The following is a 50,733-nucleotide window of genomic DNA, read 5'->3' on the forward strand; positions in this document are numbered from 1 at the left end:
ATCAAGAGGTGATCGAATATCGGGACGATATCCGCATGCGCGCGATCTTAACTATTGTGGCGCAAATGATCTGCGGCAATTTGTGAAGAGATGTTCTAAACAACTAATCGAATTCCCGACTCATTGTCGTCGCATGGTTTTCATGCTGCGCCGCTAATCGGTGCACGAACGGCCAGATATTTCGAGGCAACATGAACGACGATTTCGACTTCGATCTTTCGCCGGACCAGTGGGAAATCTTGAAAGCATTGCGCTGTCCGGCTTCGCAGTATCGTCTTTCGAAGGCCCATGCGGTCGAAGACCTCGTCAAACTCGGCCTTGTCACCATCAGGGACGGCGTCCCCAACATGACTTCATCCGGCCGCAAGGTGCTGGTGCGCGGATCGTGCCGGCTGCTGGATCTTGCGGCGTAGCCCTGCCTTCAGAATATCTGCGCGATCACAATCGCGTAGGTGATGAACACGACACCCAGCCCCCAGACCATTGCCGGAATCTGCGCGCGGCGCCCCATGGTCACCTCCAGCGCGATGTAGCTCAGCGTCCCCAGCGCCATGCCGTTGATGAGATTGTTGGTCAGCACGGTGACCAGCAGGGTGAGCACAATCGGCACCGCATTGACGAGATCGGTCATGTCGATGCGCGCGAGACCCTGCATCATCAAGACGCCGACGAGCACCAGCGCGGGCGCAGTGGCTTGCGGCGGGATGATGACGAAGATCGGCCAGAAGAACAGCGCGAGGAAGAAGAGCGCCGCGACGGTCACTGAAGTAAGGCCGGTGCGGCCGCCAGCCTGCACGCCGGTGATGGACTCGATATAGGCCGTGACGACGGAGGTGCCGAGCAGCGGGCCGACGATGGAGGCCGTCGCGTCGGTCGCAAACGCCGCGGTAGCATTCGGAATCGAACCATCCGCCTTGCGCAGATTGGCGGCGCCCGTGACGCCGATCAGCGTGCCCAGCGTCGAGAAGAATTCGGCGCACAGGAAGTAGAACAGTAGCGGCAGCGCGACGACGAAATGGCTGAAGAGATAGCCGACGTCGAGCGCCATGAAGGTGCTGGTCGGCCAGCGCGGCCACGACATGATGGCTGATGGCACCGACGTCACCATCTTCCCGTTCGCACCGGGAACGAAGAAGCCGATCAGGGTCAGCACCGCGATCGAGAGGATCAATGCGGCCGGCACCCGGCGCGCCACCAGCACCGGCGTCAACAGGAGACCGAACAGCGTCAGCAGCACCGGCGGGCTGCGCAGTGATCCCATCGCGATGTAGGTCGAGGGGTTCTGCACCACGAAGCCGGCGCCGCGCAGCGCGATAAAGACGATGAGCGTGCCGACGGCAGCCTGGATGCCGATCTTCAGCGCTTCCGGAACGTCCTTCGCAACCTTCTCGCGCAGTTTCGACAGGCTGAGGATCAAAAACAGCACGCCGGTGAAAGCGACCATGGCGAGCGCACCCTGCCAGGGCATGCCCATCTGCTTGACGATGACATAGGTGAAGATGACGTTCGAGCCCATCGCCGGCGCAACGGCGAGCGGCAGGTTGGCCCACAGGCCCATCATCACCGAGCCGAAGATCGCGGCAAGTGCCGTGGCGCTGACGAGATCGGCGCGATCCATTCCCGCATTGGACATGATCGCCGGATTCACCGCGATGATATAGGCCATCGCCGCGAAGGTGGTCGCGCCGGCCATCACCTCGCGCCCGACGCTGGTGCCGCGCTCGGTGAGGCCAAAGATGCGATCGAGCGGGCCTGCGCCGGCGCGCGGCGCCGGCTCTGCGGAAGCAGCTTGCGGCGGCGTCATCTCGTTCATCCCAGTCACTCCCCTACCAGACCACCGGGTGCGCTTCACCGGTTTGTACATTGATGAACCCGAGCGGCGCCTGCTCGCACGGCGCCACCAGCACCCAGCTCCAGGGCGCGCAGGTCAGCGTTGCGAACATCAGCCTTTCGGGGAATCCCGGATACCAGCGCGGCCGGAAGGTCGGCTCATACATCCAGTCGACCTTGCGGCCCTCGGCGTAGAGCGCCTGCATCTCGGCATCGAGCGCCTGCGCCGAGCGACAGCTCATCAGCCCGCCGACCTCGAAGCGTACGGTCGCAACGAGCTCACCCTCGCGCACCAGCGCCCATCCGCCCTGAAGCTCGATCAGCGCGTTCACCGCCTTGGCCATCGCCGCGTCGGACGAGCCGACCACCCAGATATTGTGCTTGTCATGCGCGACCGAGCAGGCCAGCGCCGTCTCCGGCGTCCGCGGTCCGCAGCCGCGCCAGAACATCTTTGCAACCCGTCCATCGCCGGAGAAGCGGTCGACGATGGCGAACTTGGTAATGGCCTCACTCTCATCGCGCTGCACGGCGCCGTCGCGCACCGGCAATTCGAGCGTGTAGAACTCGGGATGCCAATGGAAGGGACGGATCACGGCCGCCTTCATCGTGGTACGGCCGGGCTCGGCCGACAGCGCGAAATCCTCGGGCTTGATGGTGCGCTTGATATTGACCGTCTTGGTCGCCCATTCCGGCCATTCGATCCTGGGGACCTCGCCGAGGTAGCGCTTGCCGTCGGAGACCTGCACGCCATCGGCCCACACCTCGGCAATGCTGAGCTTGGATACGTCCGAGAGCAGCACGACATCGCCAAAGCGGCCCGGGGCGAGGCTGCCGACGAACGGCGTGAGGCGCATGTGCCGCGCCGGGTTGATGGTGAGACACTGGATCGCGATTTCCGGCGCGAGGCCGGCTTCGATCGCGACGCGCGCATTGTGATCGCTTGCGCCAAGCTCGAGCGTGTGGCTGGCGCTACGGTCGTCGGTGGTGAACGCGATCTGCGACCAGTCCTGCAAGCCCCTGGCGAGGAGCCATTTGACGATCTCGTCCATCGCGTAAACGCGCAGCTCGACGAACAGGCCGCGGGTGAGCTTGTCCCAGGTCTCTTCCGGCGTCTGCACCTCGTGGTCGGAGGCGAGCCCCGCTGCGGCAAAAGCGTTGATGGAGGGCAGATCCCGCAAGCCCGACGCGTGGCCTTCGACGACGCCGCGCGCCGCGAACGTCGCCTCGATCATGCCCCAGAGCCGCTTGTAGGAGGGATTGTCGGGATTCCAGACCGCGGGCCAGTCCATGACTTCGTCGAGCCCGGTGACCATCAGGCTCTCGCCCATGAAGCGCACTTGCTCGTCGCGGCCATACCAGCCGCCGCCCCATTCGTTAGCCGTCGGCGGGACGGCCGAGCCAGGCTGCGGAAAGATCTTGAGCGGCGAGCCGCGGCGGCGTGCCTCGAACCAGAATTCGAGATTGCGTGCACCGTTGACATTGGAGAATTCGTGGCTCGCCTCGCAGGTCCAGGTATTGCCATGCGGCAGCACCAACGCCGCCTCCCATTCCGGCGTCAAATGCGAACTTTCGATGTGCTTGTGCACCTCGCCGAAGCCGGGCACGGCGGCAAGATCCGGCCGATGCACGCGTTCGCGGACCTCGCCGGGGTAGCCCCCAGCGGGCCCGACCCACGCGATGCGCCGTCCCCTAAAGACGATCTCCTGATCCTCGCTCCAGGTGCGGCTGTGGACGTCGAGCAACCTGGCAACCCGCAAGGATCGATCGGCGGGGCGACGGCCGAGCGCCGTCAGGACGAGGTCCTGGCGAATGCGAACCTCGTCGGGCGCGTTGATCAGGAGATCGCCGGGTATCGCATTCATGCATTGCCCTCACTCTACGCCGGCTCTTTCGCAGCCGTGGCTCGCTTTCGCGATGATTTGCCGGCCTTGCCGGTGCGCGCCGCAGCAGCAGCATCGCGCTGACGGACATCTTTCAAGAGGGTCGTGAGCGCCCACTCGATCGCGTCGGCAACATCCGTGCTGGACATGCCAAAGTCCTCGCGCATCGCATTCCAGGCCAGCACGTTGTTGAGATAGGACGCGAGCGCCTCCGCCTGCCGGACCTCCTTCGCAGGAAGATGCAGCACCAGCGGCGCCATCGCCTTGCGATGCTTCTCGATCAGGTGCCGCCGGAAGCCGGCGCGCACCCTTCGGCCGGCCCGCGTCATCGCAATGGCGCGCGCCAGATGCGGATGGCGGTCGAACCGCTTGCACAGCTTGCGGAAGATATCCGGTAGCTCGTCGGGCGATGTGAAGGGAATGTAGCTGAAGACGTTGTTCTCGATCCACTCGCCGGCCGCCGCGAACAGCTCCGCGCGGGTCTTGAAGTGGCGATAGATGGTCCGCTCGGCGACCTTGGCGCGCTTGGCCACCGCAGCCATCGAGATGTCGTCGGCCGCTTCGTCCTCCAGCGTCTCGACAAAGGCCGCCACGATGCGTTGCCGCGTCATCTCGGCGTACTCGTCGCGGAGGCTCGACCCGTGTCGCTTTGCTGTATTCATGTCATAAGTCTGACATCGGGCGATTTCAGCGGTCAAGCCGAGATTTGAGGCACCCCGCGCTGCAACGATGGGCGAAGGTGTACTCCTCCAGGCCCGAGCTACGCTCCGGCGTCTCCAGCGGCAATGACTTCGCCGTTGCACGGGGGGGCCGGCATGAGGCCGGTGCTCAATGCATCAACATCGTCATTGCGAGCACAGCGAAGCAATCCAGAACCCCTCCGCGGAGACACTCTGGATTGCTTCGCTGCGCTCGCAATGACGGCGCAAGGTGTGACGTCGCGACTGATCAGCGTGCGTCTGCGCACCCAGTCAACCCGTTTTGAAGAGAACGCAAACCGGGCTGCCGACATGGACAACCTGGGCCGTCGCAACGAGGCGGCCGCTGGCGGCATCGCGCTTGAAGAGATTGACCGTGTCGGTGTCCTCATTCGCCGCGAACAGGAAGTCGTCCGATAACGCCAGCGCGAAGAAGCGCGGCGTCTTGCCGCCGCTCGGCATCCAGCCGACGGACGAAAGGCGGCCGGTCGCCTGATCGATTGCAAAGGTCGCGATGCTGTTCTCGCCACGGTTGGAGGCGTAGACAAAGCGCCCATCGGCCGATACGGCGATCTCGGCCGCGCGGCTGTTGCCCGTATACGCGTCAGGCACCGCGGAGACGATCTGGAATGGAGCAAGCGCACCGGTCGCGGGATCGAAATGATAGGCCGCGACGGTCGAGTCGAGCTCGTTGACGACGTAGGCGAGCCGCCCTTGTGGGTGAAACGCCACGTGGCGCGGCCCCGCTCCTTCCCGCGCCTGCACCGGGTTGCCGGCGAGCACGAGCTTTCCCTTCTCAGCATCGATCTTGTAGGTGAAAACGAGATCGAGGCCCTTGTCCGGTACCACAATGAACGCTCCTGATGGATCGAACTCGACCTGATGCGGCTTGGCGAAGGGCTGCTCGACGCGATGCGGGCCGATCTTGCCCTCCACCTTGACGAGATCGATCACGGCACCGAGCGAACCGTTGTCCTGCCGTGGCAGCAGCGCCAACGTGGACGTGATGTGGTTGGCGACCACCACGAAGCGGTTGGTGGGATCTATCGCGAGATGGACGGGGTTCTTTCCTTCCGTGCCCTGCCGGTTGATCACGGCGAGCTTGCCGCTCACTGGGTCGATCGCCATAGCCGTGATATCGCTGAGATCGCCATGCACCGTGTAGAGGAAGCGTCGCGTGCGATCGAAGGTGAGAAACGACGGATTGACGAGATCGCCGAGGAACTGGACGTGGCGCCAGGCGCCGGTCGCATTGTCCATCGCATAGACGTTGAGCCCATCGCCACGGGCGTTGCGCTCCTTCGTCGTGCGCGCGCCGACATAGACGAATGAGTGAGAGCCTTCGAGCATGTTGTCCTCCGGATGGGACGTCTGTGTCTGAGATAACGCGGATGCGCCAGGCCATGCAGCGTTCACCGCGCCGGCGGCGACGAGGCCCGCGAACATGCGCCGCGACAGGGGTGCGCCGTCAGCGCGGAGCGACGACGTAGGGCGCGCAATAGAATTCTTAGGTGTCACGGCCCCTCCCCATATTGCTTTTTATTTTTTAAAACACAATTCTAGGCAAGACGCAAGAACCGGCGGGCCGCCACGCTTGTACAGTCCGCGCCGGTAAGCGACATCTCTTCAGGAGAGGACCAACCCGAGTCGCCCCATGCCCCGCCCCAATCTCGCGACCCAGATGACTGCGCGGATCCTCGACTACATCCGCGCCAACGGCTTGCGGGCCGATCAGCATCTGCCGAGCCAGATGCTGGCGGATGCGCTGCGGGTCTCGCGCGCGCCGATCAATGCGGCGCTGCAAATCCTCGAAGACATGAAGGTCGTCCGCTCCGAGCCCAATCGCGGCTTCTTCCTGGTCAAGAGCGCCACTGAGCTCGCCGATCTGCCGGATGCGGAGGACGCCGAACCGGAGCGCGAGGACGAGTGGTACTTCGCCATCGCCGAGGACCGGCTGGCCGGAAACCTCCCGGACAAGGTCAGCGAGAACGAGCTGATGCGCCGCTACGGCCTCTCCCGCACACGCCTCCTGAAGATCCTCACCAAAATAGCCGATGAAGGCTGGATCGAGCGCCTGCCCGGCAATGGCTGGGCGTTCGGCCCGCTCCTGACCTCGCGCGAGAGCTATCAACAGGGCTATCAGCTGCGCGTCGCGCTGGAGCCACAGGCCCTGCTGCTGCCGAGCTTCGAGATCGATCGCGCGGCGTTTGCGGCCGCGCGCGAGCAGCAGCAATGGCTACTCGACGGCGGTTACAAGCGCGCCTCGCGCTCGGAGATATTTGCCGCCAATGCCGAGTTCCACGAAATGCTGGTCGGCTGTGCGCGCAACCCGTTCTTCCTCGATGCGGTGAAGCGCGTGAACCGGCTGCGGCGGCTGGTCGAGTACCGCATCACGGTGGACCGCAGCCGTCTCCCCATCCAGTGCCGCGAGCACATCAACATCCTGACATTGCTGGAAAAAGGCCTGCGTCAGGAGGCGTCAGACTTCCTTCGCGTCCACATCGAGGGCGCTGGCCTGATCAAGGTCCCAAAGGTCTGACTTCAACCATATTGCACTTTATTATATAAAATGCATATATGCCCGCAAGGCGCCCGCCTGCGGGGAAGGTTGTGGCGTTGCCGACAAGCCCCGACGAAACGCAGCAAGGGAACGCCGTCAATGTCCGCCACCGCAGCGACCATCGAGCAATCCACCATGCGCAAGGTGTCCTGGCGCATCGTGCCATATTGCTTCAGCCTCTACGTCATCTCCTATCTCGACCGCGCCAATATCGGCTATGCGGCGCTTCAGATGAACAAGGAGCTCGCGCTGTCGAGCGAGGCCTTTGGCTTTGCCGCCGGCATCTTCTTCATCGGTTATTTCCTGTTCGAGGTGCCGAGCAACATCGCGCTGAACAAATATGGCGCACGTATCTGGATCTCGCGCATCCTGATCAGCTGGGGCATCGTCGCGACCGCGAGCGCCTTCGTGCAGAGCGCGACGCAGCTCTATATCCTGCGCTTCCTGCTCGGCGTCGCCGAAGCCGGCTTCTTTCCCGGCATCATCATCTATCTGACCTACTGGTTCCGCGCCAAGGAACAGGCGACCACGGTCGCGCTGTTCACCGCGGCCATTCCTGTGTCCTATCTGATCGGCGCGCCCCTAAGCACCTGGATCATGGACCACGTCGGAGGCTTTGGCCTCAGCGGCTGGCGCTGGATGCTGTTGCTCGAAGGCGGCCCCGCCATCGTCGCCGGAATCGTCAACTACTTCATCATGACCGATCGCCCCGAGCAGGCCAAATGGCTCACGCCGCGGGAGCGCGACTGGCTTACCGAGGAGCTGCGCAAGGACCAAACCGGCCGCCGTAACGTTCAGCATCTCGGCATCGTCGCCGCGATCACCAACCCAAAAGTACTGTTCCTGTCGGTGATCTATTTCATCTACCAGGTCGGCAATCTCGGCATCGGTCTCTGGATGCCGCAGATCATCAAAGGCCTCTCGTCCTCGCTGACGAATTTCGAGATCGGCCTCGCCGCCATGCTGCCGTATGCCTTTGCGACGATCGTGATGGTGCTGTGGTCGCGCAATTCCGACCGCACCGGGGAGCGGCAGAAGCATTCCGCGATTCCGCTGTTGTGGGGCGCGGTCGCGCTTGCGCTCACCGGGCTCGCGGTACAGCCCGCCGTCGCCATGACACTGATCTCGCTGTCGCTTGCCGGCATTTACGCCTTCAAGTCGCCGTTCTGGTCGCTGCCGGGGCTGTTCCTGACGCGCTCGACCGCAGCCGTGTCGATCGCGACGATCAACTCCATCGGCAATCTCGGTGGCTTCGCCGGCCCCTACGCCATCGGCGCAATCAAGGACGCCACCGGCAGCGCCTATGGCGGGCTCCTGTTCCTCAGCGGATTATTGTTTGTGTCCTTCCTGATGACCTGGTTCGCCCGAATGGAGGACGCGGACGAAGCGCAGACGCAGGCTGCCGAGCAACACGCCTGATCGGATAGGCAGGATCGAGAGATGACTAGTTCCGGAACGCTCCGCTGCGGGTCGCAGACTTATCACATCGCCGACATCGCCGCCGTGGCAGGTGAGGACCTCCTTCGCCTGCCGGTGATCCTGCGCATCCTGCTCGAGAATGTGCTGCGCATCGGCGGTGCGGAGCGGGACGCATCGGTTGCCGCGATCCTCGGCTGGCTCGCCGATGGACGCAGCGAAAGCGAGATCGCCTTCCAGCCCTCGCGCGTGCTCATGCACGACACGACCTGTGGTCCGGCGCTGGTCGACATTGCGGGTCTGCGCGCCTCGCTCACGGAAGCTGGCGGCGATCCGACTCGGCTCAATCCGGTCCTACCGGTCGACGTCTCGACCGATCACTCACTCGGCGCCGACGTGTTTGCACGGCCGGATGCGATGGCGCGGAACATGGCGCAAGAGCTCACGCGCAACGGCGAACGCTATCGTTTCATGAAATGGGCCAGCCAAGCGCTCGAGGGCGTGCGCGTGCATCCGCCTGGCACCGGCATCATGCACACGCTGAACCTGGAGCGGCTCGCAAGCGTCGTGACGACGCTGCACCGCGACGGCGAAACGTGGGCCGTACCCGACACGCTGATCGGCACCGACAGCCACACACCCATGATCAACGGGATCGGCGTGCTGGCCTGGGGTGTCGGCGGACTCGAAGCCGAAAGCGTGATGTTCGGCATGCCCGTCGCGATGCGCGTGCCCGATGTCGTCGGTGTACGCCTGACCGGGCGGCTGCGTGAAGGCGTACTCGCGACCGACCTTGCCCTGACCGTCACGGAGCGCCTTCGGCAGATCGATCTTGCGGACCGCTTTGTGGAATTCTTTGGGCCAGGTGTCTCGGCGCTCTCGGCCGGCGATCGGGCCGTTGTCGCCAACATGACGCCGGAGTTCGGCGCCAATTCCGGCTACTTCCCGATCGACAGCCGGACGCTCGACTATCTCGAGCAGACCGGCCGATCACGCGAGCAGGTCGCGCTGGTCGAAGCCTATGTTCGGCGCCAAAAACTCTGGTTCGATCCCGAAGCCGCGCCGCGCTACACGGAGACGATCAGCATCGATCTCGACGAGGTCGAGGTCAGCCTCGCCGGCCCTCGCCGGCCGCAAGACCGTATCGCTGCCAGCAAGACCGCCGAGACGCTCTCGCTTGGACGTTCCGCTGCAACGACTGACGTGGAGCGCGCCGATCCGCCGGTCAATGGTGCGATCGCGATCGCCGCGATCACGAGCTGCACCAACACCTCGGACCCAAGGCTCCTGATCGCCGCAGGCCTGCTCGCGCGCAAGGCGCGGCGGCTCGGGCTCATGCCGCCCGCCTGGGTGAAGACCTCGCTCGCGCCGGGCTCGCCGACTGCGGAGCGCTATTTGCGACGCTCAGGCCTGCTCGACGATCTCGAGACGCTCGGCTTCGGCATCGTCGGCTATGGCTGTACGACCTGCATCGGCAACTCTGGGCCGCTGGCACCGTGCATGGCCAGCGCGATGGCCGAAAAGCAAATGGCGCCGGTCGCCGTGCTGTCGGGCAACCGCAATTTCCCCGGCCGCGTGCATTCGCAGATCGAGCTTGGATTTCTTGCTTCGCCGCCGCTCGTCGTGGCCTTCGCACTCGCCGGCGATGTCGCACGCGACATTTTGCGCGATCCGATCGCGCGCAGTTCTGCCGGCACCGAGGTGCGCCTGGCTGACATCTGGCCGACTGGTCGCGAGATCGATGCGGCCTTGGCACTCGCACGCGACGCACGCGACTACGCTGGTGCCTATGACGCCGCGGAAGCCAGCGCCGATTGGGCTGCGTTCTCGGCACCCGCCACAGCGCTATTCCCTTGGGATGACGCCTCCACCTATATCCGCCGCCCGCCTTTCGCGGATTTTGGCCATGGCACGCGCCTTGGACATTACTCGGCAACGCCACTCCTGGTGCTCGGCGACGACATCACGACTGACCACATCTCGCCAGCAGGCGCGATCGCGGCGAACGGCGAAGCGGCGCGTTATCTCGTCGCGCGCGGCGAGGACCCGCATGATCTCAACGTATTTGCGTCACGCCGCGGAAACTGGGAGGTGATGCTGCGCGGACTGTTCACCAACAAGAGCGTGCGGAATCTGCTCGGTCCCGATCTGCCGCCCGGACAGACGATTCTCGCAGGCTCCGGTGAACGGCTATCGCTCCGGCTTGCCGCCGAGCACTATGAGAAGCAACAGCGCGCGATCGTCATCGTGGCTGGCGAGCGCTACGGCATGGGCTCGTCGCGCGACTGGGCGGCGAAGGGCGTTGCGCTGCTCGGCGCGCGTGCGGTGTTGGCGTTGAGCTTCGAGCGCATTCACCGCTCCAACCTGATCGGCATGGGCATTCTGCCGCTCCGCCTGCCGCCCGATCGCCGGCCGCAAACGCTGGACATAAGGCCGGATGATCGCCTGGAGATCGACGCACACATCGGCGCGCTCAAGCCGCGAGCAACAATCAAAGTTCGCCTCCTGCGCGACGGCGCCGAGATCGTCCGCTTCGATGCCATCGCTGCGGTGGAAACCAATCTGGAATGTGAGACCCTACGTGTCGGCGGGCTGCTGCCGCTCATTCTGCGACGCCACTCGGCTAGGCCCATCGAACAAGCCGGCGAAGCATCCCTCGAAGGGACCGCAATTTTGTCGGTTTGAAGCGAGGCGCTGGGGGAAAGTCGAGAAAAACGAGCGGATTCCCGGCCAGATCGCGACAAACTGGCACGGTTGTTGCTCCTTTTTGGCGTCCAAGACGCGTCAAACCGGGGGAGTTCACCATGTCGACCATCACCGCGGCGCCGGCCGCCGAGCCGAAGCCGCTCTATACCTCGCTGTTCGTCCAGGTCCTGGCGGCGCTGGTGCTCGGCATCCTCCTGGGCGTGACCGTCCCGGACTTCGCCATCAGCCTCAAGATCCTGAGCGACGCCTTCCTCAAACTGATCTCGATGATCGTGGCGCCAATCGTGTTCTGCGTGGTCGTGCATGGCATTGCCGGCGCCGGCGATCTCAAGAAGGTTGGCCGGGTGGGCGTCAAGGCGCTGGTCTATTTCGAGACCATGACGACGGTCGCGCTCGTGGTCGGCCTCATCCTCGCCTACGTCTTCGGCCCCGGCCACGGCATGAACATCGATCCGTCGACGCTCGATGCCAAGGCGCTCAACACCTACGCCGACAACGCTCACAAGCTGCAAGGCGCGGGCATCGGTGCCTTCCTGCTCAACGTCATCCCGTCGACCTCGTTCGATGCGCTGTCGCGCAACGACGTGCTCCAGGTGCTGTTCTTCGCCGTGCTGTTCGGCGTCGGCCTCGCGCTCGTCGGCGGCGAGAAGGGCAAGCTCGTCATCACCATCGTTGACGCGGCCTCCACCGTGCTGTTCCGCGTCATGGGGCTGATCGTGCGGGTCGCCCCGCTCGGCGTGCTCGGCGCAGTCTCCTACACCGTCGGCAAATACGGCGTCGGCTCGCTGAAGCAGCTCGTCTCGCTGGTGATGCTGTTCTACGTCTCGGTCGGCATCTTCGTGCTCGGTGTGCTCGGCGGCGTAATGGCCCTCGCCGGGATCAACATCCTCAAATTCCTCGCTTACCTGCGCGAGGAGCTGACCATCGTGCTTGCGACCGCCTCCTCCGACGCGGTGCTGCCGCAAATCATGAAGAAGCTGGAGCGCATGGGGGTGAAGGATTCCGTGGTCGGCCTCGTGATCCCGACCGGCTATTCCTTCAACCTCGATGCGTTCTCGATCTACCTGACGCTTGCGGTGGTCTTCATCGCGCAGGCAACCAACACGCCGCTGTCCTTCGGCGATCTCCTCCTGGTGCTCGGCGTGTCTCTGATCACGTCAAAAGGCGCCCACGGCGTGCCGGGCTCGGCGATCGTGATCCTTGCGGCGACGCTGAACGCGGTGCCGAGCATTCCCGCGATCGGCCTCGTGCTGGTGCTCTCGGTCGACTGGTTCATCGGCATGGCCCGCGCGCTCGGCAACCTGGTCGGCAACTGCGTCGCCACCGTCGTGGTCGCAGCCTGGGAAGGCGATCTCGACCGCGCCAAGGCCGCGCAGGTGCTGGACGGCGGCGAAATGGTGGACGTGACGGAGGGATAGCTGTCCGCGGATCAGTCGTTCCAATGGAGGAGCGGCGTTCCATACGCCCTCCTCCAGACCGACAGGAACCGCGGAAACCAGGAGTGAGCAACGGCACCCTTATAGGCCCAGGTGCGATACTTCAGACCCTGCTCCGAGATCAGTTCCTGATATCCGCCGTGGACCTCGGTCGCGGTGCGGATGTCCTTCAGAATTCCCTGGGCGCAGGAGCGGTAGGTGTCGCGACCTGAGAATTCATCATAGTCCAGCATGCGATCCGCGAACTCGACGTTGAACGTCGGCCATGAGGAACGTCCCTGGTAGGCAGGAGCAGCGATCTTGTGGATCATCTTGTTCCGCGGATTATCCGCGGACACCAGGAAGTGAAAGGTACTGGGTATGCGAAAGCGCGGTTCGGCGATGATCAGATCGGTCGTGGCCGCAAACAGCGCGCGCTCGCTTGCATCGCTCAGATCCCAGAAGCCGCGATGCACGCTGACGAAATCCAGCGCAACCGAGGACACCGGAGTGCCTGCCGGGCCGTCCAGGGAATGTCTAACATGGCCGTCCTTGCCGAACAGCCGGAGCAGATCCTTCTTGTACTGTGCGAGGTCGCGCCCGAGCAGCTGCTTCAGCTCCTTCTGATCGACGATCCCGAGCTGCACGCTCCAAACGAAGGTCGTGTAGACACAGGCGTTGGTGACAAACCGCTTGCGCTCGGCGCGGGTGTCCGTCGCTGCTGAGCGAGAAGCGTTTGCGTCGCAAAGCAAATATTCGGTGCCGTCATCGTCGAACGGCTCGAGCCCGCTTGCGAGCTGCAGGATCGCACGCTTCAGGTCAACACCGTATTCGGCCAGCAACAGGTGGCCGGCATGCGCGCATTGTGACATTGCCAGGTAGGACGACGCCCGCTCCTCGGCAGAGATCATCTGCCGGAGACCGGCTAGAATGCCGAGCAGCGTATCGGAGGGCCGAGAGAAATAGTTCACCCCGAGATAGCGACCGCGCCCTGCCGGGACGATCGTCGTCGTGACGACGTCGGCGCGAACCGCCTCGAGCAACAGGCGAACGCTCTTTTCGAGCAGACGCGCACGCCGCACCGCGTCCCGCGAATCCATGATGGTCTCAGGATCAAGAACGTCCGGATAGAACCAGGCGAAGTCGCGCGGGTAATAGGCGGATGCGTGCGGCGCCCCCGTGACGAGGAATGCCTCGGTCACCGAAAAAGCGCTGTCCATCGAGTGCCGGTAAAGGTCCTCGATGAGCGTCAACGAATGATGCGACTTCCTCAGGAATCGATCGCCGAGAAAATTGACCGCCTGGATGACATTGGCGACGAAGGTCGCAGCCATGCCCTGGTAAAATCGGTTCGCATGGTGAGATGGAAATGGAATGTCGCTGTTCATGTGCACGTCGGCCAATGTCTCGTGATCCCGGTGATGGCCACCATCTTAAACACGTCTGATTCGTATCTCTACCTGATGACTTGCGGGATCGATGACCTGCGGCCATCGTCAAGCCGTGCCGGCACTGCCCTCGCGCGGCCTGAAATTCTCGATCACCCGGAGCAGCACGCGGGCGCCCGCGTCGGCATCCGCGAGCTCGACATGCTCGTCGGGGTGATGGCTGATGCCACCGCGGCAGCGGACGAAGATCATACCGACATCGGCGATGTCGATCATGGCCATGCCGTCATGGCCCGCGCCGCTCGGGAGCTCGAATACGGCAAATCCTTCCGCGGCGATCGCCTGCGCGATCTGGTCCTTCAGCCAGGGCGCGCAGGGCGCGGTGCGGTTCTCGTGGGTGACGTCGAGCTGGAGCGACAACTGCCGGCGCCTGGCGATCGCCTCGATCTGGCGGACGACGTCGGCGACCGCGCGCTTGCGGTGCATGTCAGTCGGTGCACGCATGTCGATGGTGAACGACACTTCGCCGGGAATGACGTTGGTCGCGCCGGGCTTTGCGTGGATGTAGCCGACGGTACCGACGAGGCCGCCTTCATCGGTGCGGCAGAACTGCTCGATCGCGGCGATGCATTCGGCCGCCCCGGTCAGCGCGTCGCGACGCAGCGCCATCGGCACGGTGCCGGCGTGGCCGGCCATGCCGGTCAGCCGCGCGGCGAGCCGCGTCGCACCGGCGATCGCGGTGACCACGCCGACCGGGAGACCTTGCGCTTCCAGCACCGGTCCCTGCTCGATGTGCAGCTCGAGATAGGCCAGCAGTTCGCGCCGCGTCCGCGCCGCCGCGCCGATGTGGTCAGGATCGAGGCCGAACTGCACGAGCGCATCGCGCATCGAGACGCCGTCGCGGTCGCGTGTGTTCAACACGCTCTCGTCGAAGGTGCCGGCGACCGCGCGGCTGCCGAGCAGCGTGGACGCAAAGCGCACGCCCTCCTCGTCGGCAAAGCCGATGACCTCGATCGCGAACGGCAGGCGTTTGCCGCGCCTGTTCAGCTCAGCGACGCAGGCAATCGCCGTGATCACACCTAGCGGACCGTCCCATTTGCCGGCATCGCGCACGGTGTCGTAATGCGAGCCCAACATCAGGCACGGCAAGCCCGGCCGCTCGCCCTCGTAGCGGGCGCAGACGTTGCCTATCGCATCGAGATGGGCGCTCATGCCGGCCTCGCGCATCCAGGCGAGAATGAGATCGGCAGCGGTGCGCAGCTCCTTGCTCAGATAGATCCGGGTGAGCTTGGCCGCATCTTCAGAGATGGAGCCGAGCTCGTTGATGCGTCGTACGATCTCCTCGCCGAGCGAGCCATTTTGAACGGCGATACCAGGAGCCATCTCGCTCAAACTTTCCATCCTGCAGGCCGCAACCGCTCAAGCGAGGCCCGGTGACCATCGATACAAGTTCGGTGCCAGCGCACGCCTCACGCGCAGGTCCGACTCGCGGACTGGTTAGCATGAATGCCGGGCCGGCAGGCCACCCGGCACATCGGACAACCGCTGAGAGCCCGGTTAACGTTGCTTAACTGCCTTGCATACAATGTCGCGATACTGCCTATAATTTAATCTGAACGCCATCTGCCCAAGATTCAACCTCAAGACATACCCGTTATTTTACAACGAGTTAATTGCGCATGCTCGCCCGATAACCTCTGGCACGAAGCTTGCGACATCCTGTTCTGGCTGCCCCAGACCGGCGGTGGCCAGGAGAGAGGGGCGGTCCACCCGCCAAGGGAGAATCCAATGGATTTTGGCAGGATTTCACGACGGCATTTGTTGCAGGGTAGCGCGGCGCTCTCCTTGGGAGCCGCGGTCGGTGTCCGCCCGGCTTTCGCGGCCGAGACGACGATCGGCTTCATCTATGTCGGCTCGCGCGACGACTATGGCTACAACCAGGCGCACGCGCAGGGCGCCGCGGCGCTGAAGAAGATTCCGGGCCTCAAGGTGGTCGAGGAAGAGAAGGTGCCTGAGACCGATGCGGTCGAGAAGACCATCGAGTCCATGATCAATCTCGACGGCGCCACCCTGCTCTTCCCGACTTCGTTCGGCTACTACAATCCGCACACGACCAAGATGGCGACCAAGTACCCGAAGCTGCGCTTCGAGCACTGCGGCGGCCTGTGGACCGACAAGGATCCGAAGAACGCCGGCAGCTATTTCGGCTATATCGACGAAGCCCAGTACATCTCAGGCATCGTCGCGGGCCACACGAGCAAGAGCGGCAAGCTCGGCTTCGTCGCCGCAAAACCGATTCCGCAGGTTCTCCGCAACATCAACGCCTTCACGCTCGGCGCACGGCTCGCCAATCCGAAGGCAACCACGCAGGTGATCTTCACCGGCGACTGGTCGATGCCGGTCAAGGAAGCCGAGGCCACCAACAGCCTGATCGACCAGGGCGTCGATGTGCTGACCTGCCATGTCGACGGTCCGAAGACCATGGTCGAGAACGCCGCGCGCCGCGGCGCAATGGTCTGTGGCTATCACTGCAACCAGTCGGCGTTGGCGCCGAAGGCCTATCTCACCGGCGCCGAGTGGAATTGGGAGGCGCTCTATCCCAAATTCGTCAAGATGATAGCAGCTGGCCAGGAGATCCCGAACTTCTACCGCGGCGGCCTCAAGGAGGAGATCGTCAAGGTCTCGCCCTACGGCGAAGCGGTGTCGGCCGAGGCGCGCAAGCATGCCGATGATATCAAGGCGAAGCTCACCGCCGGCAATTACGTCATCTTCAAGGGTCCGATCACGGACAACAAGGGCAAGACGGTGATCGCGGCCGGCACCGAGCGCGGCCAGCAGGATCCTGAGCTCGAGAAGATGGACTATCTCGTCGAAGGCGTGATCGGAGCGACTTCGTGACAACGGAAGCGGCGGATCCCCTCGGGGCGGTCGGGGCCGTCGCCCCGGCTGCCGACGCGGGCTTCCTCCAGCGCCACGGCGCGAGCATCGAGTACATCCTGATCCCGGGCGCGGCGCTGGTCGGCGCGCTCGCGGTGTTCGGCATCTTCGTCGCGCTGTTCGGCAAGAACCCGCTCGACCTCTATTTCTACATGTACCAGGGCGCGTTCGGCACCTGGTTCTCCTGGCAGAACACGTTGACACGTGCCGCGCCCCTCATCCTCACCGCGCTGTGCACGGCGCTGCCGGCGCAGCTCGGCATGGTCATCATCGGCGGCGAAGGTGCACTCCTGATCGGCGCGCTCTCGGCGACCAGCGCGGCGCTGGCGTTGCAAGGCGCACCACCGCTCGTGATGCAGATTGCAATGGTCTGCGCCGGCGTAATTGGTGGCGGCCTCTGGATCATGCTGTCCGGCGCGCTGCGGCAATATCGCGGCGTCAACGAGACGATATCGAGCCTCCTTCTCGTCTATATCGCGCTCGCCATCCTCAACCATCTCGTCGAAGGCGTGATGCGCGATCCTGCGAGCCTCAACAAGCCGTCAACGCGCGAGATCGGCGCGGCCAACATGATCGGCAGCATCCCCGGCACCGACGTGCATTGGGGCCTCGTCTTCGGCCTGGTCGCCGCAATCGCCGCCTACATCCTGATCTATCACACCGTGTTCGGCTTCGCCGCGCGGGTTGCCGGCGGCAACATCCGCGCCGCAAAGATCGTCGGACTCGGCGTCAACAAGCTCATCCTCACGATCTGCTTCCTCGCCGGCGGCGCGGCCGGCCTTGCGGGCATGGTCGAGGTCGCAGCCGTGCAGGGCCGCACCAATGCCAATCTCGCCGCCGGCTACGGCTTCACCGGCATCCTGGTCGCCTTCCTCGCGCGGCAAAATCCGCTTGCGATCATTCCGGTCGCGATCCTGCTCGGCGGCATCAGCGCCAGCGGCGGGCTGCTGCAGCGTCGCCTGGGTCTGCCCGACGCCTCCGTGCTGGTGTTGCAAGGCATCATCTTCGTCTTCGTGCTGGCAAGCGATGCGCTCTACGGCCGCATCAGTTTTCTCAAGGGAAACTCCTGAGATGGCAGATGGCTCGATCGGACTCTGGACCGTTCCGCTCGCCGTGTTCGGCGGCGCCATTCGCGTCTCCACGCCGTTTTTGTTCGTGAGCCTGGGCGAATGCATCACCGAGCGTTCCGGACGCATCAATCTCGGACTCGAAGGCACGCTGGTGATGGGCGCGATGAGCGCCTATGGCATCTCCTATCTCTCGGGCTCGCCCTGGCTTGGCGTGCTCGCCGCCGGCGTCACCGGCGCGCTTCTCGGCGCGCTGCACGCCGGCATCTGCTCGTTGCCGCGCGTCAATGACATCGCGGTCGGCATTGCGCTGATGCTATTCGGTACGGGTCTCGCCTTCTATCTCGGCAAGCCACTGATCGAGCCGACCGCGCCGCGGCTGCCGGCGATCGATTTCGGCTGGTGGAGCGACATCCCGCAAGTTCGTGCGGCGCTGCGCATCAACGTCATGTTCCTGATCGGCGTCGCGCTCGCGCCCATCCTCTACTGGGCCTTCCGCACCACGCGGTGGGGCCTGCTCATCCGCACCGTCGGCGAAAGTTCGGATGCGGCGCGCGCGATGGGCCATTCAGTGCTCTTGATCCGCCTGCGCGCCACCATGGTCGGCGGTTTCCTCGCCGGCATCGGTGGCTCCTTTCTGTCGCTGTTCTATCCCGGAAGCTGGAACGAGGGCCTGTCCTCGGGCCAAGGCATCACGGCGGTCGCGCTCGTGATCTTCGCGCGCTGGGATCCAATGCTGTGCCTGTGGGCCTCGCTTGCCTTCGGCGGCGCCGCGGCGCTCGGACCAGCGCTGCAATCGGTCGGCGTCACCTCCGGCTATCACCTCTTCAACGCCGCGCCCTACATCCTGACGCTGGCGATCATGATCATCACCTGCTCGCCAAAACGAACGTTGACCGGCGCGCCGGCAGAACTATCGATCACCCGCTGATAACAGGGACGAAGCCATGCCCGAGCGCCATATCAAGTCCGAGCCCTACGCCTGGCCCTATAACGGCGATCTGCGACCCGAGAACACGGCGCTCGTCATCATCGACATGCAGACCGATTTCTGCGGCGTCGGCGGCTATGTCGACAAGATGGGCTACGATCTCTCGCTGACGCGGGCGCCGATCGAGCCGATCAAGAAGCTGCTTGCGGTGATGCGCAAACAGGGCTTCCACATCATCCATACCCGCGAAGGCCATCGCGCCGACCTCTCTGATCTGCCCGCCAACAAGCGCTGGCGCTCGCGGCAGATTGGCGCCGGCATCGGCGATGCCGGCCCGTGCGGCCGCATTCTCGTGCGCGGCGAGCCCGGCTGGGACATCATCCCCGAGCTCGCGCCGATGCCGGGCGAGCCCATCATCGACAAGCCCGGCAAGGGCTCGTTTTGCGCCACCGATCTCGAATTGATCCTGCGCGTGCGCGGCATCGACAACATCGTGCTGACCGGCATCACCACCGACGTCTGCGTCCACACCACCATGCGCGAGGCCAACGACCGCGGCTTCGAATGCGTATTGCTGCATGACTGCTGCGGCGCGACCGACAAGGGCAATCACGACCACGCACTGAAGATGATCAAGATGCAGGGCGGCGTGTTCGGCGCGGTCGCGACCTCCGACGCCCTGATCGGGGCGATCTCGTGATCATCGGCGAAATACCTCCGCCGAGTGGTGCCTTCGGCGTCGACGCGCTCGCCATGACCATGCGCTTCGGCGACTTCCTGGCGCTGGACAATGTCGAGCTGAAGGTGCGTCCCGGCTCGTTTCACGCGCTGCTCGGCGAGAACGGCGCCGGCAAGTCGACGCTCGTCAAATGCATCATGGGCTACTACCACGCCACCGAAGGCGACATTCTGATTGGCGGCCGCCAGCAGGCGATCGGCAATCCCAAGGACGCGCACGCGCTCGGGCTCGGCATGGTCTACCAGCATTTTACCCTGGTGCCGGCGATGACGGTTGCCGAGAATCTCGTGCTTGCCCGCGACGACGTTCCAGCAGTGGTGGATTGGGGCAAAGAGAAGAAGGAGCTCGAAGCATTTCTGGCGCGGATGCCATTCAAGGTGCCGCTCAACGCGAAGGTCTCCGACATCTCCGCCGGCGAGCGGCAGAAATGCGAGATCCTCAAGCAGCTCTATCTGAAGCGGCGCTTCCTGATCCTGGACGAGCCGACCTCGGTGCTGACGCCGGCCGAAGCCGACGAGGTGCTCGGCATGCTCCGTGACATGGTGGTCAAGGGCGAGCTGACGATCCTGATGATCACGCACAAATTCCGCGAGGTCATGGCCTTCGCCGATGAGGTGACGATCCTGCGGCGCGGCAAGCTCGCCGGCCAGGGCAAGGTTGCCGAGCTCACGCCCGACGCCATGGCGCGCACCATGATCGGCGCCGAGCAGTTGACAGTGCAGCCCCCGCGTACCGGCGAAACAGGCCAGGCGCGGCTGGAGCTGGCAAAGGTCCGCGCGCTCGACGATGCCGGCGCCATTGCTGTGCACGACGTCTCCCTTACGGTGCGGGCCGGCGAGATCGTCGGCATCGCCGGTGTCTCCGGCAACGGCCAGCGCCAGCTCGTGGAGGTGCTGGCCGGCCAGCGCGACCCCGAGAGCGGCGAAATCCGCGTCGCCGGCGATCCCTATCACGCGCGCCGCGAGGAGATGCGCCGGCACAAGATGTCACTGTTGCCGGAGGAGCCGCTCAAGAACGCCTGTGTCGGCGGCATGAGCGTCGCCGACAACATCGCCTTCCGCGAGTTCGACCGCGCGCCCTTTGCGAGCCTCGGCTGGTGGCTCAACCGCGGCGCCTTCCGCGATGACGCCAGGAAGAAGATCGCACAATACAAGATCAAGACTCGTACGCCGGAGACGCCGATCTCGGCGCTGTCAGGCGGCAACGTCCAGCGCGCGGTGCTTGCGCGCGAGCTCGGCGGCGACGTCGAGGTGCTGATCGCGGCTAATCCCTGCTTCGGCCTCGATTTCGCGGCGGTCGCGCAGATCCACGCCGAAATCATGGCGGCGCGCAATCGCGGCGCGGCGGTGCTGCTGGTCAGCGAGGATCTCGACGAATTGCTCGAACTGTCCGACCGCTTGGTGGTGATGTTCCACGGCGAATTCGTGTATGAAGCACGGACCAGCGAAGCCGACCTCACCGTGGTCGGCCGACACATGGCGGGACATTAACCGCGGAGCAGCGATGAGCGGATCTGAACGCGACGAGCACTTCTTGCGCCTGTCGTTTGAGGTCGCCCGCCGCTCCCTCACCCATGGCAACCACCCGTTCGGCTGCCTCGTGGTCGATGTCGACGGCAACGTGCTGATCGAGGCCGAGAACGGCTACATGCCGGACCATGACGGCACCGCCCATGCCGAACGTCTTGCTGCGACGCAGGCCTGCCGCACGCAGGGCCGTGAGGTGCTGGCCAAGGCGACGCTCTACTCCTCCGCCGAACCCTGCGCAATGTGCGCCGGCGCGATCTACTGGGCCGGCATCGGCCGCGTGGTCTATGGGCTCAGCGAACATCGCCTGCGCAGCGTCACCGGCAATCATCCGGAGAACCCGACCCTCGATCTGCCCTGCCGCGAAGTCTTCGCCAGCGGTCAGCGCCCGACCGAAGTCGTCGGCCCGCTCCTGGAAGACGAAGCCGAAGCCCTGCACGACGGCGTGTGGACGAGGTAGCGATCGCAGCAAACCCGGAATCGTAGGGTGGGCAAAGGCGCGCTCTTCGCGCGCCGTGCCCACCATCTCTCCACGATTGCGACAGAAGTGGTGGCACGCCATCGGGCGCGCGTTCGCGCGCCCTCTTGGCTTTGCCCACCCTACGCAGTTCAGCCGATCAGAACTTCAGAGTGACACCACCATAGACCGTGGATTCGGTGCAGGTCTTGGTGCTCTGACCGGTGGCGGCGACGGTGCAGACGCCCGGCATGGCGTTGTGGTCGAGGCCGAACTTGTTCTGCCAGTAGCGGTAGGCGACCCAGAGGTCGACGAAGTGCGAGTACTTGTCACCCCATGCCGCCTTCGAGGCGTCGAAGGTCAGGCGGATCGGCTCGCTGTTCAGCTCGGTCTTGGACGCGGTGGAGAACCGGCCGACGCCCGAGAGCGCAGGAAGGCCGTTGGAGTCGCCCTTCGGACCGTACCAGCCGGCGCGGCCGCTGATCGACCAGTACTGCATGTTCGGCGGCAGGAAGCCGAGATCCATGTAGTAGTTGATCTCGACCGCCCAGGTCGGGTTGTAGCTGACGTTGCCGTCCGAGTTACAGACGACGCCCGCCGGCCCGGCAACGAACAGGCCGCACTGGGTGAAGGCGTTGTGGTTCGAGAACTCCCAGTACATCAAAGGCGCGACGTTGACGTAGCCCTTGTAGGGAAGATCGAAGGCGAACTGCAGACCGGCGACGACATCGCGCTTGGCGGGCGCGAGGAAGTTGTTCTCGGTGTTGCCGTCCATACCGACTTCGAACGAGATGTTGTGCAGCGGGCCGGCGGTGAAGGCCTTGGTGTTGAACAGCTCGTTCCAGCCGAAGGTCGAGCGGAACAGACCGTAGATCTCGGTCGCGCCGGCGCAGTCGGCGGCGCCGCCGGTGATGGTCACGCCGGGCGCGACGCAAGGGCTGGCGGGGTCGTTATGACCCGACTTGAACATCGAGATGGTGAAGAAGTTGGTACCGTAGGCCCAGAGGTCGAAATGGGTGAAGGAATAGACCTGCTTGGGCGTTGTGCCGTTGATGGTGCCGTTCGGGTTGACGCTCCACATGCCGGGGTCGGTGCCCTTCGGCATATACGAGAACGACACCCGGTCATCGATCACCAGGAAGAACGGAAGGTCCGTTGTCTTCTTGGCGGCCTTGACCGGAAGATCCGCCGCATGAGCCAAGCCGCCGGTGGCTAGCGTAGCAAGAGACAGCGCCGTTGCTGCAATTGCCGTGAAACGAAACGACATCCTGAACACCCCCAATGTTGAAGCTTAGAAAGCAAGCCCCGTTGGGTGCGACACTTGCGCCGTTCCCCGGAGGTGAGAAGCCTCAACTTGTTTCAGCGCTTGCTGCAGGTTTCGGCAGAAGGCGCGCGAGGATCAGGATTTTTTCGCTCGCTTCGATACGCGGCAACGCGCTTCGCCTGGGCGCGTTGCGCAAGCCCCTGCCAGAGTTTCCCGATTGTTTTTCTTTGCCTTTTGTGCTCGGCAAAAAACGACACGCTGAGCCCGAACCCGCGGCTTCACCGCGTCTGCGCAAAGCATGCAGGGCGAAACGCGTCGGTTGCCCAACTTGGCATCAAGGCTGCACAGGGCGGTTCCGAATTGGTTTAAACCGTCACAAATTTGCAACAGACACTTACCGCACAACTACGGACTCGCTAGAACTGCCGCTCGAGAATCGCGAATGGACGGCGAATCCTCTCGTTTGCCGAAGCGTTGAGCAAGGCATGACGTTTTTTCGCTACTTACGCGGCGGATCAAACTAGCCCACTATTGAGGCAGAGGCACTTTTACCCGACCCACGTGACGGCGAATGTCAGACGCGATGCCCAACAGCCTGCATACCAGGGAGCCACCGCTGCTCCAGACGATCGGGCTCACCAAGCGCTATGGCGACTTCCTCGCCAACGCGTCGATCGACATTGATATCTTCCCTAAGGAGATCCATGCCCTGCTCGGCGAGAACGGCGCCGGCAAGTCGACGCTGGTCAAGGCGATCTACGGCCTGATCCAGCCAAGCGCCGGCGAGATTCGCTGGCAGGGCGAGCGCATCGTGCTGTCCGGCCCGTCGGAAGCCCGCAGCCGCGGCATCGGCATGGTGTTCCAGCATTTCTCGCTGTTCGAGAATCTCACCGTTGCCGAGAACGTCGCGCTCGGGCTCGACGGCAGGGAATCCTTCAAGGACATGTCGGCGCGGCTGGAGCAGGTATCGAAGACTTACGGCCTGCCGCTCGATCCCAGGCGCGAGGTCTGGCAGTTGTCGGTCGGCGAGCGCCAGCGCATCGAGATCGTGCGCGCCCTGATGCAAAATCCCAATTTCCTGATCCTTGACGAGCCGACCGCCGTGCTGACGCCGCAGGAGGCCGACCAGCTCTTCATCGTGCTCGAACGCCTCAAGGCCGAAGGCCGCGCCATCCTCTACATCAGCCACAAGCTCGAAGAGGTGAAACGGCTGTGCGACACCGCCACCATCCTGCGAGGCGGCAAGAAGGTTGCGACCTGCAATCCGCGGCAAGAGACAGCAGCCTCGCTCGCCCGCATGATGGTCGGCGGCGAGATCAAGGAGGTCAAGGCCGCGGCCAGCCGGCAGACCACGGTGCCGCGGCTCGTCGTCAATGATCTGACGCTTGCGCCCGGCGAGCCGCACGGCGTGCGGCTCGAGCACATCTCGCTCGAGCTCAAGGGCGGCGAGATCCTGGGTATCGCAGGCGTCGCCGGCAACGGTCAGGACGAGCTCTTCGCCGCTTTGTCGGGCGAGCGGCTGGCGAAAGATCCGGGCACGGTGGTGATCGAAGGCATCGCCGCCGGACATTTGTCGATCACCCAGCGCCGCAAGCTGGGCGCGGCCTTCGTCCCAGAGGAGCGGCTCGGCCACGGCACCGCGCCGCGGATGCGATTGTCGGAAAATGCCCTGCTGACAGGCCACGCCGCAAGCGGCATGGTCAGGCACGGCTTCATTGATACGGCGGCCACGCTGAAAACGGTCGACAAGGCGACCAAGACCTTCGACGTACGCAAGGCCAAGCGCGATCCGGAAGCGGCAAGCCTCTCCGGCGGCAATCTGCAAAAATTCATCGTCGGCCGCGAGATCCTGCGCAACCCGGCCGTGCTAGTGGTAAGCCAGCCGACCTGGGGCGTGGATGCAGGCGCGGCCGCCATCATCCGCCAGGCGCTCCTGGATCTCGCCGCCAGCGGCGCGGCGGTGCTGGTGACGAGCCAGGATCTCGACGAGCTCGCCGAGATCGCCGATCGCATCGCCGTGATGTTCCACGGCCGGATGTCGGTACCACTCGCAGCCGGCGAAGCGACGCGTGAAAAGCTTGGCCTGTTGATGGGCGGCAGCAGCCTGGACCAGAAGGAGGTCGCGCATGCAGCTCGTGCTTGAGAAGCGCGCCGAGCGTTCCAACACGATCGCCCTGGTTTCACCGCTGATCGCGATCGGCCTGACGATCGCGACGATGAGCATCCTGTTCGCGGTCCTCGGCAAGAATCCACTCCTTGCTCTCCATGCGTACTTCATCGCGCCTCTGACCGACGGCTATTCGCTCCAGGAGATCGCGGTGAAGGCAACGCCGCTGGTGATGATCGCGATCGGGCTGTCGCTCTGTTATCTCGCCAATGCCTGGAACATCGGCGCCGAGGGCCAGTTCCTGATCGGCGCGGTCGCGGGAAGCTGGATCGCGGTGAAGACGCAGGGCACCGACGCCGGCGCTTGGGTGCTGCCGGTGATGCTCTTGCTCGGCGCCATCGCCGGCGCGCTCTACGCGCTGATCCCCGCGATCTGCAAGGTGAAGTTCGGCGCCAGCGAAATCCTGACCAGTCTGATGCTGGTCTATGTCGCCGACCTCTTCCTCGATTATCTGGTGCGTGGCCCCTGGCGCGATCCGCACGGATTTAATTTCCCGACCACGGCCGAGTTCGATCCAGTCGCAACCGTGCCGCTCCTCATCGAAGGCGGCCGGCTACATCTCGGCTCGATCATCGCACTTCTGGTCGTAGCGGCAGCGGCGGTGCTGCTGGGACGAACCATCAAGGGTTTCGAGATCCGCGTGGTCGGCGCTGCGCCGCGCGCGGCGCGGTTCGGCGGCTTCAACGCCAACCAGTTGATCATCCTGACCTTCGCCGTCTCGGGCGCCCTGGCCGGCCTTGCCGGCATCATCGAGGTCGCCGGTCCCGTCGGGCATCTGCAACCCGGCATCTCGCCCGGCTACGGATTTACCGCCATCATCGTCGCTTTCCTCGGCCGGTTGAATCCGATTGGAATATTAATTGCAGGCCTTTTCCTTGCATTGACCTTCATCGGCGGCGAGCAGGCGCAGATCGCAATGAAAATCCCGCTCGATGTCACCAAGGTTTTTCAGGGCATTTTGCTGTTCTACGTGCTCGCCTGCGATTCCCTGATCCTCTACCGTTTCCGGCTGGTCTTCCCGAATCGTCAGGTGGCCCGTGGAACTGGTTGAAGCCATCATCCTGTCGGTGCTTGCCGCCTCGACGCCGCTCTTGATCGCGGCGACGGGCGAGCTTGTGACCGAGCGCTCCGGCGTCCTCAACCTCGGCGTCGAGGGCATGATGATCATGGGCGCGGCCTGCGGCTTTGCCGGCGCCTGGCTGACCGGCTCGATCATCATTGGCGCGATCTGCGGCATCGTCGCGGGCACGCTGATGTCGCTGGTCTTCGCGCTGATGGCGCTCGGCCTTGCCGTCAACCAGGTCGCGACCGGTCTCGCGCTGACCATCCTCGGCATCGGGCTCTCGGGCCTGATCGGCGCAGGCTTCGTCGGCGAGCGCATCACGCCGGCGCCGCATCTCTACATTCCCCTCCTCACCGACATTCCGCTGATCGGCCGCGTGCTGTTCGGCGAGGACGCCTTCGTCTATCTCTCGATCGCTCTGATCGTCGGCGTCTGGCGGTTCCTGTACCGGACGCGCGCCGGTTTGATCCTGCGTGCCTGCGGCGACAACCACGTCTCCGCGCATGCGCTCGGCTATCCCGTGCTGCGCATCCGGACCCTTGCGGTGATGTTCGGCGGCGCCTGTGCGGGACTCGCCGGTGCCTATCTGCCCCTCGCCTACACGCCCTTCTTCATTCCCGGCATGACCGCGGGCCGCGGCTGGATCGCGCTCGCGCTGGTGGTGTTCTCGTCGTGGCGGCCCGGGCGGCTCGTCGTCGGCGCCTACCTGTTCGGCGCGGTGACCATCCTGCAGCTGCACGCACAGGGCTGGGGCATCGGCATTCCCTCGCAGTTCATGTCGGCGCTGCCGTACCTCGCAACCGTGATCGTCCTGGTTCTGTTGTCCCGTGCGCGCACCGGCGGCTCGACCGCGCCGGCCGCGCTTGGCACCGTGTTCGTGCCCGATCGTTGATGGACTTCCGCTTCGTGCGCGATGGGGCGCGCACGAAGCGGTGTGGCTTTCCCCGACTGTTTGGAGATTGATGATGAGGAAAACACTTGTTGCGCTGGCTGCCGGGCTCTTGCTTGCCGGAAGCGTCAGCGCTGCCTCCGCCGCCGACAAGCTGAAGGTCGGCTTCATTTACCTTGGCCCGATTGGCGATCTCGGCTGGACCTACCAGCACGATCAAGGGCGCCTGGCGCTCGAGAAGGAGCTCGGCGACAAGATCGAGACCACCTATCTCGAGAACGTGCCCGAAGGTCCCGACGCCGAGCGCGCCATCGAGCAGCTCGTCCGCGCCGGCAACAAGCTGATCTTCACCACGTCGTTCGGTTACATGGACCCGACGCTGAAGGTCGCCAAGAAATATCCGAACGTGCATTTTGAGCACGCCACCGGTTACAAGCGCGACAAGAACATGTCGACCTATTCGTCGAAATGGTACCAGGGCCGCTACATCCAGGGCCTGATCGCGGCCAAGATGTCCAAGACCGGCGTGCTCGGCTATATCGGTTCGTTCCCGATTCCGGAGGTTGTCTCCGGCATCAACGCGACGATCCTCGCGGCGCAGACCATCAACCCGAACATCAAGGTCAAAATCATCTGGGCCAACACCTGGTTCGATCCGGGCAAGGAGGCTGACGCCGCCAAGGCGCTGCTCGACCAGGGTGCCGACGTGATCATGCAGCACACGGACTCGCCGGCGGCGATGCAGATCGCGGCCGAGCGCGGCAAGCTCGCGTTTGGCCAGGACTCCGAGATGATCAAGTTCGGCCCGAAGGCCCAGCTCACCTCGATCCTGGATACCTGGGGCCCCTACTATATTGCGCGCGTCAAGGCCGAGCTCGACGGCACCTGGAAGTCCGAGGACACCTGGGGCGGGCTCGACAGCCACATGTTCGCGATGGCGCCCTACACCAATATGCCCGACGATGTGAAAAAGCTGGCAGAGGATGCCCAGGCCGCGATCACTGCCGGCAAGTTGCATCCGTTCAAGTGCCCGGTGGTTGGGCAGGATGGCAAGGAAGTCGAATGCAAGGGCGGCGATCACCTCGATGACGGCCAGATCCTCGGCATGAACTTCTACGTCAAGGGCATCGACGACAAGGTTCCGGGCAAGTAGCACGCTTCTTGCTTTGCTAAAATCACCTGCTCCCTCCCGGAGGAGGTCCGGATGGGGTAGCCACCAATACCCGGCAATGGTGGTTGCCCCCTCTTATTTCATCCCGCCTGCATCGCGCGGGCTGCGGCGCTGTGGCGGCGGATCAGATCGGCAACGTCCAGACCCGGGATCGCCCCGTCGACCACGGCCCATTTGCCCGCGACCATCACCCGATCAGCCCGATGCGCGCCGCAAAGCACGACGGCGGCAATCGGATCGCCATGGCCCGAGAAACGCAGCTCGTCGAGCTTGTAGAGCGCGAGATCTGCGGCCTTGCCGACAGCGATCTCACCGAGCTCGGGACGGCCGACGCAGGCGGCCGAGCCCTTGGTGGCCCAGCGCAGCGCGTCCTTGTGGCTGATCTTCGTCACGCCGTAGCGGGCACGCTGGAGCAGGAACGCGGAGCGCACCTCCTGCATCAGATTGGACGCATCGTTGGAGGCAGAACCATCCACCCCGAGGCCGATGCCGACGCCAGCCTCCTCCATCTCGCAGACGGGGCAGCAGCCGGACGCGAGAAGCTGGTTGCTGCAGGCGCAGTGGCTGATGGTGGTCTTCGCCTTGCCCAGCCGCTTCATCTCGTCGGCATTGAAGAAGATGCCGTGAGCGAGCCAGGTGCGCGCATTGAGCCAGCCGCACTGCTCGAGATAATCGAGCGGACGGCAGCCATACATCTGCTCGCAAAACCTGTTCTCGTCCTCGGTCTCGGCAAGATGGGTGTGCAGGCGGACGTCGAGCCTGTCGGCGAGATCGGCGGTGGCGCGCATCAGCGACGTCGTCACCGAGAATGGCGAGCATGGCGCCAGCGCGATCTGCACCATCGCATCCGCTCCGCGCTGGTGATGCTTTGCGACCACACGCGCGCTGTCGGCGAGGATGGTGTCCTCGTCCTGCACCACGCTATCAGGCGGCAGGCCACCGTCGCGCTGCGACAGGTTCATCGAGCCGCGCGTCAGCAGCACGCGCACGCCAAGCCGCTTTGCAACGGCGACCTCGATGTCGACCGCATCTTCCAGCCCCGCGGGGAACACATAGTGATGATCCGTCGTGGTGGTGCAGCCCGACAGCAGCAGCTCCGACATCGCCACGGTGACGCCGAGCTGGAGCGCCTCCGGCGTCATTCGCGCCCACACGGGATAGAGCGCCTTGAGCCAGGGAAACAGCTCGCGGTCCATCGCCGCCGGCAGCGCGCGCGTCAGCGTCTGGTAGAAGTGATGATGCGTGTTGATCAACCCGGGCAGCACGACATGCTCGCCCGCCTCGAAGACCGCGGCGTCCGCTGCGGGCTTGCCGCCGGCGGGCACAAGCTCGACGATCCGCCCATCCTGCACCACGAAGCCGCGCTCTGCACCGTCGGCGAGGATGGCGAGCGGATCCTTGATCCAGACCGGCTTTGCATTATCCATGATCCCGTTTCTCCTGACGTCGGCCGGCATTTTGGCCTGCAAGGCGAGGGCCAGCCGCTTGCGTCCTTGTTGCGACTTGGCTCCGGACTTGCAAGACTCCTTTTCAAGCGACAGATCCGATTCAACGCGTTGGCGTACTCATGGACTTGAATACCATCACGTCGGTGGCCCATCCGTCGAGCCGCGCGCAACTGCCCGCTTGGACGGCAGGTGATGCTTGGCTCGCGGGCGGAACCTGGCTGTTCTCGGAGCCCCAGGCCCACCTGTCCCGGTTGATCGATCTCGCCGACCTCAAATGGCCGGCGCTGACCATCACCGACACCCATCTGACGATCGCGGCCACCTGCACCATCGCAGAGCTCGATGCGCTGACCTGTCCGCCCGACTGGCTGGCCGCACCGCTGATCAGCCAATGCTGCCGTGCCTTCCTCGCCTCGTTCAAGATCTGGAAGACGGCGACCGTCGGCGGCAATCTCTGCATGTCGCTGCCGGCAGGTCCGATGATCTCGCTGACGGCGGCGCTCGACGGCGTCTGCACGATCTGGAAGGCCGGCGGCGGCGAGCAGAAGATTTCGGTCCTCGATTTCGTCACGGGCAACCAGCGCAACCGCCTGATGCCGGGCGATCTGTTGCGGCAGATCGATATCCCCCTCGCGGGGCTGAAGCGCCGCTCGGCGTTCCGCCAGATCTCGCTGACGCCGGTCGGTCGCTCCGCGGCGCTCTTGATCGGCAATCTCGATGGCGATGGTGCGCTGAACCTGACGGTGACCGCCTCGACCGTGCGCCCCATGCGGTTGTCCTTTCCGAAGCAGCCCGATGCGAACGCACTGCGCGCGGCCATCGCGCACGAGATCACCGACGACCTCTACCACGACGACATCCACGGCAAGCCGTTCTGGCGCAAGCACATGACGCTACGGCTCGCCGAGGAGATCCGTCGCGAGTTGCTGGATGGCGCGCGGCCATGAGTTTTGAGATCAACGGCAAGCCGTTTTCGCAAATGCCCCGCGCAGGCCAATGCCTGCGGACTTTCCTGCGCGAGCTCGGCCATTTCGGCGTCAAGAAAGGCTGCGACGCCGGCGATTGCGGAGCCTGCACGGTGCTGCTCGACGGCGAGCCCGTGCATAGCTGTTTGATCCCGGCTTTCCGCGCCGAGGGCCGCGCGATCACCACCATCGAGGGATTTGGCTGCGGCGACGGTGGCACGCATCCGATGCAGCAGGCCTTTCTCGACGCGCAAGGCTTTCAGTGTGGCTTCTGCACCGCCGGGATGATTCTGACCTGCGCGTCGTTGAACCAGGCGCAGCGCACCGATCTCGGTGCGGCGCTGAAGGGCAACATCTGCCGCTGCACAGGCTATCGTTCGATCGAGGATGCGCTCGACGGCAGGACCAATGTTGACGATGTCGTCGAAGCCGGCGGCGCATTCGGCCGCAGCCTTCCAGCGCCCGCCGGTCCCGATATCGTGCGCGGCAAGGCGCGCTACACATTTGACACCGAGATCGAGGGCCTCCTGCACATCAGGCTCCTGCGTTCACCGCATCCGCATGCGAAGATCGTCGCGATCGACAAGACGGCCGCCTTGAACGTTCCCGGCGTCCACGCGGTGCTGACGCATGACGATGCGCCCGATCGCCTGTTCTCGACTGCGCGGCACGAGAAGGACTGGATGGACCCCGAGGACACGCGCGTCCTCGATGATGTCGTCCGCTTCATCGGCCAGAAGGTCGCCGCCGTCGTGGCGGAAAGCGAGGCTGCTGCGGAGAAAGCATGCCGACGGCTGAGGGTGGACTACAAGATCCTGCCTGCCGTCGTCGACCCCGAGCAGGCGATGGCGCCGGGCGCGCCGATCGTGCATCCCGACCGGACCACCGAACATCGCGTCGCAAACGCCCAGCGCAACATCGTCGCGGAGACGCATGGCGAGTTCGGCGACGTCGCTGCAGCGCTTGCGACATCAGCCGTCACGTACGAAGGCACCTTCACCACCCAGCGGGTGCAGCATGCTGCGCTCGAGACGCATGGCGGACTTGCCTGGCTCGATCCGTCCGGCGTGCTCAACGTCCGCTCCTCTACGCAGGTGCCGTTCCTGACGCGGCGGGCGCTGGCCGACATTTACAATCTGCCCATGGACAAGGTCCGCGTGTTCTGCGAGCGCGTCGGCGGCGGCTTTGGCGGCAAGCAGGAGATGCTCGTCGAGGACATTTTGGCGCTCGCCGCGCTGAAGACGGGGCGCCCCGTCAAGCTCGAGCTCACGCGCGAGGAGCAGTTCATCGCGACCTCGACGCGCCACCCGATGCGCGTCCACATCAAGGCCGGCGCCGATGCAGCCGGCAAGCTCACCGCGCTCCAGCTCGACGTGCTCTCCAACACCGGCGCCTATGGCAATCACGCCGGGCCGGTGCTGGGTCACGCGGTGGCCGAGTCGATCAGCGTCTACAATTGTCCGAACAAGAAGGTCGACGCGGTCGCCGTCTACACCAACACGGTGCCCGCGGGCGCATTTCGCGGCTATGGCCTGCCGCAGACCCTGGTCGCGGTGGAAGCAGCGATCGACGAGCTGGCAAGGCAGCTCGGCATCAGCCCATACGACATTCGCCGCCGCAACGTCGTCAGGCCCGGTGATCCCATGCTGTCGCCGCCGCCGTCGGAGTATCATGACGTTGCGTATGGCTCCTACGGACTCGACCAGTGTCTCGACCTTGTCGAGCGCGCGATGCAGGCAGATGCGCCCCGGCCCGATTTGTCGGCGGACTGGCTGATTGGCGAGAGCATCGCGCTGACCATGATCGACACCGTGCCGCCTGCCGGGCATATCGCCGACGCGATGATCACGCTCAACGACGACGGCGGCTTCGATCTCACCGTCGGCACCGCCGAGTTCGGCAACGGTACCAGCACGGTGCACCGGCAGATCGCGGCCAGCGCCCTCGCGACCACCGCGGACAACATCCGCCTCAAGCAATCCGACACTGCTCATGGCGGTCACGACACCGGCGCCTATGGCAGCGCCGGCATCTTCGTTGCCGGCAAGGCGACGCGTGCGGCGGCCGAGCGTCTTGCGAACATGTTGAAGGCTGCCGCGGCCGAGGCTTGGCTATGCGATTCCGCGACATGCACACTCGACGACAATTCTGTCGTCAGCGGCGTCAGACGAATCTCATTTGCTGAGCTTGCGAGAAACGCGCAGGAGCAAGGCGAGGTGCTCGCGGCGAGCGGCAATTCGCAGGGCACGCCGCGCTCGGTCGCGTTCAACGTGCAGGGTTTTCGTGTGGCGGTCAACAAGGGCACCGGCGAGATCAAGATCCTGAAGAGCGTGCAGGCGGCCGATGCCGGCGTCGTCGCCAACCCCATGCAGTGCCGCGGCCAGGTCGAGGGCGGCGTGGCGCAAGCCTTGGGAGCCGCGATGTATGAGGAGATGGTGATCGATGCGCAGGGGCGCATCATCAACGCCAAGTTCCGCGACTATCACCTGCCCTCCTTCGCCGACGTGCCGCGCACGGAGGTGCTTTTCGCCGAGACATCAGACACGATCGGGCCGATGGGCGCGAAGTCGATGAGCGAGAGCCCGTACAATCCGGTTTCCGCTGCGCTCGGCAACGCCATTGCGGATGCCACCGGCATTCGTTTTACGTCGACACCGTTCAAGCCAGACCGGTTATTCCCGGCACTGCACGAAAAGTTTGGCGACTAGCTCGGTGCTGCTCTCCCTCTCCATCCCCCTGACCCGAAATTCAAGCTTCGCTTGAATTTCGACCTCTCCCCGCAAGCGGATCGAGGTGAAGCGGCGCGCTCGCGCCTAGCTGCCGCGATAGGTCGAATAGCTCCAGGGCGTGACCAGCAGTGGCACGTGATAGTGGCCCTCTGGCTCGCTGATCGCAAAACGCAGCGGGATTTCGTCGAGGAACGGCGGGTCCGACATCGGTACGCCGCGCTCGGCATAATATTTTCCGACGCTGAAGCGGAGTTCGTAACGGCCGATCGGCAGGGGCCGGCCGCCGATCAGCGGCTGATCGGTACGGCCGTCATGGTTGGTCACCGCGCGCGCGATGATGCGGCTTTCGCCAAGGGCGGCAAGCTCGACGAGCTCGACCGCGATCCCTGGCGCAGGCTTACCGTTGTGATTGTCGAGCACATGGGTCGAGAGCCGGCCGTGGACCTTCAGGCGATCATCGGCGACCACGAGCTGGTCGAGCCGCAACGCAGCGATCCGGCAGATCTCCGCGATCGAGCGGCGTGTCTCGGTCTCGGCATCATTCGGGAGGCGCTGCTCGAAATCGCGCAGGATGGAATCCTTGGTGTGGCGGCGCACGCAGACGATATAGGGGATGCCGAACTTAGCCCGGTAGGCGCTGTTGACGCGCTCGAACGCCGTGTATTCGGCGTCCGACAGCCGGTCCAGCCCCACGCTATTCTGCTCGGCGTTGGATTCCGCTGTCAGTTTCGCCGCGCGCTGCGTCTTGTCGGCGAGATCGGGATGCGCCTTGATCAGCGCCAGCTGCAACTCCGGCGTGGCACTTTCGACCGCCGCCGTCATCGCTGCGAACAACTGATTGACGCCGGCGAACGGCCGCTGGTCTGCCACCCGCTCGGCGATCCATGGCGAATGCTCAAAAATATTGGCAAGCGCCGCGACGAAATCAGCCTTGCCAGCAGCGTTGAGATCGGAGAGCGAGACCTGCGACATCGCCGCCCGCCTCAGCCAATCTCGAACGCGTCGTCGGCTAGGTGGGCGAGATTGTCGTGCCAGTGACGCGCGATCTGCAATCGCGTCGGCACCCAGACGCGCTCGTGGTTGCCGATATAGTCGAGGAAGCGCATCAGCCCCGCCGCGCGACCGGGACGGCCGACCAGGCGGCAATGCAGGCCCACCGACATCATCTTCGGCGCGCTCTCGCCTTCGGCATAGAGCACGTCGAAGGCATCCTTGAGATAGGTGAAGAACTGCTCGCCCTCCGCAAAGCCCTGCGCGTTGATGAAACGCATGTCGTTGTTGTCGAGGGTATAGGGAATGACGAGCTGCTTGCGGCCCGCGCCCTTGATCCAATAGGGCAGATCGTCGGCATAGGAGTCGCAGAGATAGAGGAAGCCGCCCTCTTCCATCAGCAGCCTGTTGGTATTGATCGAGGAGCGTCCGGTGTACCACCCGAGCGGCCGCGCGCCGGTCGCTTCGGTATGCACGCGGATGGACTCGGTGATCTCGGCGCGTTCCTGCGCCTCGGTCATGTCCTTGTGCTCGATCCATTTCAGGCTGTGGCTCGCGATGTCCCAGCCTGCCTCCTGCATCGCGGCAACGATTTCCGGATTGCGCTTCAGTGCGGTGGCGACCCCGAACACGGTGGTCGGCCATTTGCGCATCGTGAACATACGCCACAGCCGCCAGAAGCCGGCGCGCGAGCCATATTCGAACATCGATTCGATGTTGGCATGGCGCTGGCCGGGCCAGGGCTGCGCGCCCAGCACGTCGGACAAGAACGCTTCCGAGGCGCGGTCGCCGTGCAAAATGTTGTTCTCGCCCCCCTCCTCGAAATTGACGACGAACTGCACCGCGACCCGGGCCCCACCCGGCCAATGCGGATGCGGCGGGTTGCGGCCATAGCCGCGCAGATCACGGGGATAGCGGGGCTCCGACAAATCAGACTTCCTCGAAACGGATCGGCAGGGCGCCCTTCCACAACACGCTCTTGCCCAGCGTCGCCAGATTCTCCAGGCCCGAGGTCAGCGTAATGAAGTGGTTGCCGGCGAGCTGGCCCATCTTGCTCGCGAAGTGCACGCCGCCATAGGCGAGCAGGATCTCGGTCTCGCTGATGCCACCGGGATAGAGGATGATCTGGCCCGGCGCGGGATAGCTGGTGTGGTTCTCGTAGCCGACGCCGAAATCGAGGTCGCCGAGCGGCATCCACACGCCCTCGCCGCTCCAGCGGACGTGGATGATGTGGCTTTCGAACGGCATGGCCTTGCGGAATGCGGCGACGGTTTTCGGCGCCAGCTGCTCCTCGAAACGGGCATCGAAGGTGAAATCGCCGGCGCGGATAACGAGTTTGCTCATCTCATCTCTCTAGGTGGGAGGGCATCGGCCCCCAAAGGTAACTCTTAAGCGAACTCTCAAGCAAAGAGCATTCCGGCGGGATGAGCGCAAGTGGCGTGCACCCTACCGGCGGTCATAGGACCAGCCGAAAATGCCGCTCCGCCGCGTCTCGGGCTCCGGCTCGGCGGCGGGCGGAGGCGCTCCTTTCAGTTCCGCCTGCGGCGGTGGCGTGGGCGGTGCGGGAAGGTTCTCGCATTTCATGGAATAGACCAGCTTGCCGTCCGCGGTGCGCCCGATCGGGGCGCAGGGATCGGTGCGGGCCGCCGTGGTCTTCGGCGTCGGCTTGACCTGCGCCATCACGGGCGAGGTCAAGAGGGCAAGGAGCAGCAAATACTTCCACATCGTTGTGGCTCGAAACATCAACTCGTCCCATTCAAACGGATCGCCCGCGGCGAGTCCATCAGGCCAGCCGCCACAATTGCCGAATTTTTGGCCGCGACCAGAATTTCGGCTCGCCGCTTCGTGATGGCCGAAACCGTGATGTCAGGCAAGCCGCATCACTACCTCCAAAGGGGCGGCGCCGGCAGGAGATGTTTCTCCCCAACGACCCAAGGCGTCGCCAAGCCAGAATGAGCAAGCGAGGTTGATCAAGGGAGATCGATGATGCGAACAACTGCACTCGCCATTTTGACCGCGACGTTGATCGCGACCCTCACGGTCCAGATGGCATCGGCGAACCAGCGGCACCATGCCCGCAAGGCCCCTGCTTCGGCCAGCCAGTCATTCCGCGACTCCAACGCCGCTGTCTGGCCGACCGAACCGAGGGAACTGGATTGGTGGCGCTACTCGACCGGCTCGCTCTCGGCGCCTGCGGCGCGGTGAGTTCTTTCGGATCGAGGTTGATCCGGCGACCAGCGCAACTCACTTGTGGCCTCGCATGCGCCCACGTCGTCATTGCGAGCGCAGCGAAGCAATCCAGAATCTTCCCGTGGAGACACAGCCTGGATTGCTTCGCTGCGCTCGCAATGACGGTGTAGGGCGTGTGACTGGCCTCAGTACGGCTGATAGTAGTAGCGCGGCCCACCATAATAAGGCCCGCCGCCGTAATAGCCGTAGCCGGGACCATAAGAACCCGGGCCGTAATAGTAGCGGTTCTCATAATACTCCTGGCGGCGCTGCTCGGCGATCGCGCCGGCGACCATGCCCGTCGCCATGCCCATGAAGGCGAGACCGGCGGCGCTCGGTCCGCGACGGTAATAGCGGCGCCGCGCGGCACTGAAGTCGGTCGCAGCGGCGGAAGCCGGGGCCACTGTGGCAGTCTTCGAAAGTGACGTGCGTGACGCAGCAGCCGAGGGCACCGCCGACGCCGCGACAAGGGCGAGGCCAGCGAGCGTGGCCAGCAGGACGTTTCTGCTTTTCAGGGACATCATGGCTTGATCCGTCATCTGAGCTTCCTCCGTTCGCGCTCAAAAGAACCAAATTTCAGATATGCAAACGATATATAATCCACAACCCAGCGATGTGGTTGCCCGCTCGCGGCAATCCGCCGCGCCGATTTGAAACGATTGTAAACCTGCCTGGCAAATCCGGCTTGATCGATGTCAGCGGAGCCGTTATGAAACCAGCGCGCTGTTCTTCGGCGTCGTAAGCGTTTCACGTGAACCAACGCATCAACCGACGCGGTCGGGATCGATGCATTTTTCAGGGTTCACCGTGACCGACGCGTCCATTTCCCAAAGAGATCAGATGATTGCGGTTCGCAAACTGCCGGCGCGCTATGCGCCTGTCGTCATGCCATTGGTGCTTTCCATCCTCATGACAGCCGTGGTGTCGATCATCTCGACACTGAAGAGCCTCGGACCAACCCCTCTCTTCCTGGCGACATGGCCAGCCGCCTGGGGACTGTCGTGGCTCGTCGCCTTTCCGACGCTGCTGGTGGTCCTGCCACTGGTTCGCCGGATCGTCGCCTTCGTGGTCGCGCCCTCAACCGAACCAAGCTGATAGCCTGCGCGCGCCGCTTTCGCGGCGCTAGACTATTGTTGCGCGGACTCCAGTTGCACCGGCGCCGACCGTCGCACCGCCGCATGCGGCGCAGGAGCCGCCTGCGCCGGCTTGTGCGCCGAAGCCGGGCGCGGTGGAGGTACGGCGGCAGTGGCCGTCTTGGGACGCGCGTTGGGATCGGGCGCCTGAACAGTCTTTCCGGTGGTCTTGTCGGGCGCATTGACCGGCGCATTGTTATCAGGAGCTTTGGCGACAAGACGCGCCATTTGCTCCTGGCCCGCTTTCAGCTCGTCGGCAACCCTGAGGTTATCGAGAGACATCTGCTGCTGGTTTGCCTTCAATTGCTCCTGGCTTGCCTTGAGCTGCTCGATGCCCTGCTGCACGTTGGCGAGATCACTCGCCATCTTCTCGAGCAATTCCGTCACCTGCGGAGGGAGCGTGGCTGCGGTCGGCGCAACCGCCTCCGGGACGGTCTGAGCGGCAGGCTCCGGTTGCGGCGAGGCCTGGGCCAGCTGAACAGTCGGGCTCGGCTGCGCGTCAGGCAGCGGCTGCGCTTGCGACGGCGACGGCATCGCAGCATGCAGCGGTGCCCAGCCGGCGATCATCTGCCTGACCTCATCACCTCGGGACGATTGCGAGACCAAGGCCGCGGTGCCAATCCCCGCTGCCAGTACCAGGCCGACGAGGCCGCGCACCACTGGCCGGCCGCGCGGCAGACGGCTGCGTGTGTCATCACGCTCCTCGCGACGCTCCTCGCGCTCTTCGCGCTCCAGCCTGGAAAGCTTCTCGCTGGCGCGCGCGATCTCTTCATCCACGCTTTTGATCTTCTCGTAGGTGTGCGTGAGCTCTTGGTCCATTCGCGCGGACAGCGCAAAATGTGGCTCGACTTGTGTCGGGTTTGACACGGAATCCATTGGCGCTCCTACCCCAGCCCAATGTCGCCCCGAAGGGCGTTTTTCGCATTTCCGCTTGGCCGATCATCGCCAATGCGGTTTGTCCAAAGCAAGACCCCATCATGGAAAGTGTGAGGCCGAGTGACGGCGGGCGCCGCGGCTCCCCCTCCTCCGATACCGCTCGTCTTACGACAACGCCCCCAGCACGCCGCGCGTGGCCTTGTCGATCTCCTCGACATAGCGGCGGCGGGCGAAGGTCTCGGTGAGGAAGCCAATCACCTTGCGGCTGTCGGCGGATTCGACCACCGCCAGCATCTCCGCCTCCGCCTCGTCGAACACCGCCATCGCGCTTTTCACGTTCATTTCCGGGATCAGTACGATGTCGGTGTAGCGGGCGAGCTCGATCACCTGGATGTCGTCGGCGATGGTGTCGAGGTCGCTGGAGAACAGGTCGGGCAGCATAACGAGGCCGACATATTCGTCCGCGTTGTTGACCACGACGATGCCCGGGCGCGAGCCCAGCGCGAATTCGCGCCTCGTCGCGGCGATCGTCGTCGAGGATGGCACCTTGCCGACGTCGCTCCGCATCATCCGCTCGACCGTCAGGTTGCGCAGCCAGCCGACGTCGTTGGCGCTGCGGATGGTCTCGCCGCGCAGATGCAGGCGCCAGGTCGAGAAGGAATGGCCGAACATGAAGCGCACGCAGATCGAGGTGACGATGCAGCCCGCCAGCACCACGGCGGTGACGTCGACATTGCGCGTCATCTCCAGCACCAGGAACGACATCGTCAGGGGACCGCCGACGATGGCAACCCCGAGCGTCGCCATGCCCGTCAGCATCGCAACCAGCGGATCGATCGCGAAGCTGGGGCTGATCAGCAGCAGCACGGCAGCGAAGAACTTTCCGATCAGGCTGCCGACGAACAGCGAGGCGAAGAACAGGCCGCCGCGGAAGCCCGAGGCGAGCGAGATCAGGCAGGCCGTCAGCTTCAGGGCAATGATCAGCGCGATCAGGCCGATCGTCATGTCGTGAAACAGATCGAGCACCATCGCGCCATGGCCGGCCGCCAGCACCTGCGGGGTGGTGATCGCGAAGCAGCCGACGATGAGGCCGCCGATCACCGGGCGCAGCCAGACCGGTAGCCAGGCAAACAGACGCTCAAACGTCGAGGACGAGCGCATCACGGCGATGCCCACGCCGCCGGTGACGAGCGCGAGCCCGATCAGCGCCAGATATTGCTCGATGCCGACCGTGCTCACCTTCGGTATCTCGATGGAGTACGGCGCGCCGCCGAGCCATTGCGCCGTCAGCGCGCCGGCGAGCGAGGCTGCCAGGATCGGCGCGGCGCTGCCTACCGCATAGACACCGACGATCAGCTCGCAGGCATAGAACGCGCCGGTGATCGGGGCGCCGAAGGCGGCCGCGATCGCGGCCGCAGCCCCGCAACCGACGATCAGGCGGAGATCGTTGCGCCGGAGGTTGAAGAACTGACCGAGCAGCGAAGCGATACCGGAGCCGATCTGGGTATAGCCGGCCTCGAGGCCGACGGAGGCACCGCAGCCGTTGGAGATCAGCGTCTGGCTCGAGACCACCACGCTGTCGCGCAGGGACAGATTGCCGCCACGCAGCGCGTTGGCCTCGATCGGGTCGACTGCGCTCGAGATCTTCAGCCGCCGCCGCGACCATTCCATCATGCCGAGCGCCAGTCCGCCGAGTGCGGGCGCGGTCAGCGCCGCCCACGGGCTGACATAGGCATTGGCAGAGAGCCGAACGTCGACGGGAATCCCGAAGATCAGAACGTGTGCGATCTGCGCGATCTCGGCCATCAGTGTCACGACGCCGCCGGTGGCGACGCCGATCAGAAGCGCGAGCGGGATCAGGTAGAATTCGTTGCTGCGCAGGAGGGCGCGGATGCGGACCAGCATCCGGTTCGATGCCTTGTTCGATCCCTTGTGCGATCTCTTGCGATCGACGATGTGCCTGATCCGCGCAAACACCGGCGAGGCTCTTCTATTCTTCGGCCATGCCGTCGCCGGCCATGCGCTGTGTTATCATCGGGATCGGCATCCTGGCGATGCGCGCGTTCCGCGCTCTTATTGACCCGAGTTACGTCAAAGCCATGAGGCTGCGCAAGAGAAAGCGGACGGAATTGCCGACGGCGATATGTCCGGCCCGGAAGCCACGCGAAAATTACAACAAAATCAATAGATTGATCTGATCTGACGGCATCACGACAGGCTGGCGCGGACCGCGGCGATACCGTTCAGCACGAACTGCACCGAATAGGCCGCAAGCAGGATGCCGAGCAGGCGCGAGAGCACGGCATTGCCGGTCCGCCCCAGCGTGCGCGCGATCAGGGTCGAGGTGGCAAAGCAGATCATGCAGAGCAGGCAGACCAGGAGGATGATCGCGATGTTGATGCCGAGCCGGGCGACGTTGCTGGCGTCGCCCGTGAGCAGCAGCGTGGTCGCGATCGCGCCGGGGCCGGCCATCATGGGGATCGCGAGCGGAAACACCGCCACGTCGGAGGCGTGCTCGGACAGCGCCTTGTCGGCCTCGCGCGCCTCGCGGTGCGGCCGGTCGCCGAAGATCATGCGGTAGGACACGCCGAACAGCAGCAGCCCGCCGGCGATCTGGAACGCCGGGATGCCGATCCCGAGCTGGCGCAACAGCCAGTTTCCGATCAGCGCGATCACGACCAGGATCGAGGCCGCGATCAGTGGCGCGCGCCAGGCGACGGTGCGCTTGACCGCTTCCGGCATGCCGGCGGTCGCGGCCAGGAAGGCCGGCACGAGGCCGACGGGATCGACCACCAGCAGCAGGGTGACAAACGCCGACAGGGCAAGATCGAGCATGCGTGGCCATCTCCTCACCACATGCAGGGAACGATGACGTTGCGACCGGCTTAGCCCAACCCCGCCGCTTTGGGAAATCAGCGCGGAACGATCGCGAAGCAGAGGTGCCGACGCTACCCGGCAGGCGCGCTGGATTTTTGCAGGGGGCGCACCATATGCAGGCTTTCCATTCCAGAGCCTGCGCCATGCAACCCAAAAATCCCCTCGACTGGATGCTCTCCGAAGCCCTGGAGCAACTCAACCGCGGCGAGCGGCTGCGCCAGCAGTTCGGCCGCCAGGAATCCTGCTGGGAGCCGCCGATCGACGTGCTGGAGACCGACCGGGAGCTCCTGATCCTGGTCGCCCTTCCCGGCGTCGATCCCGACAATGTCGAAACGGTGATCCATGACGGCGTGCTCGTCATCTCGGGCCGGCGCACGCTGCCGCCGGAACTGCGCAACGCCCGCATCCACCGGCTCGAGCTGCCGCAGGGGCGTTTCGAGCGCCGTATTGCACTGCCAGTCGGACGCTATGCCATCAGCCGTTTCGTGATGGACGGCTGCGTCGCGCTGCGCCTCGCCAAATCCGCTTGAGGTCGACCATGGCAAACGAACAACAGACCGAGTCCACCGTGAATACCGAAGCCGCGAAAATTCCGGACGACGCGCTGATCGTCATCCCCGTTCGCAACATGGTGCTGTTTCCCGGCGTGATCGCGCCGATCGCGATCGCGCGGCCGAAGTCGATCGCCGCCGCGCAGCAGGCACTGCGCGAGCAGCGGCCGATCGGCATCGTGCTCCAGCGCAACCCCGACATCGACGACCCCGGGCCGGATGATCTCTACCGGATCGCGACCATCGCCAACATCGTTCGCTACATCACAGCGCCCGACGAGACCCATCACATCGTCTGCCAGGGCGTGCAGCGCGCGCGCGTTCTCGACTTCCTGCCGGGGGCGCCGTTCCCGGCCGCGCGCGTGCAGCAGATTCCAGAGCCGAGCACGACCTCGCCGGAGATCGAGGCGCGCTTTCTCAATCTGCAGCGCCAGGCGATCGAGGCGATCCAGCTCCTGCCGCAGGTGCCGCCGGAGCTGGTGGCGATGTTCCAGGGCACGACCGCGCCCGGCGCGCTGGCCGATCTCGCCACCGCCTATATGGACATCAAGCCGCAGGACAAGCTGGAGATCCTGGAAACCGTCGATCTCTCCGTGCGCATGGAGAAAGTGTCCAAGCAGCTCGGCGAGCGGCTGGAGGTGCTGCGTATCAGCAATGAAATCGGCCAGCAGACCAAGGCGGTCTTCGACGAGCGGCAGCGCGAGGCGATCCTGCGCGAGCAGATGGCGACCATCCAGCGGCAGCTCGGCGAAGGCGACGGCAAGGCTGCTGAGGTCGCCGAACTGACCGAGGCCATCGCCAAAGCAAAAATGCCGCCGGAAGCAGAAGCCCATGCGAGGAAGGAGCTGCGCCGCTATGAGCGCATGCCGGAAGCCGCCGGCGAAGCCGGCATGGTCCGCACCTATCTGGACTGGCTGATCGAATTGCCATGGGCGATCCCGGAGGAGAAGCCGATCGACATCGCTGAGGCCCGCCGCATCCTCGATGCGGACCACTATGGCCTGGAGAAGATCAAGAGCCGCATCATCGAATATCTGGCGGTGCGCAAGCTCGCGCCGCATGGCAAGGCGCCGATCCTGTGCTTCGTCGGCCCGCCCGGCGTCGGCAAAACCTCGCTCGGCCAGTCCATCGCGCGTGCGATGGATCGCCCATTCGTGCGTGTCAGCCTCGGCGGCGTGCACGACGAGGCCGAGATCCGCGGCCACCGCCGCACCTATATCGGCGCGCTGCCCGGCAACATCATCCAGGGCATCAAGAAGGCTGGCAGCCGGAACTGCGTGATGATGTTGGACGAGATCGACAAGATGGGCCGCGGCGTGCAGGGCGATCCCTCGGCCGCGATGCTGGAGGTGCTCGACCCCGAGCAGAACGGGACGTTCCGGGACAATTATCTCGGCGTGCCCTTCGATCTCTCGCGCGTGGTTTTCATCGCCACGGCCAACATGCTGGACTCGATCCCGGGCCCCCTTCTGGACCGCATGGAGCTCATCAGCCTTGCCGGCTACACCGAGGACGAGAAGCTCGAGATCGCCAAGCGCTATCTGGTGCGGCGTCAGCTCGAGGCCAATGGCCTGACGGCGGACCAGGCCGAGATCGAGCCGGAGGCGTTGAAGCTGATCGTCAAGGGCTATACGCGGGAGGCTGGCGTGCGCTGGCTGGAGCGCGAGATCGGGAAGGTGCTCCGGCACGCGGCGGTGCAGATCGCCGAGGGCACGGCGGCCAAGGTCGTGGTGAGCGCGAAGGAGATCACCCCCGTGCTTGGCCAGCCGCGCTTCGAGGGCGAGATCGCGCTGCGCACCAGCGTGCCCGGCGTTGCCACAGGCCTCGCCTGGACGCCGGTCGGCGGCGACATTCTGTTCATCGAGGCGACGCGCGTGCCCGGCAGGGGCAGCCTGATCCTGACCGGCCAGCTCGGCGACGTCATGCGCGAGAGCGCGCAGGCCGCGATGACGCTGGTGAAGAGCCGCGCCAGCCAGCTCGGGATCGAGCCTTCGCTGTTCGAGAAGAGCGACATCCACGTTCACGTCCCGGCGGGCGCCACCCCGAAGGACGGCCCGAGCGCAGGCGTTGCGATGTTCACGGCGCTGACGTCGCTGCTGACCAACCGCACCGTGCGCAACGACACCGCCATGACCGGCGAGATCTCGCTGCGCGGCCTGGTGCTGCCGGTCGGCGGCATCAAGGAGAAGGTGGTGGCGGCGGCCGCAGCTGGCCTCAAGCGGGTGATGCTGCCGGCGCGCAACAAGCGGGATTTCGACGACATCCCGAAGGGCGCGCGCGAGAGCCTCGAATTCATCTGGCTCGAGCGGGTCGACGAGGCGGTCGCCGAAGCGCTCGACCCGACCAAGCCGCAGGTCGAGGCAGCCGAGTGAGAACGGTGATGACGATGGTGTTGAAAAGGATGAAGACGAAGCGAACTGTGCAGCGGCTGCGGCAATGGCTCGATCGAGCGATCGGCCGGCTCCGGGAGCAGATCCCCGCGCCGCGCGGTCGGCTTCAGCCCGTTCGGGTCAAAGCCAGATACCGCAGGGGCTGACCCCTCCGCCTCACCCCTGCGGCACCTCAAAACAAAAGGCCCCCTCTTGTGGAGGGGGCCTTTGCTTTTAGCCGTTAGGCCACGGCGTCCTTGGCGGCCTTCACGGGCCGTGCGCGGACGATCTTCCGGGCCGGCTTGGCCTTGAACATCATCTCTTCACCCGTGAACGGGTTGGTGCCCTTGCGCGCCTTGGTCGCGGGCTTCTTGATGACCACGAACTTGGCGAAGCCCGGCACCAGGAAGAGGCCGTTCTTCTTGAGCTCCTTGTGGCCGACGTCCGTCAAGGTCTCCATGACGTTCTTGACGTCGCGCTTGGAAAGCTCGGTGGCAGTCGCGATCTTTTCGATCAGCTGCGATTTGGAAAGTTGGGTTGGCATCGTGTCTCCTCTGATTCGTTGCCGGTTGCATATTAGACCAACCGTTGAAGGCCTATAGCCTTCTGCACAGTTTTGTCGCGAAAATTACGGGCTTTTTTGTCCCGCTGTGACAAAAACCCTGCTTTTTTAGCCACTTCCAGAGCGGATGGCAGCCAAAACAGCGCTTTTTGCCTTATTTCAAAGGCCCGCGACGCCATTGCTAAAGCTGATTCCATGCTCTCGACAAGCGACGACCGCCCTCTTTGTGCAAGGAGGAGCGCGATTCACCCTATGAAAGAAGGCTAAACCCGCTCGATGATCACCGCCGGCGCCATGCCGCCGGCGGCGCACATCGTAACGAGGCCGCGCTTCAGGTCGCGCCGTTCGAGTTCGTCGAGGATGGTGCCGATCAGGATCGAGCCGGTGGCGCCAATGGGGTGGCCGAGCGCGATCGAGCCGCCGTTGACGTTGACCTTGGCGCGGTCGAGCCGGAGATCGCGGATGTACTTTTCCGCAACCACTGCAAAGGCCTCGTTGATCTCGAAGAGATCGATGTCGTCGATCGTCAGGTGGGCCTTGGCCAGCACCTTGCGGGTCGCCGGCCCCGGAGCGTTCAGCATCAGGGTCGGCGAGTCCCCCATATTCGCCATCGCGACCACGCGGGCGCGAGGCTTCAGCCCATGCGCTTTGGCATAGGTCGGCGAAGCCAACAGGATCGCAGCTGCTCCATCGACGACGCCGGAGGAATTGCCGGCGTGATGCACGAAGTCGATTATGAGGTCCGGATATTGTTGCAGGATCAGGCCGCGATAGGTCGTGCCCTTGTCGTCGAGCGCATAGTCGGCGATTGCAGGGAATGCCGGCTTGAGGCTGCTAAGGCCTTCCATCGTGGTCTGCGGCCGCGGATACTCCTCGTGGTCGAGCGCGAGGCTGCCGTCCTCGCGATAGACTGGCACCAGGCTCTTCTTGAAGTGCCCATTGGCCATCGCATGCGCCGCGCGCTTCTGGCTCTCCAGCCCGAGCGCATCGACATCCCTTCGCGTGATGCCCTCCATGGTCGCGATCGCATCCGCACAGACGCCCTGATGCGACTGCGGATGCCTTGCGCGCAGGCGCAGATTGCCGGAGTCCATCATCATCGGACCGCCGCCGCGCCGTCCCTCCATCGACATCATCTCGCAGCCGCCGGCGATGACGAGATCTTCCGCGCCCGCCATGATCGAGGCCGCCGCCATGCTGACGCTGGTGATCCCCGAGCCGCAGAAGCGGTCCAGCGTCACTGCGCTGGCGCGCACGTCATAGCCGGCGTCGAGCGCCGACATCCGCCCGAGGTCGCCGCTTTGCGTTGCGACCTGCGCGCTGCAGCCCCAGACGATGTCGTCGACATCTGCAGTGTCGATGCCGGTGCGATCGGCGAGCGCGCGCAGCACGGTGGCGCCCAATTGCTGCGGATGGATCCCCGACAGCGCCCCCTTGCCGGCCTTGCCCACCCCGCGCGGCGTCCGACAGGCATCGATGATCAGCGCGTCAACCATGGCGTTATCCTCTTGTTCTTGGCTGTTGAGCGCGGTTTTGAATCAGGGGGAGAGCGGAGTCAATCGGGGCCGGCCGGACTACCCTTTCGCAAAAGCTGAAAAACAACCCCATGCAAAGTAGAAATACGATTGCCGGATGATGCACGGCCGTTCCGCGAAACCATTTGATGCGTCAAGACAAATCGCCGGCAACAAGCGATGGTCGCGCAATCAGGAGTGAGAGGGCGAAGTGCCTCACACCCCCGCCGCGTTCTTCGCGATCACGTTGCGGTAGAAGCTCGCGCTGAGCTTGGGCGTGCGGACCTGGGTATCGAAGTTCACGTGGTAGAGGCCGAAGCGCTTGTTGAGCCCGTAGACCCACTCGAAATTGTCCATCAGGCTCCAGAGGAAATAGCCCTTCACAGGCACGCCCTCCGCCGTCGCGCGCTCGAGCTGGGCGAGATAGTTGCGCAAATACATGATACGGTCGGTGTCGAAAATCTTGCCGTCCGGCGTGACCTGGTCGTCGCCGGAGGCGCCGTTCTCGCTGATGTAGATCGCGCCCGTCTTCCATATCTTCGCAGCCAACTTCGGCACCCAGTAGATCGTCTCGGGGCCGACGCGCAACCAGTCCGAATTCATGTGCGGAAACGACTTTGGGATCGGCAGCAGCGAGAAGCCGGCGCCCTTGTCGGAGGCCACGACATAATGCTGCGGCGCGTAGATGTTGAGGCCGAGGAAGTCGATCGGCGAGGAGATGATCTTCAGCTCCGCATCGGTGTATTTCGGCGCGTTGGCCCCAGCGAATTTCAGAAAGGCGTCGGTGTACCTGCCTTCCATGATCACGTTGAGATAGCTCGCGTTCAACTCGCGCAGCGCGATCTCGGTGGCGCGGACGTTCTCGGGCGTGTCGATCGCGGGAATGCAGGCATCGATGTTCTCGGCCGGCCCAATCCTCGTGCCGCGGCGGCCGGAGCTGCGGACCGCCTGCACCGCGAGCCCGTGCGCCAGCGCGGTATTGTGCCTGACCTGGTTCACCTCGGCTTGCGACAGCGTCAGCCCCGGCGCGTCGATGCCGATGCCGTAGCCGAAATAGACGAACCTGCCGCTCTCGTTCAACGTGAACACGTTCTTGACGCGATCGGTCAGGTGCCGCGCAACATAGGCCGCATAGTCGCCGAACACCTTGCAGGTCTCGGCCGAGCGCCAGCCGCCGAAACGATCCTGCAGCGATTGCGGCAGGTCCCAATGATAGAGTGTGAGCCACGGCTCGATGCCGTTCGTCAGGAGCTCGTCGATCAGGCGATTGTAGAAGTCGAGCCCCTTCGGGTTCGGCTTGCCGTCGCCGTCCGGAAACACCCGCGGCCAGGCGATCGAGAAGCGATAGGCCTTGCAGCCGAGCTCCTTGATCAGCGCGATGTCGTCCTTGTAACGATGAAAGTGCTCATTGGCGCGGTCGCCATTGGTGCCGTCCTCGATCTTGCCGGCCACGCGCGTAAAAATGTCCCAGATCGAGGGCCCTCGCCCGTCTTCAGTAACGGCACCCTCGACCTGATAGGACGAGGTGGCGGTACCCCAGAGGAAACCCGGCGGAAACCCGCGCGAGCTGCGCGGCCCGGCATCGGGCTTCGCCTCGACGGATTGCCCCGGCGCCGCCATCCCTGCTGCGGACAGCCCCGCGATCTTCGCAAACTGGCGACGCGAGACCTTGTCCGACATTGATGCTGCTCCAGATCCATTCGTTTCGGGCCGGCACAATGGAGGGTCCTGGCCGATTTGAGAAGTGAAGTTCGGGGACGATCGTGATGCGCCGCTGGTGTATCGAGAGCGGCAGGGGCAAACTTGGTCACGCTCCGGCTAGCCAATACCGGGACAATACAGGGTGGCAAACGCAGCGCCCATTATTGTCGGCCGAACCGACTGGTCTAGACTGATGCTCATTGGTGAAATCGATTCGCAGGGATTATGGCAAAGTCCTCCAAACTCGTTGCGGCAAAGAAGGGGCGCGTGCTCCTGGTCCGGCGACGGCGCGATAAGCGCTGGATGTTCCCGGGCGGACGCAGGCGTGCAGGTGAGAGTGACAGGAAGTGCCTTCGCCGCGAGATCGGGGAAGAACTGCCAAAGTTGAAGCTAGGCTCTTTAACGCTCTGGAAGGAAGTGAAAGGGAAAAACCGCCGGTCCGGGCGGAAGATGAGCGATGCGATTTTTCTGGCGAAGAACGCGTTCGGCCAGTTGAAGATCGGAGACAAGAAGGAAATCGACAAGGCGGTCTGGCGGAAGCCACGACGCCTGAGGCTGACGCCGACTTCGCGCTACATCCGCGACAAGCTGTTTCCGAGGTGAGTTCCCAGGCTCGCAATCAGGGCTTCGAACCCGGGCAATAAGCGGGCATCGGGTGCGCTTTGCCTTTGTCGAAGATTGCTTAGCCTTCGGCGGTCATCTCTGTCTGATTTGCCGCTCCAAGCGCAGCGTATGCTCACGCAGGGAATCGTAGATCGGTGCATTGCCCAGCAGCATGGGTAGCAGCATCGCCATGAAGCAGGCGCCCAGCATCGGCAGCAGCATCGTCACGTTACCGGTCATTTCGGCGACGAGAACGATGCCGGTAACCGGCGCACGCACCACGCCGGTGAAGAAAGCGGCCATGCCCACCAATGCAAATGCTTCCGGCTGGACAGCGAGCTTTGGGAATGCAAGGCGACAAGCCGCTCCGAACAACTGCCCAGACTGGGCTCCCAGCACGAGCAAGGGTGCGAACAATCCGCCGGGAGTGCCGGCGGCATATGAGAGAGCGCCGAGCCCGAACCGGACCAGGAACGCGAACCCCAGGATCCCCACGCTCTCGCGGCCGATCAGCGTGCGCTGCGTGATCTGATCTCCGCCGCCGACCAGCTCGGGCGCGAACCAGGCCAATATGCCGACGCTTGCGCCAATCAATCCGGCGCGGAGCTCGATCGGTAGCCGTCCGAATCGGTCCCGAACTGCGATGGTCGCGAGCAGGGTGCGATTGTATGCGACGGCCAGCAGGCCCGCGATGCCACCCAGAGTAAAGAACAGCGGGGCGGACTCAGCGCTGGGGTAGCTCAGCGGCCCGATCTGGAAGTCGGGCGCGTCACCGAGAAGCAGCCTTGCGACCGGGATCGCCGTTGCCAGCGCTGCAAGTGCGGCGATGGCAACGCGGTGTTCGATCCTCTGCACCAACTCCTCCAGCACAAACACGAGCCCGGCAATCGGCGCATTGAAGGCCGTTGCAAGGCCGGCGCCGGCGCCGGCCGCCAGCAGCACTCGGGAGTCCGCACCGCAGAGCCGGCAGACGCGCGCGGCGAAAACCGCGATACCAGCGCCCATCTGGACGGTCGGCCCCTCGCGGCCCAGCGCCAGCCCGGAGCCTATCGCCAGTATCCCCCCGATGAATTTCACTGGCACCAGACCAAACGGAGCCGGTGGAATCTCTTCGCGCAGGACAGCTTCGACATGCGGAATGCCGCTGCCCGAAGCGTGTGGCGAGAATTGCCTGACCATCCACGCGGCAACCAGGGTTGCGACAGCGCACGTGCCGACGACGATCAAGAATCCCCAGATCGCGTGGCCATAGGCCCAGGCGATCATCGCATCGCGCAGACGATCGGCATGCGCGAGCAAAAGCCGGAAAACAGCCCCAACACATCCGGTGGCTGCTCCAATGATGAGGGCCATCGCCGCGAGACCCAACAGGCTGCGACGTTCGTCTGCGACTTGGCTGTCGTCACTAGGGTTATGGTTCACAGCAGGTCGATGATCTCGAGGCTTTCGCAAGGGACAATCTTTGCCGAAATCACTGGCGAATGTCCCGGAAAAAATGCTTCCGACCTGATCGAAGAACCGTCTGTCCGGTCGACTTGCCAGGACCTCACCGCACGTCCCTGCCGCGGGACTTCATACGGATTTGCCGATGCCGACCGTGTTTTTCCACTATCTCTAGGCGGTGCTGCTGACAAGCCGATAGCGCCGCCGCCCCATCGATGACCACTGTAGTAGCTGTCAAAAACCTCCTCGCTGGTTAACCGCAGTTCGCAGCGCGATAGAACGCTTCGACCTTCGCCAGGTCTTTCGCGTGGGTGCCCTCGCGGTCGGTCTTTGTTTTTGAGTCAACGCCGGCGGGTTGGACAGACCGGATGGCCTCTTTGACATTGTCCGGTCCGAGTCCACCGGCGAGTATGACCGGGGTACGAACGGTCTCGACAATCGTTCGACTGATGCTCCAGTCATGCGTAACGCCCTGTGCACCAATCTGGATATCGCCTAGGCGGTGACTATCAAGCAGGATCCACTCGACAATTCCATCATATGTGCGCGCCACGTGCACTGCCACGGGTCCCGTCACAGGTACGCTACGCATGAACTTGATTTTTGGCAGAGACTTTCGCAGCGCCACGACATGATCTG

43 protein-coding genes are annotated in these 50,733 nt (G+C 64.3%); 22 read left to right on the forward strand and 21 right to left on the reverse strand.

What is annotated here, in order from left to right; genetic code table 11:
• Positions 1 to 191: 191 nt before the first annotated feature.
• A complete protein-coding gene (locus tag Q2941_RS31290) occupies positions 192 to 413 on the forward strand; it encodes a hypothetical protein (RefSeq protein ID WP_254111471.1) in 222 nt (73 codons plus the stop codon).
• Between the two features lie 8 nt (positions 414 to 421).
• Here the strand turns inward: Q2941_RS31290 and Q2941_RS31295 are convergent, their stop codons facing one another.
• The 4 genes from Q2941_RS31295 to Q2941_RS31310 form a co-directional block, all read right to left on the reverse strand.
• Positions 422 to 1,813, reverse strand: a complete 1,392-nt coding sequence (locus Q2941_RS31295) for an NCS2 family permease (protein ID WP_027528406.1) — start codon at positions 1,811 to 1,813, stop codon at positions 422 to 424.
• A 13-nt stretch (positions 1,814 to 1,826) separates the two neighbouring features.
• Positions 1,827 to 3,692 (reverse strand): adenine deaminase, encoded by a 1,866-nt coding sequence (locus Q2941_RS31300; RefSeq protein WP_458194813.1) that lies wholly within the window; start codon positions 3,690 to 3,692, stop codon positions 1,827 to 1,829.
• Positions 3,693 to 3,706: 14 nt separating this feature from the next.
• Positions 3,707 to 4,372, reverse strand: a complete 666-nt coding sequence (locus Q2941_RS31305) for a TetR/AcrR family transcriptional regulator (protein WP_458194814.1) — start codon at positions 4,370 to 4,372, stop codon at positions 3,707 to 3,709.
• A gap of 309 nt (positions 4,373 to 4,681) precedes the next feature.
• A complete protein-coding gene (locus Q2941_RS31310; RefSeq protein WP_458194816.1) occupies positions 4,682 to 5,758 on the reverse strand; it encodes a lactonase family protein in 1,077 nt (358 codons plus the stop codon).
• A 304-nt stretch (positions 5,759 to 6,062) separates the two neighbouring features.
• Here Q2941_RS31310 and Q2941_RS31315 point away from each other — a divergent pair, with 304 nt between their 5' ends.
• The 4 genes from Q2941_RS31315 to Q2941_RS31330 all read left to right on the forward strand — a co-directional run bounded on the left by Q2941_RS31315 (position 6,063) and on the right by Q2941_RS31330 (position 12,508).
• Positions 6,063 to 6,947 carry a GntR family transcriptional regulator gene (locus Q2941_RS31315; RefSeq protein ID WP_254111468.1) on the forward strand — a complete coding sequence of 295 codons (885 nt, stop codon included), beginning with the start codon at positions 6,063 to 6,065 and terminating at the stop codon, positions 6,945 to 6,947.
• Between the two features lie 120 nt (positions 6,948 to 7,067).
• Positions 7,068 to 8,387, forward strand: coding sequence for an MFS transporter (locus Q2941_RS31320; protein WP_458194817.1), 1,320 nt, complete (start codon positions 7,068 to 7,070; stop codon positions 8,385 to 8,387).
• Positions 8,388 to 8,408: 21 nt separating this feature from the next.
• Positions 8,409 to 11,069: an aconitate hydratase AcnA gene (gene acnA / locus Q2941_RS31325; RefSeq protein ID WP_458194818.1), complete on the forward strand. Its 2,661-nt coding sequence runs from the start codon at positions 8,409 to 8,411 to the stop codon at positions 11,067 to 11,069.
• Between the two features lie 119 nt (positions 11,070 to 11,188).
• Positions 11,189 to 12,508: a dicarboxylate/amino acid:cation symporter gene (locus Q2941_RS31330; RefSeq protein WP_458194819.1), complete on the forward strand. Its 1,320-nt coding sequence runs from the start codon at positions 11,189 to 11,191 to the stop codon at positions 12,506 to 12,508.
• Between the two features lie 11 nt (positions 12,509 to 12,519).
• On the opposite strand, the gene Q2941_RS31335 is transcribed toward Q2941_RS31330, so the two are convergent.
• Together Q2941_RS31335 and Q2941_RS31340 are read right to left on the reverse strand one after the other, a co-directional pair.
• Positions 12,520 to 13,893, reverse strand: a complete 1,374-nt coding sequence (locus Q2941_RS31335) for a hypothetical protein (protein WP_458194820.1) — start codon at positions 13,891 to 13,893, stop codon at positions 12,520 to 12,522.
• 108 nt (positions 13,894 to 14,001) lie between these two features.
• On the reverse strand, positions 14,002 to 15,276 hold the full coding sequence (locus Q2941_RS31340) for an allantoate amidohydrolase (RefSeq protein WP_458194821.1): 1,275 nt from the start codon (positions 15,274 to 15,276) through the stop codon (positions 14,002 to 14,004).
• A 405-nt stretch (positions 15,277 to 15,681) separates the two neighbouring features.
• Here Q2941_RS31340 and Q2941_RS31345 point away from each other — a divergent pair, with 405 nt between their 5' ends.
• The 6 genes from Q2941_RS31345 to Q2941_RS31370 are packed head-to-tail and all read left to right on the forward strand — an operon-like array spanning position 15,682 to position 21,553.
• On the forward strand, positions 15,682 to 16,791 hold the full coding sequence (locus Q2941_RS31345) for a BMP family ABC transporter substrate-binding protein (protein ID WP_458194822.1): 1,110 nt from the start codon (positions 15,682 to 15,684) through the stop codon (positions 16,789 to 16,791).
• Positions 16,788 to 17,900 (forward strand): ABC transporter permease, encoded by a 1,113-nt coding sequence (locus Q2941_RS31350; protein WP_458194823.1) that lies wholly within the window; start codon positions 16,788 to 16,790, stop codon positions 17,898 to 17,900. Before Q2941_RS31345 ends, Q2941_RS31350 begins: the two co-directional genes overlap by 4 nt.
• Position 17,901: 1 nt before the next feature.
• Entirely contained in the window at positions 17,902 to 18,828 is a 927-nt protein-coding gene (locus Q2941_RS31355; protein ID WP_027528394.1) for an ABC transporter permease, read from the forward strand.
• A 16-nt stretch (positions 18,829 to 18,844) separates the two neighbouring features.
• Positions 18,845 to 19,528, forward strand: coding sequence for a biuret amidohydrolase (gene biuH, locus Q2941_RS31360; RefSeq protein WP_254111460.1), 684 nt, complete (start codon positions 18,845 to 18,847; stop codon positions 19,526 to 19,528).
• Entirely contained in the window at positions 19,525 to 21,057 is a 1,533-nt protein-coding gene (locus Q2941_RS31365; RefSeq protein ID WP_458194824.1) for an ABC transporter ATP-binding protein, read from the forward strand. The genes biuH and Q2941_RS31365 overlap by 4 nt, the downstream gene beginning before the upstream one ends.
• Before the next feature lie 13 nt (positions 21,058 to 21,070).
• Positions 21,071 to 21,553, forward strand: a complete 483-nt coding sequence (locus tag Q2941_RS31370) for a nucleoside deaminase (protein WP_254111458.1) — start codon at positions 21,071 to 21,073, stop codon at positions 21,551 to 21,553.
• Positions 21,554 to 21,710: 157 nt separating this feature from the next.
• Here Q2941_RS31370 and Q2941_RS31375 read toward each other — a convergent pair whose 3' ends face one another.
• A complete protein-coding gene (locus Q2941_RS31375; protein ID WP_027528390.1) occupies positions 21,711 to 22,817 on the reverse strand; it encodes a hypothetical protein in 1,107 nt (368 codons plus the stop codon).
• Positions 22,818 to 23,385: 568 nt separating this feature from the next.
• Between Q2941_RS31375 and Q2941_RS31380 the strand changes: the two genes are divergently transcribed.
• The 4 genes from Q2941_RS31380 (at position 23,386) to Q2941_RS31395 (ending at position 28,086) form a co-directional block, all read left to right on the forward strand.
• On the forward strand, positions 23,386 to 24,957 hold the full coding sequence (locus Q2941_RS31380) for an ABC transporter ATP-binding protein (RefSeq protein ID WP_458194825.1): 1,572 nt from the start codon (positions 23,386 to 23,388) through the stop codon (positions 24,955 to 24,957).
• Positions 24,941 to 26,032, forward strand: coding sequence for an ABC transporter permease (locus Q2941_RS31385; protein ID WP_254111455.1), 1,092 nt, complete (start codon positions 24,941 to 24,943; stop codon positions 26,030 to 26,032). The genes Q2941_RS31380 and Q2941_RS31385 overlap by 17 nt, the downstream gene beginning before the upstream one ends.
• Positions 26,019 to 26,936, forward strand: coding sequence for an ABC transporter permease (locus Q2941_RS31390; protein ID WP_458194826.1), 918 nt, complete (start codon positions 26,019 to 26,021; stop codon positions 26,934 to 26,936). The genes Q2941_RS31385 and Q2941_RS31390 overlap by 14 nt, the downstream gene beginning before the upstream one ends.
• 73 nt (positions 26,937 to 27,009) lie before the next feature.
• The gene (locus tag Q2941_RS31395) at positions 27,010 to 28,086 is read left to right on the forward strand and encodes a BMP family ABC transporter substrate-binding protein (protein ID WP_027528386.1); all 1,077 of its coding nucleotides are present in this window, start codon (positions 27,010 to 27,012) and stop codon (positions 28,084 to 28,086) included.
• A gap of 98 nt (positions 28,087 to 28,184) precedes the next feature.
• On the opposite strand, the gene Q2941_RS31400 is transcribed toward Q2941_RS31395, so the two are convergent.
• Positions 28,185 to 29,531 (reverse strand): 8-oxoguanine deaminase, encoded by a 1,347-nt coding sequence (locus Q2941_RS31400; protein WP_254111452.1) that lies wholly within the window; start codon positions 29,529 to 29,531, stop codon positions 28,185 to 28,187.
• A gap of 140 nt (positions 29,532 to 29,671) precedes the next feature.
• Between Q2941_RS31400 and Q2941_RS31405 the strand changes: the two genes are divergently transcribed.
• On the forward strand, positions 29,672 to 30,499 hold the full coding sequence (locus Q2941_RS31405; RefSeq protein ID WP_458194827.1) for an FAD binding domain-containing protein: 828 nt from the start codon (positions 29,672 to 29,674) through the stop codon (positions 30,497 to 30,499).
• The gene (locus Q2941_RS31410; RefSeq protein ID WP_458194828.1) at positions 30,496 to 33,225 is read left to right on the forward strand and encodes a molybdopterin-dependent oxidoreductase; all 2,730 of its coding nucleotides are present in this window, start codon (positions 30,496 to 30,498) and stop codon (positions 33,223 to 33,225) included. Before Q2941_RS31405 ends, Q2941_RS31410 begins: the two co-directional genes overlap by 4 nt.
• Positions 33,226 to 33,330: 105 nt before the next feature.
• Here the strand turns inward: Q2941_RS31410 and uraD are convergent, their stop codons facing one another.
• The 4 genes from uraD to Q2941_RS31430 all read right to left on the reverse strand — a co-directional run bounded on the left by uraD (position 33,331) and on the right by Q2941_RS31430 (position 35,961).
• Positions 33,331 to 34,218, reverse strand: coding sequence for a 2-oxo-4-hydroxy-4-carboxy-5-ureidoimidazoline decarboxylase (gene uraD / locus Q2941_RS31415; RefSeq protein WP_027528382.1), 888 nt, complete (start codon positions 34,216 to 34,218; stop codon positions 33,331 to 33,333).
• A gap of 11 nt (positions 34,219 to 34,229) precedes the next feature.
• Entirely contained in the window at positions 34,230 to 35,165 is a 936-nt protein-coding gene (puuE, locus tag Q2941_RS31420; protein WP_458194829.1) for an allantoinase PuuE, read from the reverse strand.
• A 1-nt stretch (position 35,166) separates the two neighbouring features.
• On the reverse strand, positions 35,167 to 35,580 hold the full coding sequence (locus tag Q2941_RS31425; protein WP_027528380.1) for a DUF3830 family protein: 414 nt from the start codon (positions 35,578 to 35,580) through the stop codon (positions 35,167 to 35,169).
• A gap of 102 nt (positions 35,581 to 35,682) precedes the next feature.
• Positions 35,683 to 35,961, reverse strand: a complete 279-nt coding sequence (locus Q2941_RS31430) for a hypothetical protein (protein ID WP_458194840.1) — start codon at positions 35,959 to 35,961, stop codon at positions 35,683 to 35,685.
• A gap of 261 nt (positions 35,962 to 36,222) precedes the next feature.
• On the opposite strand from Q2941_RS31430, the gene Q2941_RS31435 reads away from it, so the two are divergent.
• Positions 36,223 to 36,441, forward strand: coding sequence for a hypothetical protein (locus tag Q2941_RS31435; RefSeq protein ID WP_458194830.1), 219 nt, complete (start codon positions 36,223 to 36,225; stop codon positions 36,439 to 36,441).
• Positions 36,442 to 36,611: 170 nt separating this feature from the next.
• Here the strand turns inward: Q2941_RS31435 and Q2941_RS31440 are convergent, their stop codons facing one another.
• On the reverse strand, positions 36,612 to 37,004 hold the full coding sequence (locus Q2941_RS31440; RefSeq protein ID WP_458194831.1) for a hypothetical protein: 393 nt from the start codon (positions 37,002 to 37,004) through the stop codon (positions 36,612 to 36,614).
• A gap of 301 nt (positions 37,005 to 37,305) precedes the next feature.
• On the opposite strand from Q2941_RS31440, the gene Q2941_RS31445 reads away from it, so the two are divergent.
• Entirely contained in the window at positions 37,306 to 37,560 is a 255-nt protein-coding gene (locus Q2941_RS31445; RefSeq protein WP_254111447.1) for a DUF2798 domain-containing protein, read from the forward strand.
• A gap of 32 nt (positions 37,561 to 37,592) precedes the next feature.
• Here Q2941_RS31445 and Q2941_RS31450 read toward each other — a convergent pair whose 3' ends face one another.
• The 3 genes from Q2941_RS31450 to Q2941_RS31460 all read right to left on the reverse strand — a co-directional run bounded on the left by Q2941_RS31450 (position 37,593) and on the right by Q2941_RS31460 (position 41,309).
• Entirely contained in the window at positions 37,593 to 38,474 is an 882-nt protein-coding gene (locus Q2941_RS31450) for a hypothetical protein (protein ID WP_458194832.1), read from the reverse strand.
• A gap of 165 nt (positions 38,475 to 38,639) precedes the next feature.
• Entirely contained in the window at positions 38,640 to 40,451 is a 1,812-nt protein-coding gene (locus tag Q2941_RS31455) for a chloride channel protein (RefSeq protein ID WP_027528374.1), read from the reverse strand.
• Positions 40,452 to 40,682: 231 nt separating this feature from the next.
• The gene (locus tag Q2941_RS31460; RefSeq protein WP_458194833.1) at positions 40,683 to 41,309 is read right to left on the reverse strand and encodes a MarC family protein; all 627 of its coding nucleotides are present in this window, start codon (positions 41,307 to 41,309) and stop codon (positions 40,683 to 40,685) included.
• Between the two features lie 185 nt (positions 41,310 to 41,494).
• Here Q2941_RS31460 and Q2941_RS31465 point away from each other — a divergent pair, with 185 nt between their 5' ends.
• Positions 41,495 to 41,881, forward strand: coding sequence for an Hsp20/alpha crystallin family protein (locus Q2941_RS31465; RefSeq protein WP_254111443.1), 387 nt, complete (start codon positions 41,495 to 41,497; stop codon positions 41,879 to 41,881).
• A gap of 8 nt (positions 41,882 to 41,889) precedes the next feature.
• Complete coding sequence (lon, locus tag Q2941_RS31470; RefSeq protein WP_458194834.1) at positions 41,890 to 44,274, forward strand: endopeptidase La; 2,385 nt, start codon at positions 41,890 to 41,892, stop codon at positions 44,272 to 44,274.
• A gap of 238 nt (positions 44,275 to 44,512) precedes the next feature.
• On the opposite strand, the gene Q2941_RS31475 is transcribed toward lon, so the two are convergent.
• From Q2941_RS31475 to Q2941_RS31485, 3 genes are all read right to left on the reverse strand, one after another.
• Positions 44,513 to 44,815, reverse strand: a complete 303-nt coding sequence (locus Q2941_RS31475) for an HU family DNA-binding protein (RefSeq protein WP_027528369.1) — start codon at positions 44,813 to 44,815, stop codon at positions 44,513 to 44,515.
• A gap of 281 nt (positions 44,816 to 45,096) precedes the next feature.
• Complete coding sequence (locus Q2941_RS31480) at positions 45,097 to 46,329, reverse strand: acetyl-CoA C-acetyltransferase (RefSeq protein ID WP_458194835.1); 1,233 nt, start codon at positions 46,327 to 46,329, stop codon at positions 45,097 to 45,099.
• A 234-nt stretch (positions 46,330 to 46,563) separates the two neighbouring features.
• The gene (locus Q2941_RS31485; RefSeq protein WP_458194836.1) at positions 46,564 to 48,027 is read right to left on the reverse strand and encodes a GH1 family beta-glucosidase; all 1,464 of its coding nucleotides are present in this window, start codon (positions 48,025 to 48,027) and stop codon (positions 46,564 to 46,566) included.
• A gap of 246 nt (positions 48,028 to 48,273) precedes the next feature.
• On the opposite strand from Q2941_RS31485, the gene Q2941_RS31490 reads away from it, so the two are divergent.
• Positions 48,274 to 48,651: an NUDIX hydrolase gene (locus tag Q2941_RS31490; RefSeq protein WP_458194837.1), complete on the forward strand. Its 378-nt coding sequence runs from the start codon at positions 48,274 to 48,276 to the stop codon at positions 48,649 to 48,651.
• A 93-nt stretch (positions 48,652 to 48,744) separates the two neighbouring features.
• Here the strand turns inward: Q2941_RS31490 and clcA are convergent, their stop codons facing one another.
• Together clcA and trpF are read right to left on the reverse strand one after the other, a co-directional pair.
• Positions 48,745 to 50,073, reverse strand: coding sequence for a H(+)/Cl(-) exchange transporter ClcA (gene clcA, locus Q2941_RS31495; protein WP_458194838.1), 1,329 nt, complete (start codon positions 50,071 to 50,073; stop codon positions 48,745 to 48,747).
• 274 nt (positions 50,074 to 50,347) lie between these two features.
• On the reverse strand, positions 50,348 to 50,733 hold a 386-nt coding region (gene trpF / locus Q2941_RS31500), incomplete at its 5' end, for a phosphoribosylanthranilate isomerase (protein ID WP_458194839.1).

Source organism: Bradyrhizobium sp. UFLA05-153 (assembly GCF_054185185.1).

Excerpts from the sequence above, each read along its gene's own strand:
- Q2941_RS31370 (WP_254111458.1), top strand. The coding sequence starts at position 21,071 with ATGAGCGGATCTGAACGCGACGAGCACTTCTTGCGCCTGTCGTTTGAG.
- Q2941_RS31345 (WP_458194822.1), top strand. The coding sequence starts at position 15,682 with ATGGATTTTGGCAGGATTTCACGACGGCATTTGTTGCAGGGTAGCGCG.
- Q2941_RS31430 (WP_458194840.1), bottom strand. The coding sequence starts at position 35,961 with ATGTGGAAGTATTTGCTGCTCCTTGCCCTCTTGACCTCGCCCGTGATG.
- Q2941_RS31425 (WP_027528380.1), bottom strand. The coding sequence starts at position 35,580 with ATGAGCAAACTCGTTATCCGCGCCGGCGATTTCACCTTCGATGCCCGT.
- Q2941_RS31375 (WP_027528390.1), bottom strand. The coding sequence starts at position 22,817 with ATGTCGTTTCGTTTCACGGCAATTGCAGCAACGGCGCTGTCTCTTGCT.
- Q2941_RS31485 (WP_458194836.1), bottom strand. The coding sequence starts at position 48,027 with ATGTCGGACAAGGTCTCGCGTCGCCAGTTTGCGAAGATCGCGGGGCTG.
- Q2941_RS31310 (WP_458194816.1), bottom strand. The coding sequence starts at position 5,758 with ATGCTCGAAGGCTCTCACTCATTCGTCTATGTCGGCGCGCGCACGACG.
- Q2941_RS31410 (WP_458194828.1), top strand. The coding sequence starts at position 30,496 with ATGAGTTTTGAGATCAACGGCAAGCCGTTTTCGCAAATGCCCCGCGCA.
- Q2941_RS31295 (WP_027528406.1), bottom strand. The coding sequence starts at position 1,813 with ATGAACGAGATGACGCCGCCGCAAGCTGCTTCCGCAGAGCCGGCGCCG.
- Q2941_RS31330 (WP_458194819.1), top strand. The coding sequence starts at position 11,189 with ATGTCGACCATCACCGCGGCGCCGGCCGCCGAGCCGAAGCCGCTCTAT.
- Q2941_RS31335 (WP_458194820.1), bottom strand. The coding sequence starts at position 13,893 with ATGAACAGCGACATTCCATTTCCATCTCACCATGCGAACCGATTTTAC.
- Q2941_RS31305 (WP_458194814.1), bottom strand. The coding sequence starts at position 4,372 with ATGAATACAGCAAAGCGACACGGGTCGAGCCTCCGCGACGAGTACGCC.
- Q2941_RS31340 (WP_458194821.1), bottom strand. The coding sequence starts at position 15,276 with ATGGCTCCTGGTATCGCCGTTCAAAATGGCTCGCTCGGCGAGGAGATC.
- Q2941_RS31405 (WP_458194827.1), top strand. The coding sequence starts at position 29,672 with ATGGACTTGAATACCATCACGTCGGTGGCCCATCCGTCGAGCCGCGCG.
- Q2941_RS31385 (WP_254111455.1), top strand. The coding sequence starts at position 24,941 with ATGCAGCTCGTGCTTGAGAAGCGCGCCGAGCGTTCCAACACGATCGCC.
- lon (WP_458194834.1), top strand. The coding sequence starts at position 41,890 with ATGGCAAACGAACAACAGACCGAGTCCACCGTGAATACCGAAGCCGCG.
- uraD (WP_027528382.1), bottom strand. The coding sequence starts at position 34,218 with ATGTCGCAGGTCTCGCTCTCCGATCTCAACGCTGCTGGCAAGGCTGAT.
- Q2941_RS31460 (WP_458194833.1), bottom strand. The coding sequence starts at position 41,309 with ATGCTCGATCTTGCCCTGTCGGCGTTTGTCACCCTGCTGCTGGTGGTC.
- acnA (WP_458194818.1), top strand. The coding sequence starts at position 8,409 with ATGACTAGTTCCGGAACGCTCCGCTGCGGGTCGCAGACTTATCACATC.
- Q2941_RS31490 (WP_458194837.1), top strand. The coding sequence starts at position 48,274 with ATGGCAAAGTCCTCCAAACTCGTTGCGGCAAAGAAGGGGCGCGTGCTC.
- biuH (WP_254111460.1), top strand. The coding sequence starts at position 18,845 with ATGCCCGAGCGCCATATCAAGTCCGAGCCCTACGCCTGGCCCTATAAC.
- Q2941_RS31440 (WP_458194831.1), bottom strand. The coding sequence starts at position 37,004 with ATGACGGATCAAGCCATGATGTCCCTGAAAAGCAGAAACGTCCTGCTG.
- Q2941_RS31395 (WP_027528386.1), top strand. The coding sequence starts at position 27,010 with ATGAGGAAAACACTTGTTGCGCTGGCTGCCGGGCTCTTGCTTGCCGGA.
- Q2941_RS31435 (WP_458194830.1), top strand. The coding sequence starts at position 36,223 with ATGCGAACAACTGCACTCGCCATTTTGACCGCGACGTTGATCGCGACC.
- Q2941_RS31315 (WP_254111468.1), top strand. The coding sequence starts at position 6,063 with ATGCCCCGCCCCAATCTCGCGACCCAGATGACTGCGCGGATCCTCGAC.
- Q2941_RS31450 (WP_458194832.1), bottom strand. The coding sequence starts at position 38,474 with ATGGATTCCGTGTCAAACCCGACACAAGTCGAGCCACATTTTGCGCTG.
- Q2941_RS31480 (WP_458194835.1), bottom strand. The coding sequence starts at position 46,329 with ATGGTTGACGCGCTGATCATCGATGCCTGTCGGACGCCGCGCGGGGTG.
- Q2941_RS31475 (WP_027528369.1), bottom strand. The coding sequence starts at position 44,815 with ATGCCAACCCAACTTTCCAAATCGCAGCTGATCGAAAAGATCGCGACT.
- Q2941_RS31445 (WP_254111447.1), top strand. The coding sequence starts at position 37,306 with ATGATTGCGGTTCGCAAACTGCCGGCGCGCTATGCGCCTGTCGTCATG.
- Q2941_RS31290 (WP_254111471.1), top strand. The coding sequence starts at position 192 with ATGAACGACGATTTCGACTTCGATCTTTCGCCGGACCAGTGGGAAATC.
- Q2941_RS31465 (WP_254111443.1), top strand. The coding sequence starts at position 41,495 with ATGCAACCCAAAAATCCCCTCGACTGGATGCTCTCCGAAGCCCTGGAG.
- Q2941_RS31380 (WP_458194825.1), top strand. The coding sequence starts at position 23,386 with ATGTCAGACGCGATGCCCAACAGCCTGCATACCAGGGAGCCACCGCTG.
- Q2941_RS31320 (WP_458194817.1), top strand. The coding sequence starts at position 7,068 with ATGTCCGCCACCGCAGCGACCATCGAGCAATCCACCATGCGCAAGGTG.
- Q2941_RS31355 (WP_027528394.1), top strand. The coding sequence starts at position 17,902 with ATGGCAGATGGCTCGATCGGACTCTGGACCGTTCCGCTCGCCGTGTTC.
- Q2941_RS31300 (WP_458194813.1), bottom strand. The coding sequence starts at position 3,692 with ATGAATGCGATACCCGGCGATCTCCTGATCAACGCGCCCGACGAGGTT.
- Q2941_RS31400 (WP_254111452.1), bottom strand. The coding sequence starts at position 29,531 with ATGGATAATGCAAAGCCGGTCTGGATCAAGGATCCGCTCGCCATCCTC.